Source organism: Caballeronia sp. LjRoot31, assembly GCF_964253885.1.
Lineage (GTDB): Bacteria > Pseudomonadota > Gammaproteobacteria > Burkholderiales > Burkholderiaceae > Caballeronia.
This window is the reverse complement of record NZ_CAXURX020000001.1, coordinates 2,752,512-2,807,917: the sequence shown is the minus strand read 5'-3', so window position 1 is coordinate 2,807,917 and position 55,406 is coordinate 2,752,512. Positions and strand designations below refer to the sequence as shown.

Genomic DNA, 55,406 nt, shown 5'->3' with positions numbered 1-55,406 from the left:
CTACGCGTTCGCCATGATCATTGGCATGTTGGGGCTCTTGACCCTGTTTGTAACGCTCGGCGGCAAATAAGGCGGGGACACCTATCTATGCACTCTTTACCCATTCTTAGTCTCGCGATCTGGACGCCGATCATTGTCGGCATCCTGGTACTGGCAATAGGCAATGACAGCAATCCTGGCCCGTCGCGCTGGCTTGCGCTGATCGGCTCGATTCTTGGGCTGGTCGTCACCATTCCCCTGATTACCGGCTTCGACAACTCGTCGGCCGCGCTGCAGTTCGAAGAAAAGGCTGTCTGGATCGATCGCTTCAACATCTCGTATCACCTGGGTGTCGACGGTCTTTCCATGTGGTTCGTCGTCTTGACCGCGTTGATCACGGTGGTCACGATCATCAGCGCGTGGGAAGTCATCACGGTTCGCGTGGCGCAATACCTGGCCGCGTTCCTGATCTTGTCGGGCCTCATGATCGGCGTGTTCTCGACCGCCGACGGCATGTTGTTCTACGTCTTCTTCGAAGCAACGCTGATTCCGATGTACATCATCATCGGTGTGTGGGGCGGGCCGAACCGCGTGTATGCCGCGTTCAAGTTCTTCCTGTACACGCTGATGGGCTCGCTGCTGATGCTGATCGCGTTGCTGTATCTGTACACACAGACGCACACGTTCGACATCGCTGCGTGGCACGCGCTGAAGATCGGTTTCACGCCGCAGATATTGCTGTTCATCGCGTTCTTCCTGGCCTTCGCCGTGAAGGTGCCGATGTGGCCGGTTCACACGTGGTTGCCTGACGCCCACGTGGAAGCGCCGACGGGCGGCTCGGTCGTGCTGGCCGCGATCATGCTGAAGCTCGGTGCGTACGGTTTCATCCGCTTCTCGCTGCCTATCGCGCCCGATGCCAGTCATTTCCTGGCGCCGGTGGTGATCACGTTGTCCTTGATCGCGGTGATCTACATCGGCTTCGTGGCGCTGGTGCAGGAAGACATGAAGAAGCTGGTGGCGTATTCGTCGATTGCGCACATGGGCTTCGTCACGCTGGGTTTCTTCATCTTCAGCACGCTCGGCATGGAAGGCGCGATCATCCAGATGATCTCGCACGGCTTTGTCTCGGGTGCGATGTTCCTGTGTATCGGCGTGCTGTACGACCGTATGCATTCGCGCCAGATTGCGGACTACGGCGGTGTGGTCAACGTCATGCCGAAGTTCGCCGCGTTCGCCATGCTGTTCGCGATGGCCAACTGCGGCTTGCCGGGTACCTCAGGTTTCGTTGGTGAATTCATGGTGATTCTGGCTGCCGTGAAGTTCAACTTCTGGATCGGTTTCCTGGCTGCCTTCACGCTGATTCTCGGCGCGGCTTACACGCTGTGGATGTACAAGCGTGTGCAGTTCGGCGCGATAGCGAACGAGCACGTGGCGAAGCTGAAGGACATCAACAAGCGCGAATTCTTCATGCTCGCCGTGCTTGCCGTATTCACGCTGTACATGGGCCTGTATCCGAAGCCGTTCACCGACGTGATGCACGCATCCGTAGAAAATCTCCTCTCCCACGTCGCGCAGTCCAAACTGCCGCTGGCCCAGTAACGCGTGCGGAGGAAATAATAGATCATGCAAAACGCCCCCATGAGTGCCCTGTTACCCGATGGACTGTTGATGTTGATGGTCGTCGTGGCCTGGTTGAACGACACCATCTTCGGCGTGAAGAGCCGTCACACGACCTACCTGATTTCAGTTGTGTCGGCCATTGTGGTCGGTGTGTGGTTCGCCTTCCAGGCGCTCGATCCCACGCCGCATTACTACTTCACGCGCATGTACGTGGTCGATCCGTTTGCGAGCGCGATGAAAGCGGTCGTGACGCTCGGCTTCGCGGTATCGATCATCTATTCACGCAAGTATCTTGAAGATCGCGACCTGTTCCGCGGCGACTTCTTCCTGCTTGGCTTGTTCTCGCTGCTCGGCCAGTGCGTGATGATTTCCGGCAACAACTTCCTGACGCTGTATCTCGGCCTGGAACTGATGTCGTTGTCGTTGTACGCAGTGATCGCGTTGCGCAAGGACTCGCCGCAAGCCAACGAATCCGCGATGAAGTACTACGTACTTGGCGCGCTCGCTTCGGGTTTCCTGCTCTACGGCATCTCGATGCTGTACGGCGCGACCGGCTCGCTCGAACTGAACGAAGTCGCGAAGGCGATCGCAACTGGCCGCATCAACGACGCAGTCCTGTTGTTCGGCGTGATCTTCGTGGTGGCAGGCGTGGCGTTCAAGATGGGCGCGGTGCCGTTCCATATGTGGGTGCCTGACGTGTACCAAGGCGCACCGACCGCAATGACGCTGCTCACCGGCGGCGGCCCGAAGGCCGCGGCGTTTGCGTGGGGTCTGCGTTTCCTCGTGATGGCGCTGCTGCCACTGGCGGTGGACTGGCAAGAGATGCTGGTGATCCTGGCCGCGTTGTCGCTGATCGTGGGTAACGTGACGGGTATCGTGCAGAAGAACATCAAGCGGATGCTGGCGTACTCGGCTATCTCGAACATGGGCTTCGTGCTGCTCGGCATGCTGGCAGGCGTGGTCGACGGCAAGGCTGACGGCGCCGCGAACGCATACAGCTCGGCCATGTTCTACAGCATCATCTATTTGCTGACCACGCTCGGCACCTTCGGTATCGTCATGTTGTTGGCACGCAAGGACTTCGAAGCCGAAACGCTCGACGACTTCAAGGGCCTGAACCAGCGTAGCCCGGTGTTCGCATTCGTGATGATGATCATGATGTTCTCGCTCGCCGGCATTCCGCCGATGGTCGGCTTCTACGCGAAGCTCGCCGTGCTCGAGGCCACCATGAACGCCGGCCTGACGTGGCTCGCGGTGCTGGCTGTGATGTCGTCGCTCGTGGGTGCGTTCTACTACCTGCGTATCGTCAAGTTGATGTACTTCGATGCACCGACCGATACATCGCCGATCATCGCGGACAACCTGAAGCGCGCGCTGCTCGCGTTCAATGGCCTGGCTGTGCTGGTGCTTGGCATTGTCCCCGGACCGCTGATGAACGCCTGCCTGGCCGCGATCACGCATACCTTGCCGTTCCAGTTGTAATGTCGGCAGCGGGCTGGTTTATCGTGTTGTTGGCGCTGGTCGGCGCTAACCTCCCGTTCGCGAATCAGCGCCTTTTTTCTGTCGTCTCGCTCAAGACGACGAAGAAAAACGGCTGGATTCGCATCGCGGAATTGATCGTGCTTTATTTTGTCGTGGGCGCGCTCGGCTTTATGCTTGAAGCGCGTGCGGGCAACCGGTTCGAGCAGGGCTGGCAGTTTTACGCCGTGACCTTCAGCCTGTTCCTGGTGCTCGCGTTCCCCGGCTTCACGTTCCAGTATCTCGTCAAGCGCCGCTGACGGCGACGGCCGTCGTGGCTTGATCCTCGTGTTTAACTCTAAAGTTGAGCGCGTCTCTTTCAAGGTGCACGATGGCTGACCAATCTCTCGATTTCCCCGACTCCGACGATGGCTTGCTCGAGAAGACGGTCGAGAGCACGTTGCTGCATAAGGGCAAGTTCCTCACGCTCAAGATCGATACGGTCGAACTGCCCGACGGCAAGCACGCCACGCGCGAGTTCGTCGAACATCCGGGCGCCGTGATGATCCTGCCGCTGTTCGATGACGGCCGCGTGCTGCTTGAACGACAGTATCGATATCCGATCGCCAAGGTCCTGCTCGAATATCCCGCCGGCAAGATCGACCCGAACGAAAGCGAACTGGCGTGTGCAAAACGCGAGCTTCTTGAAGAAACCGGATATACAGCACGCGAGTGGTTTCTGCTGACGCGGATTCATCCGGTCATTTCCTACTCCACTGAATTCATCGACCTTTATTTGGCCCGTGGCTTGACCGCAGGCGAAAGCAAGCTCGACGAGGGTGAGTTCCTGGAGACGTTTATCGCGGACCGGTCGCAGATTTTCGAGTGGATCAAAAGTGGTCATATCAGCGACGTCAAGACGATCATCGGCAGCTTCTGGCTGGAAAAGGTGATGTCGGGTGAGTGGGCGTTGGGCGATCCGGTCAGCGACTGAGCTGCGACTGAAATGCCCGACGCACCCCAAAAAAGCGGCCGTGAAGGCCGCTTTTTATTTGTCTGCTCAATCAGGACTGCGCGTCGTTCGGCACGCGTTCCGGCGCCGGGCTAAAATCGAACGTGTGTTCCACCCATCTATCAAATGGTCGCGATGTGATTTTTTGCGAACGGTCGTTCACAAAACGCGTTTTTGCGATTAAACTTTCTAACAAGCCCCGATCAGCATGAAGGTTCTCGACTTGAAGTGCTCGCACGACCATCGTTTCGAAGGCTGGTTTGCTTCGACCGATGAGTTCGAATCCCAGTTGTCGCGCAAGCTCGTGGCTTGCCCGGTGTGCTCGACAACGGAGGTGAGCCGCATGCCGTCGGCGCCGCGCCTGAATTTGTCGGCGAGCCGCTCTTCGAGCAGTTCCGATCAGGGAGAAAAAGAAGCCGCCGGATCGAACGGGTCGAATGGGTCGAACGTCATGCAAGCGGCCAGGCCGCCGCAAGACGCCGACCAGGCGCTTCAGGCGCGTGCGCTGCAGTTCATGCGGGAAATTCTCGCGAAGACGGAGAACGTGGGCGACCGTTTTGCTGAAGAGGCGCGGCGCATGCATTACGACGAAGCGCCGGCGCGCAATATTCGCGGCGTCGCAACGCCTGAAGATGCGCACGCATTGATGGAAGAAGGCATCGACGTGATGCCGTTGCCCGTGCCGGCCGCACTGAAAGAGCCGCTGCAATAAGCTGAACAGGTTCAGCTAAGGCGCGTCTCCTCATGGCCGACCCGGGTCATGACAGGAGACACAGCGCATGGACCTGAATTATTCCCCCGCCGACGACGCATTTCGCGCCGACATCCGCGCCTGGCTCGACGCCAACCTCCCGCAATCGCTGCGGGCCAAGGTACTCGATCACAAACGTCTGAATCGCGACGACTACGCGAGCTGGCACAAGCTGCTCGGCACGCGTGGCTGGTCGGTTGTCGCGTGGCCGAAGGAATATGGCGGCCCGGGTTGGGACGCAACGCAGCGTCATATTTGGGACGAAGAATGCGCACGCATTGGTGCGCCCGGCGTGTTGCCGTTCGGGGTATCGATGGTCGCGCCCGTCCTGATGAAATACGGCAGCGACGCGCAAAAAGCCCACTATCTCCCGCGTATTCTCGATGGCACCGACTGGTGGTGCCAAGGTTATTCGGAACCCGGATCGGGTTCTGATCTGGCGTCGCTGAGAACGCGCGCTGAACGCCAGGGCGATCACTACGTGGTCAACGGCCAGAAAACCTGGACCACGCTCGGCCAGTTCGCCGACATGATGTTCTGCCTCGTGCGCACCGACACCGGCGCGAAGAAACAGGAAGGCATCTCGTTCCTTCTCATCGATATGAAGACGCCGGGCATCACCGTGCGCCCAATCATCACGCTCGACGAAGATCACGAGGTCAACGAAGTGTTCCTCGAAGACGTGAAGGTGCCGCTAGAGAATCTGGTCGGTGAAGAAAATCGCGGCTGGACCTATGCGAAATATTTGCTCGGGCATGAACGCACGGGCATTGCGCGCGTGGGGCAATCGAAGCGAGAACTGGTGTTCCTGAAACGGCTCGCAGCCAATCAAAAGAAGGGCGGCCTTTCGTTACTCAGCGACCCGGTGTTTTCATCAAAAATTGCCGCGCTGGAGATCGAGATGATGGCGCTCGAGGTCACCGTGCAACGCGTCGTGGCGAGCGAAGCGAACGGGCGCGGGCCAGGACCGGAGGCATCGATGCTCAAGATCAAGGGCACCGAAGTCCAGCAGGCGCTGACCGAACTCATGGTCGAAGCCATCGGCCCGCAGGCTGCCGCGTTCGATCCCGCGTATCTGGAAGGCGAACGTGAACACAGCCTGGCCGGCGACGACGATGCCGCGCCGCTTGCCGCGTATTACTTCAACTTCCGCAAGACGTCGATCTACGGCGGCTCGAACGAAATTCAAAAAAACATCATCGCGCAGATGATTCTGGGCTTGTGAGGAGCTGCACATGGACTTCAATTTCACCGATGAGCAGCAACAGTTCAGGGACGCATTGCGCCGGTATCTCGACAACGAGTACACGTTCGATGCACGGCAGAAGATCGTGGCGTCCAAGGAGGGTGTCGATGCAAAACATTGGGCGGCATTTACCGAACTAGGCTTGACGGCCTTGCCGGCGCCTGAAGCGCAAGGCGGTTTCGATGGCGGTCCGGCCGATATGCTGGTCGTAATGCAGGAACTCGGACGCGCACTTGTCGTGGAGCCGTATTGGGCGACGGCAGTGGGTATCGAAGCGCTGCGACTGGTGGGCGATGACCACGCGAACGCATTGCTGGAACGCGCGGCCAGCGGCGAGATCAAGCTCGCGGTGGCGTTTCACGAACCGCATGCCCGCTACGACCTGTTTTCGATCGATACCACCGCGCAAGAGAAAGGCGATGGTTTCGTGCTGAGTGGCCAGAAGTCGTTGGTCCTTCACGGCGCACAGGCGGACTACTGGATTGTGCCGGCGCGGCTGGCTGGCGAAATCGCGTTGTTTGCAGTTGCGCGTGACGCGGCGAATGTGGAAGTCACCGAGTATCGGACGATCGACGGGCAGCGTGCCGCGACGATCACATTCACGGGCACGCCTGCCGATCGTCTCGGCAAGGCCAGCACGGGCGCAGCCACGCTTGAGCGCATTGCCGATTACGCGACGTTCCTGCTCTGTGCCGAAGCCGTCGGCGTGCTCGATGCGCTGAATCACGCCACGGTCGAGTACACGAAGGAGCGTAAGCAATTTGGCACGCCCATCGCGCGTTTCCAGGCGTTGCAGCATCGCATGGTCGAGATGCTGATTCACGCGGAGCAGGCGCGTTCGATCACGTATCTTGCTGCCGCGCGATATACCAGCGATGACGCCAATGAACGCCGCCGCGCAATTTCCGCAGCCAAGGCGCGGGTCGGTCAGGCAGCGCGCTTTGTCGGTCAGCAGGCGGTGCAACTGCATGGCGGGATGGGCGTGACGAACGAAGTGGCGGCGGCGCATTGGTTCAAGCGCTTGTCGATCATCGAGACAACGTTAGGCGATGTCGATCATCATCTGGCACGGTTTGCGTCGTTGCCTGGATTCGCCGACACTGACGTTTAAATAATCGATGCATTGAAAAAGGAGAGCGGGCATGACGTTCAGCTATGAGGATTTCGAGGTTGGAGCGGTGGCGCAATTGAGCGGCCATACGTTTCTGAAAGAAGAGATTATCGAATTTGCCGGGCGTTATGATCCGCAGCCTTTCCATTTGAGCGAGGCGGGTGGCGAAGCATCGCCGTTTGGCGGATTGGTCGCGAGCGGCTGGAATACATGTTCGGCAATGATGGGCATTCTGGTGCGTGACATGCTCGCCGATTCCACATCGATGGGTTCGCCCGGGCTCGATAATATCCGCTGGCTCAAGCCGGTTCGCGTGAACGACACCGTGAGGTTGACCGTGCGAGTGTTGAGCAAGCGCGTATCGGCCAGCAAGCCGGATCGTGGAATTGTCGGCACGCGTTGGGAGGCTTATAACCAGCATGACGAGTTGGTATTGACCGTGGATTCAGCGGCCATCTTCGGGCTTCGTCATCCGGGAAACTCGCAATGAAGTTGTCGAGCGCAGCCGAGGTTAAAGCCGCGGAGGGCCGGGACGAGTATGTGAGCGAGTGGCTGGAAATTGATCAATCACGCGTGAACCGATTCGCCGATGCCACCGACGATCATCAGTGGATCCACGTCGACGTAGAGAGAGCGAAAAAAGAATCGCCATTTGGTGGACCGATCGCGCATGGATTTTTAACCTTGGCATTGGTCCCGATGTGGCTGGATCAGTGCGTGCCGCTGCAGCAGAAAATGGGCGTGAACTACGGCATGAACAAGGTGCGGTTCATGTCGCCGGTGCGGGTCGGGACGAAGCTCCGGGCGAGGTTCGTAGCGGAAACGGTGACTGACGTGGAAGAGGGTGGGGTGCAGGTGATCTGGCGCGTGACCGTGCAGAAAGAAGGCGGTGAGAAGCCGGTATGCGCCGCTGAGTTCATCACCCGGCATTACTTCTGAAAGTTGGTGCTTTGGGGGCGTTATGCCGTACTCAGGCAGGTTCCTATAAAAAGGAACCTGCTACGCCGGCCGCTTAACGCCTCGCGTACTGCTGCGCGCCAAACAGCACTTCGCGTTGTTTATCGCCGGTCAAATCCTTGCGAGCAGAAGCAAGCACCTCGACGCCGCGGATAACTGCAGGCCGCGCAGCAATCTCGTCAAACCAACGCTTCACGTTCGGAAATTCGTCCAGCTCGATACCCTGGTTTTTCCAGGATCGCGTCCACGGAAATGTCGCAATATCAGCGATTGAATAGTCATTTCCGGCGAGATACCGCGTTACGCCCAATTGCTTGTCCATCACGCCATATAAGCGCTTTGCTTCGTTCGAATATCGATTGACCGCGTACTCGATTTTCTCGGGCGCGTAGATCCGGAAATGATGCGCCTGGCCAAGCATGGGTCCAATGCCGCCCATCTGGAACATCAACCACTGCATGGTCGTGTATCGGCCCACTGGATCGAGAGGCAAGAACTTCCCCGTTTTCTCAGCGAGATAAAACAGGATCGCACCGGATTCAAAAAGCGCGAGCGGCTTGCCTTCGGGGCCATCGCTATCGACAATCGCGGGGATCTTGTTGTTCGGGCTGATCGCCAGGAAATCAGGCGTGAATTGATCGCCCGCGCCGATATCGATGGGAATCGCTTTGTACTCGAGTCCGAGTTCTTCGAGCATGATATGAATCTTGTGGCCGTTCGGCGTGGCCCAACTATAGACGTCGATCATTTTCGTTCCTGGTGCTCAACACGGGGAAAGCGGCGACTCCGCCCAATCAGGAATCGTCGCCCAAAAACGCTGCCGAAAATTAGACCATAGTTCGCGGAAAGACGCTGAACACTGCTTCACGCGTACCGTGAAAGCTCCAGTTTGGCGATCGCGTTCCGATGTACTTCATCCGGCCCATCTGCAAGTCGCAATGTCCGTGCATGCGCATAGGCGTAAGCCAGCGGGAAATCGTCGGACACACCGGCGCCGCCGTGCGCCTGAATGGCCCAATCGATGATCTGGCACGCGATGTTCGGCGCAACCACCTTGATCATCGCGATCTCGCCGCGTGCGCCCTTGTTGCCTACCGTGTCCATCATGTAAGCCGCTTTCAGAGTGAGCAGACGCGCCTGTTCGATCATGATGCGCGCCTCGGCAATACGCTCCTGCGTCACGCCGTGCGCGGCGATCGGCTTGCCGAAAGCCACCCGTTGCAGCGTGCGTTTCGACATCAGTTCGAGCGCGCGTTCAGCCAGCCCGATCAGGCGCATGCAGTGATGAATGCGGCCCGGTCCCAGGCGTCCCTGCGCGATTTCAAAGCCGCGTCCTTCGCCAAGCAGCATATTCGATACCGGCACGCGTACATCCTCGAGCGTGATATCCATGTGGCCGTGCGGCGCGTCGTCGTAGCCGAACACCGAGAGCGGCCGATGCACTGTGATGCCGGTCGCATCGGCGGGAACGAGGATCATCGATTGTTGCTGATGTTTCGGCGCATCGGGATCGGTCTTGCCCATCACGATATACACCTTGCAGCGCGGATCGCCCGCACCCGACGACCACCACTTGTGGCCGTTGATCACGTAGCTGTCGCCGTCGCGCAGGATGCTGCACTGAATATTCGTCGCATCCGACGAAGCCACGTCCGGCTCAGTCATCAGGAACGCGGAACGGATCTCGCCCTGCAGCAACGGTTCGAGCCATTGCAGCTTTTGTTGCTCGCTGCCATATCGTTCGATGGTCTCCATGTTGCCCGTGTCCGGCGCGCCGCAATTGAAGACTTCCGGCGCCCATGGCACGCGGCCCATGATCTCGCAGAGCGGCGCGTATTCCAGATTGCTCAGTCCGGCGCCACGTTCGGACGCGGGCAGGAACAGGTTCCAGAGGCCGGCATCGCGGGCTTGTTCCTTCAGCTTTTCGATCAGATCAGTCGGAACCCACGCGTTGCCGTTGGCACGATTGGCGGCGACTTCACTGTTGAATGCGCGTTCGTTCGGGTAGATGTGTTCATCGAAGAAATGGCTTAGCTTTTGGCGCAGTTCCTGCACTTTCGGCGTGTAATCGAAATTCATATGCTATCCTCATTAATCTCTATTCACCGATCTTCTGCGCATACAACCACGCGAGTTCGGCCATGGGTTTCGCGCGCTTTCCGGCATCAACAGCTTGCGCGCTCGCCGCCGTGCCTTCGCTTACCCGCTTCATGATTCCCTGCAGGATCGCGGCGATGCGAAACATGTTGTACGCGAGGTAGAAATTCCAGTCGCCCTGAATCGCCAAGCCCGTGCGTGCAAGGTATGTCGCGACGTATTCGTCCTCGTCGGGAATGCCGAGCGCTGCCCAATCAAGGCCACCGATGCCGCGAAATTGCGTCGGATCGACGTGCCACGCCATGCAGTGGTAAGCGAAATCGGCGAGCGGATCGCCAAGCGTGGACAGTTCCCAGTCGAGCACGGCAAGCACGCGCGGTTCCGTCGGATGGAAGATCAGGTTGTCGAGCCGGAAGTCGCCATGAACGATCGATACACGTTCCGCCGGCGCGCCTTCTGCGCTGCGTGGAATATGCCTCGGCAGCCATTCGATCAACCTGGTCATTGCGTCGATAGGCTCGGTCTCCGACGCAACGTATTGCTTGCTCCAGCGACCGATCTGACGCTCGAAATAATTGCCGGGCTTGCCGTAAGTCTCAAGCCCGACTTGAGCGATATCGACCGAATGGAGCGCCGCGATTACACGATTCATCTCGTTGTAGACCGCGCCGCGTTCGGACGGCGTCATGCCCGGCAGCGCCTGGTCCCACAACACCCGGCCTTCGATGAACTCCATCACATAGAACGCTCGCCCGATCACGCTTTCGTCCTCGCATAGCGCGAACATTTTGGCCACCGGAACGTCGGTGCCGGCGAGCGCAGCCATTACGCGATATTCACGTTCGATCGCATGCGCCGATGGCAATAACTTCGCCGCCGGCCCGGGCTTCGATCGCATCACATAACTACGCGCGGGCGTAATGAGCTTGAAGGTGGGATTTGATTGGCCGCCGGCAAACTGCTCGACGGTGAGGGGTCCGGCAAAGCCTTCAACATGCGTTTCCAGCCACGCGGATAACGCCGGCACATCGAATTGTTGCCGTTCGTTGACCGGCCGTGTTCCCTCGAACGCAGAAAAATCCTGCGGCGCGGGGGTATCGTTTGCAGCCATCGTTGTCTCCTCCGGTCTTGCGTTTGTTGAGGCATCACGCGGCGTCGCGCCGTTCGCAGCGCTGTAATTTCGCGTGCAGGCCGCGTGCCCGCTATGACTTCATCAGCGATTTAAAACGAACGAACTGCGCGTACAGCAGTTCCATGGTCGTGTTCCGTACAGCGGCGTGAAGCGGCGAGGGCGGCGAATGGTTCAGCGCGCGGATCACCCAGTCGCCGGGTTTATCGCCGACATCGAGCGCGTTGATGCAGCCCGTAGTCTGCGAGAGATGGCCGAAAAACGTGCGGCCCCCACTGGTGATCGCGTGCGACAACAACGCGCGATTGACGCCGCCGTGAAGCACGAGCAATACCGTGTCCCACGATGCATCGTCGCGCAGGTTTTGCAGCGGCGGCAACACGCGATCCAGCAACTCGCCGATAGTCTCGCCGCCCAAAAACGACGTGGCTTCCGGCACGATGCCATCGAAAACGCTGAGAAAAGCGCGCTCAAAATCTTTGGGCGGAAGGTCTCCCAGCCGGCCGCCACGAATTTCCTGCCACTCCGGCCAGATGTCGATATCGATCTGCTGACCGGTTTCGGCCAGCACGCGCTGCGCCGTCTCGATCGTGCGCGGCAAGCCGCTGGCGATGACTTTATCGAAGCGAATTTGCTGTGCCTTGAACTCGCGTCCCGCCGCGCTTGCTTCCTCGCGGCCACGTTCGTTCAGCAGTACGCCTTCCGGGTCGATGGCGCGGCCGCTGGCATCGAAGTAAGTCACGTCGCCGTGGCGCATCAGGAAGATGCGGCGGCGTTTGGGCAGTTCGTACGAGGTCGTCATTTGTAGTGCGGTGGCCGTTTTTCGAGGAATGCGTTGATGCCTTCGAGCGCGTTGCCGTTATGCAGCGCATCGACGAAACCATCGCGTTCGTCGTCCAGATGTTGCGCCAACGACTGCGTTTCGGCCGCTGCGATCAGCGTCTTGATTCGCGCGAGCGCTTTCGGCGCCATGCGGCCCAGTTCGTCCGCCCACGCGATGGCGGTATCGAGCGCTGCGCCCGGTTTCGTCACGCGGTTCACGACACCCACGTCATGCAGCCGCGTCGCGCCGATCGGTTTTGCTTCAAGCAGGATTTCGGTGGCGAGCGCACGCGGCAAAGCGCGCGTGAGGAACCACGAGCCGCCGCCGTCAGGCGTGAGGCCCACGCGGGAATATGACATCACGAACTTGGCGTCGTCAGCCGCGACCAGCAGATCGCACGCGAGCGCCAGCGAGAAACCCGCCCCCGCTGCCGCGCCTTCTACAGCCGCGATTACCGGTTTCGTCGATGACCGCAATGCGACGATCCACTCGCCGAGCATGTCGATACTCGCGGCTTGCACCGAGGGATCCTTCGCGCGGTTTTCAAGCAAGCGGTTCAGGTTGCCGCCGGCGCAAAAGAAGTTATCGGCGCCGGTCAGCACGATTGCGCGCACGGACGTATCCCGTTCAGCCGTGTTCATCGCTTCGATGCCGGCCGTGTACATGTCCGGATGCAGCGCATTGCGTGCGCCCGGGTTGGACAGCTTGAGAACGAGCGTGGTGTCGCTTTCGGCGGGGCGGATGGAGAGCAGTTCGGCGCTCATGCTGCGGCCTCATCGAAGGTAAGCGACAAGCCGAGCTGCGCACGTCGCGTGAGCCACGGCGACGGGCGATAACGCGGATCGCCGAGCACAGCCTGCATGTTGCGCAGGATCGTGAGAATCGTGCTCGCGCCGAGCGCATCGCCAAGCGCAAGCGGACCGCGCGGATAACCTAAGCCAAGCGTGACGGCGAGATCAATATCGGCGGGACTTGCAATGCGTTGCTGCGCGATATCGCAACCAATGTTGACGATGGTCGCCACCACGCGCTGCGCGACAAACCCGGTCGAATCGCGGATCACCGTGACGGGGACGCCATCGAAAGCGAAGAGCGCGTGCGCGGCGTCGCGAAACTCGGCGGTCGTGGCAGGCGTGGTCATGATGGTGCGGCGGGCGGCATCGGCGAGCGGGAACAAAGTGTCGATAGCGACCGTGCGCGTTGCGTCCAGTTTCTCCGCGACAGCCGCAGTCGTGGCATCGTGGCCGAGTGGCGTGACAACGATCAGCGAATCGGGCGCCGGGGTGCCGCCGGTATCGATGGTGACAGCCGTTTCCATTTTCGCGATCAGCCGGAACACTTCTTCGCGCGCATGGGCAGATGCCCGGCTCACCCACACGCGACGCGGCAGTGCGGTAGGAGCGGGCGTTTCCTCGGGAATTTGCTGCTTGCCGTCCACGTACTTATAAAAACCTTCACCCACCTTGCGTCCGATCAACCCGCCGGCGAGCCGCGTACCGGTAATAGGCGACGGCGTGAAGCGCGGTTCCTCATAGAACTGGTGATAGATCGACTCCATCACCGGATGCGACACGTCGAGCGCCGTCAGGTCCAGCAACTCGAACGGCCCGAGCCGGAAGCCGGCTTGTTCGCGCATGATCCGGTCGATATCGACGAAACTCGCGACGCCTTCGCTCGCAATCCGTAGCCCCTCGGTATTCATGCCGCGCCCGGCGTGATTCACGATAAAACCAGGCATGTCCTTCGCGCGCACGGCTGTGTGGCCCATCTGGCGGCCGAGCGCCATCAGCGCGTCGCCGGCAGCGGGGTCGCCACGCAAGCCGTCGATCACTTCGACCACTTTCATCAGCGGAACGGGGTTGAAGAAGTGCAGGCCGACCACGCGCTCCGGCTTGGCACAGCCCGCGGCAATGGCCGTGATGGACAGCGACGACGTGTTCGACGCCAGGATGCAATCCTCACGGACCACACCCTCAAGCTCGCGGAACAATTCCCGCTTGACGTCCAGTTCTTCCACGATTGCTTCAACCACCACATCGCAATCGGCCAGCTCGCCAATCGCACCGGCCGCATGAATGCGCGCCAACGCGGCATGCGCATCGGCTTCGTTCAGCTTGCCTTTTGCGGCGAGTTTGTTCAGGGTATCGGCGAGATACTCGTGTGCCGCCGTGATGGCTTGCTGGTTGGTGTCGTACAGACGCACGTTCAGGCCGCCCAGCGCTGCGATCTGCGCGATGCCGCGTCCCATCGCGCCGCTGCCGACAATACCCACGGTCCGAATCTCTGTGTCGCGAAAACTCATGGCGTGTCTCACTCCTTATTTGCTAGATTAGCACGGTCGTACTGTTTATAAGGTGGCCCCGAAGGCCGCCGATTGCCCGTATTGCTTAAAAACGAAAGATGTCCAGGAGACTCAAGATGCTCAAGCTGTATGGTTTTCCGCTGTCCAACTACGTGAACAAGGTGAAGTTCGTGCTGCTCGAACACGGCATTCCGTTCGAGGAGGTGCGTGCGAATTTCGGCCAGGACGAAGCAACGCTTGCGCTCTCACCGCTCGGCAAGGTTCCGTATGTGGAGACCGAGGCCGGAGCGTTGTGCGAGTCGCAGGTCATTGTTGAATATCTGGCGAGCGCTTATCCGGAGAAACCGATTTTTTCCGCCGATCCGTTCACGGCCGCCAAGGAGCGCGAGATGATTGTATTCATCGAGACACACCTGGAACTGGTTGCCCGCGAGCTCTACAAGCAGGCATTTTTCGGTGGCACCGTGACCGATTACACCAAGGTGCGCGCGGAAAAACGGCTCAGGCATGGTATTGCCGGATTCAAGCGAATTGCGAGGTTCGAACCGTACGCGCTCGGCACGACCTTCAGTATCGCCGATGTAAGCGCATTCGTGAATTTGCCGCTGATCGGGCTGACGACGAAAGCCATCTACGGAGCGGATTTCCTGCTGGAAGCGGGGATCGACTGGAAGACGCACAACAAGTTGGTGGGCGAGCGGCCGGCCGCACAGAAAGTCACGGCGGACCGGCTCGCCTTCATGGACGCGCAGAAAAAGACGCTGCCGAAGATTGAGTCTTAAAGATTGGCGAGACGCTCAAGCGCGGTGCGCAGCGTCTCTTCCTTTTTCGCGAAGCAAAAACGCACGACGCCCGATTCGTGGCTCTCGTGATAAAACGCCGACACCGGAATGGCCGCGACGCCAATCTCGCTCGTGAGCCATTGCGAGAACTCGGCTTCTGGCAGGTCGCTGATGGCCGAATAGTCCACGCACTGGAAGTACGTGCCGTCGCAAGGCAGCAGCTTGAAGCGCGAGTTGGCGAGGCCGTCGCGGAAAAAGTCGCGTTTTTGCTGATAAAAAGCGGGCAATTCCAGGTACGGTGCGGGGTCTTTCAGGTATTCCGCAATGCCGACTTGCATCGGCGTATTCACGGTGAAGACGTTGAACTGGTGGACCTTGCGGAATTCCGCGGTCAGCGCGGCGGGCGCGGCGACATAACCCACCTTCCAGCCCGTTACGTGAAAGGTCTTGCCGAAACTCGATACCACGAAACTGCGCGCGGCCAGGTCCGGATAGCGCGACACACTTTCGTGCGGGGCGCCGTCGAAGACCATGTGTTCGTAGACTTCGTCGGAGAGAATCAGCACGTCGGTGCCGCGCAGGATCTCGTCAAGCTTCTGTAAGTCCTCTGCGCGCCAGACGCGACCCGTCGGGTTGTGCGGCGAGTTGATGATCAGCAGGCGCGTTTTCGGCGTGATCGCGGCGGCAAGCTTGTCGAAGGGCACCGCGTAATCGGGTGCTTCCAACGATACAAACACCGGTTTGCCGCCCGCCAGTTCAATGGCCGGTACGTAGCAGTCGTACATCGGCTCGATCACGACGACTTCGTCGCCCGGATGCACGCAGCACAGAATGGCGGTCAGGATGGCCTGGGTCGCGCCGGCCGTGACCGTGATCTCGCGCTCGACGTCATAGTGATGGCCATACAAGCGCTCGATCTTCTCGCCGATCGCGTGGCGCAGCGGCGCGGCGCCGGCCATCGGCGGATACTGGTTATGGCCGTCGCGCATGGCGTTCGACACGGCGTCCACAATGCGCGGATCGCAGGCGAAATCGGGAAAACCCTGGCCTAGATTGACTGCGCCTTTCTGCGTTGCGAGCGCGCTCATGACCGTGAAGATGGTCGTGCCGACGTTCGGCAGGCGCGAAGTAATGGCGGGAACAGCGGGCGAATACGGCAGTTCGTGCGAAGCGTTCATGATGTGGGCGATCGGCGGCGCTAAAGGAAAATGTGTCCTATTTTAAACATCGATCGCGTTTGTTTCTTCACAAGCTTCAATCTGCGCCTGAATGTGTACTTCAAAGCTGGCCACGAACGGTGCCGGCTGGGCGATTCGAAACCCGAAGTCACGTACCGTGCGTTTCGCGAGTTTAAGCAACGCGCGATCCTTCGATACCAGCCAGTCCGCCTTACTCGCATGCGCCAGTTCAAGAAACTTCTGGTCGTCGCGGTCGCGGCATTTCGGCAGCGGCGGCGCGTCGGCGGGCGGTGGTTCGGGGGCAACGGGTTGCGAAAGCCGCGCGACCGTTGCGAGCGCTTCGTCCTTATTCACGGCGAAGCGGACGAATTGCGGATAGTCCAGCACATACGTCAGTTCTTTGAGGCAGCGCGAATCGATCAACGCTTCCAGCGTACCGGCTTCAAGCGCGGCGCGGATTGGACGCGTGATGGGGTCATCGAACACCAGGATGTCGATCCAGACATTCGAATCCAGCACGGCACGCAGCACGGGGGATTTTTTCATTCGATACAATCAAAGGTTTCCGTCTTCATCGTTGGCAGCATGCCGGCGAGCCCCTATGATAATCGTTCTATCGCCGGCCAAATCACTCGACTACGAGACCCCGCCTCACGTTACCAAGCACACGTTGCCTGAATTCGCCGCCGATTCCGCTGAACTGATCGACGCCTTGCGCAAGCTTTCGCCACAGGAAATCGGTAGCCTCATGCATATATCCGATCCGCTCGCGCGACTCAATTTCCAGCGCTACGCGGACTGGTCAGCGACCTTCGGCACGCATAATTCGAAGCAGGCCATGCTGGCGTTCAACGGTGACGTCTACGAGGGTTTTGACGCAAAGTCGCTGCACGCAGCGGATCTCGACTACGCTCAAACTCATGTGCGTGTGCTGTCCGGGTTGTATGGGCTGCTGCGGCCGCTGGATCTGTTGCAACCGTATCGGCTGGAAATGGGCACCAGGTTCGCCAACGCTCGCGGCAAGGATTTGTATGCGTTTTGGGGCGACCGCATCACGGCGGCCCTGAACGCACAGATGAAAAAGCAGAAGGGCGCACGCGTGCTGGTGAACTGCGCCTCCAACGAGTATTTCAAGTCGGTGCAGCCGAAGCGACTCGACGCACCGGTGATATCGCCGGTCTTCCAGGACTGGAAGAATGGCCAGTACAAGATCATCAGTTTTCACGCTAAACGCGCACGCGGCCTGATGGCGCGATTTGCGGTGCAGCATCGAATTGACGAGCCGGAAGGACTGAAGGCTTTCGAGAGCGAAGGGTATGCCTTCGATAAAAAGGCATCGACCGAAACGAGTTATGTGTATCGCCGGCGGCTGGGTCTTTGAGCGCAGCGATTGCGCACTGGATTCCGCCTGATTCCGCACTATTAAGGAAGCGTCATGAGCATTTCAATCACGAGTCAATTCGATGCAGGCGCGATCGACGTTGTGTCGGCCGAGGACCCCGCAGCCATTCGCCTGCGTGTGCGTCCGGACAGCCATGCGGACTTCGCGCAGTGGTTCTACTTCCGCGTTTCGGGCGTGCGCGACGAACCGCTCACGATGACCTTCGAGAACGCCGCTGACTGCGCGTTCGCCGATGGCTGGCGCGACTATCGGGCGGTGGCGAGCTACGACCGGATCAACTGGTTCCGCGTACCTACACGCTATGACGGCCGTGTATTGACCATCGAGCACACACCCGATTTCGACGCCGTCTATTACGCCTATTTCGAGCCGTATAGCGAAGAGCGCCACGCGGGTTTCCTCGGCGCCGTTCAGCAGATGCCGCACGCAACGCTGACGGAAATTGGCCAGACGGTGCAGGGCCGGCCGATGTCGCTGGTGTCGCTTGGGTTGACCGAAGCGACCGAGCGCCCGGTGAAGCCGAAGAAGAACGTGTGGATCATCGCGCGTCAGCATCCCGGCGAGACCATGGCCGAGTGGTTCGTGGAAGGGCTGATCAAACGGCTGGCGGGCTGGGGCGACTGGGCGGGCGACCCGGTCGCGCGATTGATCTTTGATCACGCTGTGTTCCATATCGTGCCGAACATGAATCCCGATGGCAGCGCGCTCGGCAATCTGCGCACCAACGCCGCGGGTGCCAACCTGAATCGCGAATGGATGGAACCCGACGCTGCGCGCAGCCCTGAAGTGCTGGCCGTTCGTAACGCCATTCACGCGCTGGGCTGCGATCTTTTCTTCGATATCCACGGCGACGAAGCGCTGCCTTACGTGTTCGTGGCCGGTTCGGAGATGCTGCCTGGCTTCACCGAAAAACAAGCGAAGGAACAGAAGGCTTTCATCGAATGCTTCAAGCAGGCGAGCCCGGATTTTCAGGACGTGTACGGCTATGAAGCGAGCAAGTACCAGACGGATGCGTTGAAGCTGGCGTCTAAATATGTGGGCAATGAGTTCGGATGTTTGTCGCTGACGCTTGAGATGCCGTTCAAAGACAACGCGAATCTGCCGGACGAGCGGGTGGGCTGGAACGGCGAGCGTAGCGCTGCGCTGGGGGCGTCGATGCTTCAGGCTATCCTGCGACACCTGCAGGCGTTCTGAGGCTGGCAGAGGAGTGACGTGAGCGCCGGTGAATGCACGCGATAGGTGTGCGTTCCCAAGGAGCCGCATCAAAGGGCGTGATCGCTGGATGGCGATCACGCCCTTTTGCCTCGGCGTTTGAGCTTGAGATAGTGACTCAGTAGACGGTGACGCAGAGGTCTGTGATTCAGATGTCTGCGACGCAGTAGACGTTGACTCGGAGTACGGCAGCTCAGTGCTTCTTTTTGCTCGCCGATTTTTTCGTTGACTTGCCGCCTGCCGATTTCGAGCTCGTCTTGCCTTTGCCTTTGACCGCGCCATGGTGGCCTCTTGCACCGTGGCTCGAGCGGGGTTCGGCGCGCGGCCTGGCTGACGGCACGGGATCATTCCAGCCGAAAGCCAGCATCTGGCTGCCTACGTAGCCGCAGCGGAACTTCAGCGTGGAAGGGCTGGAGTCGCCGTCCTTGGTGACGCCAAGGCCCTCGACCGTCACGACGTTGTCCACCTTGATGCGTTGCTTGTGGTCATCGAATGCGTCGTTCCAAGGGGTGATGCTGCCATGAGCCGAGTCGAAGGAACTGGCCGGAAACTCCACGTGATCGAACGCCGTCGACGTACTCGCCACGAAACTTCCGTGTGCGGCGCAGTCAGCCACCAAGGGATTGGCGTTGAAGTCGGTGACGAAGTGGTTGACGAGCTCGTTGCGTTCGTCGAGCGTATCGGCGAACGCGGTGGCGCTGCATGCGGCCGACGCGAGTGTCGCCATTGATGCAATTGCCACCAGCCGGCCGACCATCCGGAGCAGTCGACGCGGTACTTGAATACTATCCATCAGGTTCTGCACTAAAGAGACAACAGGCACGTAAGATGCCCGACAGTGAGCGGGAGTTCCATCTTATATTAAATTCTTTCACGAACCGCCAACGATGTCCGGCCTCGACACAGTTCTGCCGTGGACTTTGATGCGGGATAAGGTTTGGAATTGGTGCGGCGTTCAGACGCGCGGCCCACGATCCAGCCGATAACGCCGGACGTCGAACGTAGTGATCCAGGTAGGCCGGTAGACGGTAATCAGGATGGTGAACACGCCAGTGAACAAGGCCTCGCCGGCTACGAGCAGGGAGGCAGCGAGCGTAAATCCAGCCGGGATAATAAGCTCGCCGTTGGCAAGCACGATTTCCAGAAGCAGGCCAGCCGAGCATGCTACGGCGACGGCACATGCCGATGTCAGGAAACCGTGGCCGACAATGAATACGAAGAGGCTGCGCGGGATCCACGCCTGGATGGCCTTCTGTAGCAGCGACGATACGGCAACGGGCAATGCCCCGAACAATATGAAGGTCACGGGAACGCCGGGCCATGAGGCATCCAGCACAACGGCCGCCAGACCGCTTGTCACGGCCATCCCGACCAGTGCGAGTTGCCAGTCGAACAGCGTGACCATCAGCGTGGCGCCAAGCAGATGAATGGCGGGACCGTCTTCGAACCAGGTATTGCACGCCCACAGCACCGTCACCGCGACGACAATGCCGAACCAGACGTGCTGAAGCGTCCCATCTTGCAACCGTCGAAACGGGTTCTTCCAGATCGCAAGCGCGAGCACACCCACAGTGACAATCCAGCCACCTATTGCGAGCCAAAGCGGAAGAGGTGTGTAGAAGAAACCCATAAATCTTATATTACTCGTTTGCGCCCGAAAACGTGCGCATTGACTGTGCCAGCGGGGTTTTTCCAACACGCAACGCGTCAATTCACGCGTTGCGTCCCGACTATGAAATGACCGTGTTCAATCGCCGAATCGGGGTCGAGGTTGGGCGGCCATTGGCAGCAGGTGTTCGTCTATTTCCGGCCGCGGCGCATACGTCAGCAAAGCGGCCGCGCGCAGTGGTACCGGTCCGGCGTCGCCGAGCGCGGGCCGTGGAGACGCGTCAGCTTCGCGCTTCAGGACTTCAAGATAGCCATTCTGCCAGCCGTTATAAATAGCAACGGCGGCGGCGCGATTCGGTGCACCGAGTTGTTGGAAAATGCTGCCCAAGTGGATTTTTACCGTGCCCTCGCTGATTCCAAGTGTCTTCGCAATGATCTTGTTAGTGCTGCCCATATGCACGCACCGCATGATTTGCTGCTGGCGCAGCGACAATGTGTTGAACCGTTTTGCGCCCTTTCGTAACTCTTTCGGCGTGGTATCACGACGCGGCAGGAAAACGGGCTCGAGCGTCGGATCAAGCGCGCACGCAGGAACGTAATGGCCGCCCAGCAAAACCATTTCAAGCGCACGAACAATCAGTGTGGGGTCGAGATCGCGTGGCACGACGCCGAGCACGCCGGCGCTAAGAAGCATGCGGACCTTCGCGGTTGATGCTTCGTCCACGATGATTGCCGCGGGGATCCTGGGGAAGGCGTTCAGCAGTGTGCGCAGATCTGCCATGCGCATGGCGTCGTGCCAGTCGATCACGATCATGTCAGGGTCGAGTCGAAGGACCGCGCTTGCCGCTTGCCGCCAGTCTTTCGCCTCGTTGAAACGCGCGCGCCGGTCGATATGCCTTAAAAGCGCCTTCAAACCTTCGCGACGCTCGGCTTCGGAGTTGACTATGGTGAATTTCATGCGTGCCTCGTTGTTATATGGGTTCGGCGCGATGCCCGCTTCCGGGCGGGCGATATGCGGCTGAACCGATAATGACCAATCGCGGCCGAAATTGCGCCCTGACCGAATGGCATAGGCATTACGCACAAAATCCCGGGCTGTGTTTCGCCTGGCGGTTGATTTGGTGAATTAATTTCACTTCAGGGCAGTTTTGCTAGGAGAAGTCTCGAATGCCTTCGGTTGAAGTTGGGATGATTCTCAAGTGGAAGTGTGAATACGAGACGTAATGAGACTTATCTGAAGCGCGCTTCCGTGCTGCGGCATCGCACCTGCATGGGGGTAATTTGGGTTGTTCTTGCTTGAATCCACTAGCGGCGTTGTTTTGATCTGACAACGCGGCTAGTGGCTTGAGCTTTTCACTGCTTCGCGTATCGATTTCGTCCGCTAAGTCGGTAGCGCCGCCGGAGTGGTAGATGGGGCTCGGGGGATGAAAACACGAGAAAGACGCCGCTACCCGGGGTTGCATCGCATAGACGATAGGGCGGATCAGCTGTCCTAGCCCTTCCTTGCGGTAGCGAACTCGACGCTTGGGACTGCTTTGCGAAATGGGTTTTATTTCGAGGGAGTTGGAGCGTGCCTGTTTGTTCGCGCGACGCGGGTTCCGCAGACGTCCCATGTAATTGGGTAACCGGGCGTTGCGAGTGCGACGTGCAAAAAAAACCGTCCCAATGGTCGCTTGGAACGGCTTTTTGTATCGGATCAGGAAGTTAAGATTAGACCCATCAGGATTTGCGCTGCATCTTATTCCGCAAGTCCGGATACGCTAATCTCCCGATCGCTTGCGGTGATACGAACCAGCGCAGGGCGGCAACGTTCGGCGCACGAGTCGCAACGCCTTCAACCGCTTAACTCAGTGAAAATGCGGCTGGGCTGGCTCAGCGTCTTCCGGCATTTCCGCATGGACGATCTCCCCGAGCGGATCCGCATACAGTGGCACGCCGCAATCATCGCAATATTCCGGCTCGAAACGGCCGGTGTGACGACGCACATCGGTTACGCCCGAGCGCTTCAACAACGCAACGATCTCTTCCACCGGACCATCCGCGCCTTCCAGCTCGGCCGCTTCTTCCGCCGCGCCAATTTCGCCGTTTTCCCGTCCGTAAAGCGGCCAGACGACGCCGTAGATCACGTCGTTGCTGCCGCGGCGGGTAAAGCCGATCCGATATTCGTCCACGCGTTGCTCGCCGAACCCTGCAATCACGGCGCGTAATTCGTCAGGCGTCGTGCCGAGCGTGTCGAACAGGTAGCGAACGGCGGTGCGGACCGAGTGCGGCCGAACTTGTTCGTCGGCGTCACGACATGCCGAGTAGTAGGCGTCGGGCAACAGGCATTCGAATTCGCAGCCGGGCAGGATGGCGGCAAAAGTGGCGCCCCCCTGGGCCGCCCAGTGTTCAAGGCACTGACCGCGTTCGATCCGGGTGCCGGCCGTTTCTTCTTGCCACCGAAACAGCGCTTCGCCTGCGGGCACGATGGCCATCGCAAGCAAAAAGCGCGGATCGGCGAGGATCGGTGAGGTTTCAGGCAGGTCACCGAGATTGAGGCGGGCTGGCGCGTTGCCGAGTACGGTTTGTATGAGTTGCTGCGCCACGCGCGCCGTCTCCACATGGTGGCGCGGCAACTGGTCGATGCTATAGAGATACGGCGCAACCGACACCTTGGCGCCTTCCGCGAGCACGTGGGCTTGCAGCTGAGCACGCAATGCGTCGACCACGTCGGCCTTGAGCGGTCCGGATGGAATTGAGTAGCGAGTCCATGCCAGCACGGGTGCCGCGATCAGCAATGCTTCGTGCGGCACGCCGTCGATCTCGATCGCGAACGACTCGCTTTGTGTTTCCGCCATATCGGCGAGCGCGCCGTAGGCGTCCGGGAACTTGAGTTGAAGATGGTCGAGGGCGGCATCGAGCGCAGTCTGATTGCCGTTGCGCACAATTTTCCCGAGAAGGGCGTCGAGACGCGCTTCCCAGAACCGGTCTTCTATACGGCTGCCCGATGCGAAGAGCGAGAGCGAAAGACCGACGAGCTTGTCGGCATCCGGGGGAAGTCGTTTGGCGATTCGCGAGCGCATAGGAGGCAGTTATCAGGTGCAGAGAACCTTAGATTGTAGTCGCTATGCGTCCGGTTGGACCATTAGCGCACCGCCTCTCTGCGATACCGGGTTCGCGCCTTCCTTTTGCGCCCTTTATTACGGTGAAGAAAAGCACCGCTGAAATTCTTTTCACGAACCTCTTGCGCGAGTGAGAAACGGGCACTAGAATTCCGTTCCTTCGCTTCACGAAGAGGCGAAGGGAAGTGAGAAAGTGCAAGTGGCGTGTCGCTATTGAGGATGCCGCAGAGCCAAGCAGGACGGGCTTCGCAGCGAATCAGAAAGTTCGGGTGAAGTAAAAAACCTGTTGACGGAAAGCGAAACGCAGGACATAATCTCGTTTCTGTGCTGCAGGTGCAGCGACGCGAAAGCGGCAGGGTTCTGAGGGTTGGGACTGTGCGGTGTGTAGCGAATGTTCTTTAAAAACTAACAGCCGATAAGTGTGGGCGCTTGGTGCTTGGCTTTGAGCGTGGTGGTGTTTTCCGGGGTTTCTCGGGAGATGCTGCCGTGAAGCGAAAGTATCAAGTCTCACACTAGTATTAAGGTAGGTTTTGAGCGTCTTTCCGAAAGGGAAGATGGGAGGAACTTGTCAGTACGTTGAGTGAGCGACCTATTCGCAAGAATAGAAAACAGTAACAGGCATTGAACTGAAGAGTTTGATCCTGGCTCAGATTGAACGCTGGCGGCATGCCTTACACATGCAAGTCGAACGGCAGCACGGGGGTAACCCTGGTGGCGAGTGGCGAACGGGTGAGTAATACATCGGAACGTGTCCTGTAGTGGGGGATAGCCCGGCGAAAGCCGGATTAATACCGCATACGATCTACGGAAGAAAGCGGGGGATCGAAAGACCTCGCGCTATAGGGGCGGCCGATGGCAGATTAGCTAGTTGGTGGGGTAAAGGCCTACCAAGGCGACGATCTGTAGCTGGTCTGAGAGGACGACCAGCCACACTGGGACTGAGACACGGCCCAGACTCCTACGGGAGGCAGCAGTGGGGAATTTTGGACAATGGGGGAAACCCTGATCCAGCAATGCCGCGTGTGTGAAGAAGGCCTTCGGGTTGTAAAGCACTTTTGTCCGGAAAGAAAACTTCTGCCCTAATACGGCGGGAGGATGACGGTACCGGAAGAATAAGCACCGGCTAACTACGTGCCAGCAGCCGCGGTAATACGTAGGGTGCGAGCGTTAATCGGAATTACTGGGCGTAAAGCGTGCGCAGGCGGTTCGTTAAGACAGATGTGAAATCCCCGGGCTTAACCTGGGAACTGCATTTGTGACTGGCGAGCTAGAGTATGGCAGAGGGGGGTAGAATTCCACGTGTAGCAGTGAAATGCGTAGAGATGTGGAGGAATACCGATGGCGAAGGCAGCCCCCTGGGCCAATACTGACGCTCATGCACGAAAGCGTGGGGAGCAAACAGGATTAGATACCCTGGTAGTCCACGCCCTAAACGATGTCAACTAGTTGTTGGGTCTTCATTGACTTAGTAACGTAGCTAACGCGTGAAGTTGACCGCCTGGGGAGTACGGTCGCAAGATTAAAACTCAAAGGAATTGACGGGGACCCGCACAAGCGGTGGATGATGTGGATTAATTCGATGCAACGCGAAAAACCTTACCTACCCTTGACATGGTCGGAACCCTGCTGAAAGGTGGGGGTGCTCGAAAGAGAACCGATACACAGGTGCTGCATGGCTGTCGTCAGCTCGTGTCGTGAGATGTTGGGTTAAGTCCCGCAACGAGCGCAACCCTTGTCCTTAGTTGCTACGCAAGAGCACTCTAAGGAGACTGCCGGTGACAAACCGGAGGAAGGTGGGGATGACGTCAAGTCCTCATGGCCCTTATGGGTAGGGCTTCACACGTCATACAATGGTCGGAACAGAGGGCTGCCAACCCGTGAGGGGGAGCTAATCCCAGAAAACCGATCGTAGTCCGGATCGTAGTCTGCAACTCGACTACGTGAAGCTGGAATCGCTAGTAATCGCGGATCAGCATGCCGCGGTGAATACGTTCCCGGGTCTTGTACACACCGCCCGTCACACCATGGGAGTGGGTTTTACCAGAAGTGGCTAGTCTAACCGCAAGGAGGACGGTCACCACGGTAGGATTCATGACTGGGGTGAAGTCGTAACAAGGTAGCCGTATCGGAAGGTGCGGCTGGATCACCTCCTTTCTCGAGCTCAACGTTTTGAAGTGAAGTGCTAAAGCGCTCACGCTTATCGGCTGTAAGAAGACAGGCTAAGGGTCTGTAGCTCAGTTGGTTAGAGCACCGTCTTGATAAGGCGGGGGTCGTTGGTTCGAATCCAACCAGACCCACCATTTACGTTTGTAAATGCAGACCCTCAAGCATCAAGGTACTTGGGGGATTAGCTCAGCTGGGAGAGCACCTGCTTTGCAAGCAGGGGGTCGTCGGTTCGATCCCGTCATCCTCCACCAATCACCAACGCATAGCATTCTTTATAAAGAGAGTGATTACGCATTGGCGATTGAGCCAGTCAGTAAGCAACTTAAAGCATAGCGCTTTAAGTTGTGCTGTCGTTCTTTAACAATCTGGAAGAAGTAGTAAAGAGATTCACGAAAGCATACTTAGAGATGAGTGTGTGAGTAGGTGGATCAGGGTTGTGATTGTATCAATGTATGAAAAGGTGATCGAAAGATTGCTTTGGAATACGGCGCAACACGAATACTCAACCTATAGCGGGGTGAAGAAAAACACGGTCCGGGGCAACCTGGGTAGTGTTTGGAGAGACACACTCGTTATAGGGTCAAGCGAACAAGTGCATGTGGTGGATGCCTTGGCGATCACAGGCGATGAAGGACGCGGTAGCCTGCGAAAAGCGGGGGGGAGCTGGCAAACGAGCTTTGATCCCCCGATATCCGAATGGGGAAACCCGGCCCTTCTGGGTCATCCTAGACTGAATACATAGGTCTAGTGAAGCGAACGCGGTGAACTGAAACATCTAAGTAACCGCAGGAAAAGAAATCAACCGAGATTCCCAAAGTAGTGGCGAGCGAAATGGGATCAGCCTGTACTCTTTAGCACGACCGTTAGCCGAACACTCTGGAAAGTGTGACCATAGCAGGTGATAGTCCTGTAGGCGAAAGCGGATGTGTGGAACTAGGTGTACGACAAGTAGGGCGGGACACGTGAAATCCTGTCTGAAGATGGGGGGACCATCCTCCAAGGCTAAATACTCGTGATCGACCGATAGTGAACCAGTACCGTGAGGGAAAGGCGAAAAGAACCCCGGGAGGGGAGTGAAATAGATCCTGAAACCGCATGCATACAAACAGTCGGAGCCTTGAAAGGGGTGACGGCGTACCTTTTGTATAATGGGTCAGCGACTTACGTTCAGTAGCAAGGTTAACTGATTAAGGCAGCCGTAGCGAAAGCGAGTCCGAATAGGGCGTTCAGTTGCTGGGCGTAGACCCGAAACCAAGTGATCTATCCATGGCCAGGTTGAAGGTGCGGTAACACGTACTGGAGGACCGAACCCACTAATGTTGAAAAATTAGGGGATGAGCTGTGGATAGGGGTGAAAGGCTAAACAAACTTGGAAATAGCTGGTTCTCTCCGAAAACTATTTAGGTAGTGCCTCGTGTATCACCTTCGGGGGTAGAGCACTGTCATGGTTGTGGGGTCCATTGCGGATTACTACGCCATAGCAAACTCCGAATACCGAAGAGTGCAATCACGGGAGACAGACATCGGGTGCTAACGTCCGGTGTCAAGAGGGAAACAACCCAGACCGCCAGCTAAGGTCCCCAAATATTGCTAAGTGGGAAACGAAGTGGGAAGGCTAAAACAGTCAGGAAGTTGGCTTAGAAGCAGCCATCTTTTAAAGAAAGCGTAATAGCTCACTGATCGAGTCGTCCTGCGCGGAAGATGTAACGGGGCTAAGCAATATACCGAAGCTGCGGATGCGGGATTTATCCCGCATGGTAGGAGAGCGTTCCGTAAGCCTGTGAAGGTGCATTGAAAAGTGTGCTGGAGGTATCGGAAGTGCGAATGCTGACATGAGTAGCGATAAAGGGGGTGAAAAGCCCCCTCGCCGTAAGCCCAAGGTTTCCTACGCAACGTTCATCGGCGTAGGGTGAGTCGGCCCCTAAGGCGAGGCAGAAATGCGTAGCTGATGGGAAGCAGGTTAATATTCCTGCACCATTGTTAAATGCGATGGGGGGACGGATCGCGGAAGGTTGTCCGGGTGTTGGAAGTCCCGGTCCTTGCATTGGAGAAGGCGCTTAGGCAAATCCGGGCGCGGAATTCAAGGGTGTGAGGCGAGCCGCTTAGGTGGCGAAGCAATCGGAAGTGGTTCCAAGAAAAGCCTCTAAGCTTCAGTTTAACAAGACCGTACCGCAAACCGACACAGGTGGGCGAGATGAGTATTCTAAGGCGCTTGAGAGAACTCGGGAGAAGGAACTCGGCAAATTGGTACCGTAACTTCGGGATAAGGTACGCCCCTGTAGCTTGACTGGCCTGCGCCAGGAGGGTGAAGGGGTTGCAATAAACTGGTGGCTGCGACTGTTTAATAAAAACACAGCACTCTGCAAACACGAAAGTGGACGTATAGGGTGTGACGCCTGCCCGGTGCCGGAAGATTAAATGATGGGGTGCAAGCTCTTGATTGAAGTCCCGGTAAACGGCGGCCGTAACTATAACGGTCCTAAGGTAGCGAAATTCCTTGTCGGGTAAGTTCCGACCTGCACGAATGGCGTAACGATGGCCACACTGTCTCCTCCCGAGACTCAGCGAAGTTGAAGTGTTTGTGATGATGCAATCTCCCCGCGGCTAGACGGAAAGACCCCATGAACCTTTACTGTAGCTTTGCATTGGACTTTGAACCGATCTGTGTAGGATAGGTGGGAGGCTATGAAACCGGAACGCTAGTTTCGGTGGAGCCGTCCTTGAAATACCACCCTGGTTTGTTTGAGGTTCTAACCTTGGTCCGTGATCCGGATCGGGGACAGTGCATGGTAGGCAGTTTGACTGGGGCGGTCTCCTCCCAAAGTGTAACGGAGGAGTACGAAGGTACGCTAGGTACGGTCGGAAATCGTGCTGATAGTGCAATGGCATAAGCGTGCTTAACTGCGAGACCGACAAGTCGAGCAGGTGCGAAAGCAGGTCATAGTGATCCGGTGGTTCTGTATGGAAGGGCCATCGCTCAACGGATAAAAGGTACTCTGGGGATAACAGGCTGATACCGCCCAAGAGTTCATATCGACGGCGGTGTTTGGCACCTCGATGTCGGCTCATCTCATCCTGGGGCTGTAGCCGGTCCCAAGGGTATGGCTGTTCGCCATTTAAAGAGGTACGTGAGCTGGGTTTAAAACGTCGTGAGACAGTTTGGTCCCTATCTGCCGTGGGCGTTGGATATTTGAAGGGGGCTGCTCCTAGTACGAGAGGACCGGAGTGGACGAACCTCTGGTGTACCGGTTGTCACGCCAGTGGCATCGCCGGGTAGCTATGTTCGGAAGAGATAACCGCTGAAAGCATCTAAGCGGGAAACTCGCCTTGAGATGAGATATCCCTGGAGCTTTAAGCTCCTTGAAGGGTCGTTCTAGACCAGGACGTTGATAGGTCAGGTGTGGAAGTGCAGTAATGCATTAAGCTAACTGATACTAATTGCCCGTAAGGCTTGATCCTATAACAAGTGTGTCTCCGATGGCCCAGTGCCAGACGAACGCGCAAGGTTGAGATCAGTGTTGTGCCTAGTAACAAACACAATCCAGTAACAACGAGGCGCTCTGCAAGAGTGAACTCGACTACTTCTTCCCCAGATTGGTTGTAGCGCCTAACCCGCGATACAACACCCCTTTATGCCTGATGACCATAGCGAGTCGGTACCACCCCTTCCCATCCCGAACAGGACCGTGAAACGACTCCACGCCAATGATAGTGCGGATTCCCGTGTGAAAGTAGGTAATCGTCAGGCTCCTCATCTGTTGCTCGTAACCTGTGCAGCTAAACAAAAACCCCACCCCACAAAGGTGGGGTTTTTGCGTTTCGACTCCACGGTTCAGATAGCTCATTCGAGAAGTTCTTCGCACGCGAATCACTCCTTCGATATGACCATGAGGTCTTCAGCCTGCCGTGCAAGCTTACTCAGCCGAGCGAGGAAGTCGATAGTCTCAGGCAGGCCTCAAGACTGATAACCCTAGTCTTCTCCTAGTATGCGCAAAGTAGTGAAATGCCAAAACGGCGGTGTTGAATTCGGACGCCGCTTGGTCGGCTATGCCTGAATTTAACGGCCTCTCACAGGCTCGTTGGATGTGGCCAGTTTTGCAGTGCCGTGCGGATCGCGGCGTCGAAGGGTGTTCGTTGTCCTATCTTCAAAACCTCCAGCGCATCGGATGCTAGATGGCAGTTCCGCGGGCGCGGCGTAGTATCGATCGGCGTTCGTTGTGCTGTGAGGCAGGCATCAATGTTCAGCACTTGCGCGATCCGCTGCGCAATCTCGAACTTTGTCATTGGCTCATCGCCGGACCAGTGCATCACGCCGGTAACTGATTCACTGATTTCATGGCGTTCCAACAACTGCCTGATCACAACTGCCACGTCAGGCGTGAAGGTGGGGTAGCGCGTTGCCCAAGCGTCCATCACCGCCGGCGCGGGTCCACGAGAAGATTCCACGATTGCCGGGGTCAAGCTTGTCACCGCCGACTCACCCCAGTCGATTACCGGACCATATAGCAACGGCAAACGCAGCACGCAGGACTGGGCGCTGGATCGCAGCAGCGTTTGTTCTCCGTCAAGCTTGCTGCGACCATAGGCGTTAAGGGGATTCGGTGCATCGTCCGGCTGATAGGGCGGTCGTGTACCATCGAAGACATAGTCGGTCGAGATGGAGAGGACCCACGAACCGGTCTCCTGTACGGCGCTCGCGATAAAGCCCAATGCCTCAACATTCAACGCTCGCGCGAGCATCGGGTCATTCTCACAAACGTCTGGACGCCGTTCGGCCGCAGCTACAACGATTGCGTCAGGCGCCTGGTCAGCGATGAACTCCCGAACGGCGCGCTCATCACGGATATCGAGCGTGATAGTGCTCGTGTCGCCATGACGAAACGCTGTTCGTACCACCTGCCATCGGGTTATCGCGGCTAGTTCATTTGCAACGGCGCGTCCAAGCAACCCGGACGCGCCAATCAACGCAACCTTGAATTGCGGCCCTCGAGTCATGCGGCCTTCGCCGATACGACCGTGTAGCCCGCCTCATCGATCGCTTCCTTGAGCGCATCAATGGTTTCGGTCGATGCCACCACAACACGCCCGTGCTCGAGATCCACTTGAACTTGCGCGGCGGCGTCGATTTCGTGGATAGAGCGCGTAACGGCGGCGACGCAATGCTGGCAGCTCATGCCTTCTACCTTAAATTCAGCCATATCAATTCCTTGCCTGGGTTTTGTAAGAGCGAACCATGCTATACCTTCCTATCGTTGGAAGGTGTAGAGTCTATGGAAAAATTTAGGAGTATCTGCGATGAACATTGGCGAAGCCGCTCGCGCGTCCGGTGTGACGGCCAAGATGATTCGGTACTACGAGAGTGTTGGTCTTTTGCCACCGGTTGATCGGACTACATCGGGGTACAGGATGTACGGGACCCAGGAGGTTCATGCGCTACGTTTTGTTCGGCAAGCTCGTCGGCTCGGCTTTCTCGTCGACGATATTCGCAAACTCCTGGCTTTATGGCAGGATCGGCAGCGTGCCAGCGCAGAGGTCAAGGCGATCGCGCTGGAACATGTCGCGGAGCTGGACAGGCGGATCGCGGAACTAACCGATATGCGGGACACGCTCGCTCATTTGGCGGTCAATTGCCACGGTGACGGACGACCCGATTGCCCCATTCTGGAAAGACTGGCCGGGTGATCATGTTGGTGCGGTTTGGCAAGCCCGTTCGCCAGATTTGTGCACTATAGATGTGCCAAATTAGTGTACTTACTTGAAAATTTCCAAGAAGAGTAGAGAAATCAATCACTTGTTCCAAGACGGTGCGTGCACCATTCCAAAAAAGAATGCACCCAATGCAGGCATTTCACTAACACCGGCAGCGGGGTTCGTCTATAATCCGGGTTAACCCTTTTGAGGGATATCCCTGACCCGAACCGCCGGGGATTCATTTGAAATCCTTGGAGAAAAAATCATGTTTGCATTCCTGCTCGAAAAAGTCAGCATCTGGTTTGAAACCGCCGAACGTAATCGTCGCGAAGAATATCTGGCGCAATCGTCCGATATCGTCCAACTCGAAAAGCGCATCCGCTCGTTGGAAACCGAAGGCTACTCGCTGTAATTTCAGCCGAAAACACCCGGTCGAAAAATTGAACAAGCCCCGCATGCGGGGCTTTGTCATTTTTGGGCTACTCTCGCCAATCAGGCCAGGCCGCTCACTTTTTCTGGGGATGCGTCGCGAGCCATCGCTTCATGAACGCAATCTCCTTATCCTGCGAAGCGATGATCTCCTTGGCCAAGGCCCGCAACTTGGCGTCCTTGCCGTACTTCAACTCGACCTTTGCCATCGCGACCGCGCCCTCGTGGTGCGGGATCATGTGCGCGACAAAATCATGATCGGCATCACCGGTGTACTCGACACCAGACATGCCGGACATCATCGAATGATCGGCTGCCTGAAATTCTTTCGTCGACGCGGAATCGCCCTGGCTGCCGCTTGCGGCTGACATGTCCATGCCTGCCATCGGCGCAGAGGATGCCGGCGTCTGTGCAGACGCAGCGGACATCGAGAGAACGATTGAGACTGCGAACGCGGCGGCGCCAGCGAGGAAGGTTTTCGGAAACGTCATCGAATCTCCTTGAATATCGACTTTCGGGAGCGCTAGCTTAAAGCTTGCCATCGCGGTAAGGTAAAGCGCTTTTATATGATACGAAATGAATCGGCCCGATATGCGTGCCGGTTGTCATTCATTTGCCAAGGGGGCGGTGTGAGTCCAGAACTTCGACCTGTCAAATATGTGGCGACGGCGGCGCTATGGCTTGTTTCGGGGTTGACGACGTTGGACGCATTCGGACAGGCGAGCGGTCAGCCGCTCATTCTGGATACGCAGACAGGGATTCATAGCGGCGCTGGCGGCACGGTTCTACAGACGGGTCCGTTGAATGGTTCTGGCATGGTGCCAGCGCGCCCGATGGCCACGTTGCCCGAATTGCCGCAGCAGGATCAGCAGACGATCATCGTTTCGCCTTACATCGGACTTCAGCAGGGTGGGCATCACGCCGGGCAGGGATATGGATCGTCAACGGGCTCACAGCCGTCGTCATCCAATTACCAGCATCGACCACGTACTACGTCGCCGCATTCCGGGGCCTCTTACGGCGTGCCGACCGGAAAGCAAACCCAGGCGTCCACGTCAACGCAGCCCGCAGTGCCGCAAGCAAGGCAGTCTCCGGGCCAGCCTCCCATCATCACGATACCCATCGCAACGCCCAGACCCGTCGCAGCCCCAAGCCCTGTGCCGACCGTGCCAACCCGATCGTCGGACCCACATACTGCAACCGGTGCGGTTACCACGTCGCTTGATTAACGGCGAACGGTGCAGAGGGTTCCGGTCGTTTTCAGTCGCCACGATGTTCGAGTTTGAACGCCGCCTTGCTGTCCTGACCGAGTGCGTCGACAAGATACGGCAGCGTCTCTTTCAGCGCAGCTGCGAGCGTATACGGCGGGTTCACGATAAACATGCCACTCCCGAACAGGCCAAAGCCGTCGACGGGAGGTTTGCTGACGGTCAATGACGCATGCAGCCAATTCTTGGGCTGCACTCGCTTCAATTGATCGGCGAAACGCTGGGACTCCAGCCGGGTCACTTGCGGATACCAGATTGCATAAGTGCCGGTCGCAAAGCGCTTCAGGCTTTCCTCAAGGCAGTTCAGCGTGCGCGCGTAATCGCGCTTGTCTTCATACGATGGATCGATCAGGACAAGCGCGCGGCGCGGCGGTGGTGGTAACAGCTTGATGATGCCGTCGAAACCATCGCCTTCGAAAAGCACTGCCCGCCGGCCTGCGTCGCGGAAATTGTGGCGCAGCACGTCGATTTCGGTGGAATGCAGCTCGAACAACCGCATGCGGTCCTGCTCGCGCATTACCCGCCATGCGAGATAGGGCGAGCCAGGATAGAACTGCAGCGTGCCGTCCGCGTTCAGCGCCTTGACCTCTTTGACGTAATCCTTGAGCAAACCCGGCAAATCACGCTTGGTCCAAATCTTGGCAATGCCTGTCTCGAACTCGCCCGTCTTGGTCGCGAAGCCGTCAGTCAGCGAATACACGCCGGCGCCCGCGTGGGTGTCGATATACCAGAACGCCTTGTCCTTCTGGGCAAGGTGTTGCAGCAACTGCACGACAACCGCGTGTTTCAGCACGTCTGCGTGGTTGCCTGCGTGAAAAGCGTGTCGGTAACTGAGCATGGCAAATGAGTAAGCGAGACGAGAATGAGCGCGTCCTGAGCCGGACGGACGAAGAAAGTGCCTAAGCGCCAAGATGCAAAAGCGCGCCGCGGCACTACAAGGCACACGCGGCAGGGTCGTTATTGTAGCCGACGACCCTGCCTGTCCAAGACCCAAGCGTCAGACGAACGCGTCACCCACGATTTCCTCGATGCGCTGCTTGATCTCCGGCGTGATCTTTTGCACGACGTCGATGGCCTTCATATTCTCGTGAATCTGCTCGACCCGCGATGCACCCGTAATCACCGTGCTGACATTCGGATTCAGCAAAATCCAGGCGAGTGAAAGCTGTGCCACCGAGCAGCCAAGCTGGTCGGATACTTCCGCAAGCCGCCCGACAATATTGTTTGCGCCCTTGTCCGTCAGCTTCTTGGCCAACCATTCGTAACCTTGAAGCTGCGCGCGGCTATCCGACGGAACGCCATCGCGATACTTGCCGGTGAGCAGCCCCGAAGCGAGCGGACTCCAGGTTGTCAGACCCAGCCCAATGTCTTCATAGAGGCGCTTGTATTCGTTCTCGACCCGCTTGCGATGCAGCAGGTTGTACTCGGGCTGCTCCATCACCGGTTTGTGCAGATGATGCCGCTCGGCAATGTCGTACGCCGTGCGAATTTCGTCGGCGCTCCATTCGGACGTGCCCCAATACAGCGCCTTGCCCCGCGCGATGATGTCGCTCATTGCCCATACGGTTTCCTCGATCGGCGTATGCGGATCGGGCCGATGGCAAAACACGAGGTCGACGTAATCGAGTTGCAGACGCGCAAGCGAGCCGTCAATGGCGTTATGCAGGTACTTGCGGCTGAGCGTTTGCTGCTGGTTCGGTCCTTCGTTGATGCCAAAGAAAAACTTGGTCGACACCACGTAGCTTACCCGCGGCCACGCGAGCTCTTTCAACGCGCGCCCCATGATTTCCTCGGACTTGCCTTTGGAATAGACCTCCGCGTTATCGAAGAAATTTACGCCGTGATCGCGGGCGGCAGCGAGCGACTCGCGCGCCGCGCGATGGTCGACTTGCGTACCGTAGGTGACCCACGAGCCGATCGACAATTCGCTGACCTGCAGGCCGGAACGTCCTAGCCGACGATAATTCATGTTCGTGATCTCCAGTTTTGGGTTTGAGCTGCATCAGGCGGGTTTCAAAGCTTAATCCGATTTCAGGATTCGCGCGGCGATGCCCGGCTTGGCAATCTTTGCGTTCATTGCATTTGTGATCGAACGATAACCCGGCCGAGTGACGTCGGATAGCTGACCGAAAGGCCTATGACATTTATCGAGGTTGATCGGCGCGGCATTGCGTGGTTTCATTGTTCAAACCTGAACAGAGGAGGGGTGGCAAATGACATCACTGAATACGAGTCTGGCGGGCAAGGTGGCGGTGGTCACGGGCGCGGCGAGCGGGATCGGTAAGCAGATTGCCCTGACTCTGGCCGAGGCAGGCGCAGCGGTCGCCATAGCAGATCTGAACCAGGACGCCGCCGACGCCGTGGCCGAGCAGATCAGGTCGCAGGGTGGCCGCGCATTAGGCGTGGTGATGGACGTGACCGACGAACAGGCGGTGAATACCGGTATCGATCGGGTGGCGGCGGAATTCGGCTCGGTCGATATCCTGGTGTCGAACGCCGGCGTGCAGATCGTCAATCCGATCGAAAACTACGCGTATTCCGACTGGAAGAAAATGCAGGCCATTCACGTCGACGGGGCGTTTTTGACCACGAAAGCTGCGCTCCAGCACATGTACAAGGACGATCGTGGCGGTGTCGTGATCTATATGGGATCGGTGCATTCGCACGAGGCGTCGGCGCTCAAGTCCGCGTATGTCACGGCCAAGCACGCGTTGCTCGGACTGGCCCGTGTACTGGCGAAGGAGGGCGCGAAGCATCACGTGCGCTCGCATGTGGTGTGCCCGGGTTTCGTGCGCACGCCGCTGGTCGACAAGCAGATCCCTGAGCAGGCCAAGGAGCTTGGTATCAGCGAAGAGGACGTGGTCAGGAACGTGATGCTGGGCGGCACTGTCGACGGCGTCTTCACAACGGTGGAAGACGTGGCCCAAACGGTTCTGTTCCTGGCAGGTTTCCCCACGGCCGCGCTCACGGGCCAATCGGTCGTGGTGAGCCACGGCTGGTTCATGCAGTAAGGCTTCAAACAGGAGTTTCGATGGCAGAACGAACGGGCAGTGCGCGGGGACTCAATGAATTAACAGGAACGAAGAAACGAATGAAGGCGACGAAGGAGCCTCGCCACGTGACGTCCCTTGACCTTGGCGAACCGCCCGAGGCATTTGCCTCGGGCGGTCCTGAAGTGGCCAAGCGCATCAAGTTGCCGCCGTATGAAACCATCGCGTTGATGTTGCAGGGCGGCGGGGCGCTCGGTGCTTATCAAGCGGGCGTGTATCAGGGGTTGAACGACGCCGGCATTCACCCGAACTGGATTGCGGGGATCTCCATTGGCGCATTGAACACGGCGATTATCGCGGGGAACGCGCCCGAGGATCGCGTGCCGCGTCTGCTCGAGTTTTGGGAGACGATCTGCCAGCCTGCCTTCATGCCGCCGTTGCCCGCTTTCGTAGAACACGCGTTCTTCAATTTCACCGATGAGATCCGCAAGGCTTTCACCGCGATGCAGGCCGGGAGCGCCTTGGTCGAAGGGCAGAAGGGATTCTTCGTACCGCGTTTTCCTCCGCCGTCACCGTTGGCTGCGGGAGAGCCAGGCACGGCGAGCTTCTATGACACACGGCCGCTCAAGGGGACGCTCGAACGGTTCTGCGATTTCGACCGGATCAACTCACGTGAGACGCGGGTGTCGGTGGGCGCGGTGAATGTAGCTACCGGCAATTTCGCGTATTTCGACAACACTCGCATGAAGTTGCGGGCGGAGCATTTCATGGCTTCGGGGGCGTTGCCGCCGGGTTTTGCGGCCGTCGAGATTGATGGTGAGTATTTCTGGGACGGTGGCCTGATGTCCAATACGCCGCTGTACGAGATCGTGCAGGCTACGCCGCGTCGTGACACGCTCGCGTTCCAGGTCGATTTGTGGAGCGCGCGTGGGCCGGTGCCGGACAGCATTGTCGACGTGATGGGACGCGTGAAGGACATTCAGTACTCCAGCCGGACGCGCCTGGTTACCGACACCTTGCAGCGCTCGCAGCGGTTTCGGAACGTGTTGAGGGAAGTGCTGGACAAAGTGCCGGTGGACATCCGCAACAGCGACCCGTGGTGCAAGACGGCGGAGGAACTCGCGTGTTCGAAGCGCTTTAACGTGATTCACCTCATCTACCGGCACAAGGAATACGAGGGGCACTACAAGGACTATCAATTCGGACTGTCGACCATGCGCGAGCATTGGGAAAGCGGCTTGTCCGATATCCGCGGCACGCTCTCGCATCGGGACTGGCTTGATATGCCGAACAACGATGCGGGTTTCATCACGCACGACGTTCATCGCGACGAGCGTTGATCGGGTGTCAATTTTATCGATAGGGAGCAAGCGGTGAACCGTAGACGGTTCCGCGTGCGCAGCACAGCCAGGAGCTCAAAAAAACGGCGCTCACACGGAGCGCCGTTTTCGAGACCACGAAAACCAGACTTATTTCAGCACGGTCGCGATAGCGTTGGCTACTACTTCAAGATTGCGCGTATTCAGCGCGGCCACGCAGATGCGGCCCGTGCTGACGGCGTAGATCCCGAACTCCTCGCGCAGGCGATCGACTTGCTGCGAGGTCAGGCCCGAATACGAAAACATGCCGCGCTGCTGGTTCACGAAGCCGAAGTCGCGCTGCACGCCTGCTGCCTTGATGTGCTCGACCAGACCGTTGCGCATGGCGCGAATGCGGTCACGCATTTCGCCGAGTTCCTGTTCCCACGTGGCGCGCAATTCGGGCGAAGCGAGCACCGCGGCGACAATTGAACCGCCGTGCGTCGGCGGATTCGAATAGTTTGTGCGGATCACGCGCTTGAGTTGCGACAGCACGCGCGTGGCTTCTTCCTTGGAGCTCGTGATGATCGACAGTGCACCCACGCGCTCGCCATACAGCGAGAACGATTTGGAGAACGACGACGATACAAATACGTTGATATCTGCCTTGGCGAAAAGGCGTACAGCTGCAGCGTCAGCGTCGATGTTCTCGCCGAAGCCCTGATAAGCGATATCCAGGAACGGAACCAGCGAGCGTGCCTTGACCGTTTCCACGACCTGTTGCCACTGCGCCGGGGTCAGGTCGACGCCGGTTGGGTTATGGCAGCACGCGTGCAACACGACGACTGTTCCGGCCGGGTAGCTGTTGAACGCTTCCAGCATGGCGTCGAACTTTACGCCGTGCGTGGCTGCGTCGTAGTACGGGTAGTTCAGCACGTCAAAACCCGCGTATTCGAACAACGCGCGGTGGTTTTCCCAGCTCGGGTCACTGATGGCTACTTTGCCCGCGGGATTCAGCCGCTTCAGGAAATCGGCGCCAATCTTGAGCGCGCCCGTTCCGCCCAACGCCTGAGCCGTGATCACGCGGCCGTCGGCGATCAGTTGCGAATCATTGCCGAGCAGCAGCTTTTGCACGGCTGCGTCATAAGCGGCAATGCCTTCAATGGGCAGATAACCGCGCGGCGCGGCGAGTTCCGTACGCGCTTTTTCGGCTTCGCGAACGGCGCGCAGGAGCGGAATCTTGCCTTCTTCGTTGAAATACACGCCCACGCCGAGATTGACCTTGGTCGTGCGCGGATCGGCGTTGAAGGCTTCGTTCAGGCCCAGAATAGGGTCACGGGGGGCAAGTTCGACGGCTGAGAAAAGAGACATGATTTATCGGCGGTAGTGGATAAGGCGGGCACGGGCGATCGGGATGGGGAATCGGCTGCTAATCGGCAACACAGCAGCTAAAAAGCGGCGCAAACCGGACCTCAGGGAGCCAACAGGAGCCAACAAAACTCCGTCCCATCGATGAAAACCCCAGTTCGGCATTGTAACGAATCGGCCGCCGCTTTTCGGCCTGGCGAAATGGAAGAAACGCGGGTTTTAGCCATTTTTTTCCGGCAATTTTCGGATTTTCTACAAAAACCAGAACGACGGATCACCGCGTGCCGGAATATTGCCCTCAAGCTTTCACTAACCAAAACAATCACTTGCGATTTCGTGGTACCGCCCCATCTTGGAAACATCGGGCATTGTGCGAAAGTTGGCGCAAATCGCCTGAAATCTGTTCCGTCAATCCTGATCCGCCGTCCAGACCCGCTCCAGCGTGAACCGCTAGAATGGGTGTTTGCTCTCGGCCAAGGCACCTCATCCTCATGTCCGATACCCCGCTACTCGAAACCGCCGAAACCCTCGACGAATCCAAATTCATCAGGTTTGAAGGCTCTCCGTTCCAGCTGTACCAACCGTATCCGCCGGCGGGCGACCAGCCGACGGCGATCGCAACGCTCGTGGAAGGGATTGAGGACGGCCTGTCGTTCCAGACATTGCTCGGCGTAACGGGCTCCGGCAAGACGTTCACCATGGCGAACGTGATTGCGCGCATGGGCCGGCCGGCCATTGTGTTCGCGCCGAACAAGACGCTCGCCGCGCAGCTTTACGCGGAGTTTCGCGAGTTTTTCCCTCGCAATGCCGTTGAATACTTTGTTTCTTACTACGATTATTACCAGCCGGAAGCCTACGTTCCCCAGCGCGATCTGTTTATTGAGAAGGATTCGTCGATCAACGAGCACATCGAGCAAATGCGGCTCTCGGCGACCAAAAGCCTGCTCGAGCGCCGCGATGTGGTGATCGTGGCGACAGTTTCGGCGATCTACGGTATCGGCAATCCGTCGGAATATCACAAGATGATTCTGACGCTGCGCACCGGCGACAAAATGGGGCAGCGCGACATCATCGCGCGCCTGATCGCGATGCAGTACAGCCGCAACGAAGCCGATTTTTCGCGCGGGACGTTCCGCGTGCGAGGCGACACCATCGACATCTTCCCGGCGGAGCACGCCGAAATGGCGGTGCGCGTAGAGCTGTTCGACGACGAAATTGAGTCGATGCAACTCTTCGATCCGCTCACCGGCCGCGTGCGCAACAAGATTCCGCGTTTCACCGTTTATCCGTCGTCCCACTATGTGACGCCGCGCGACACGGTCATGCGCGCCATCGAGACGATCAAGCTCGAATTGCGCGAACGGCTCGAGTTTTTCCATAAGGACGGCAAGCTGGTGGAGGCGCAACGACTCGAACAGCGCACGCGTTTCGATCTGGAAATGCTGCAGGAACTGGGTTTTTGCAAAGGCATCGAGAATTATTCGCGGCACTTTTCCGGCGCGGCGCCGGGTGAGCCGCCGCCAACGCTCGTCGATTATTTGCCGCCCGACGCGCTCATGCTGCTCGACGAGTCGCATGTGCTGATCGGTCAGTTGAACGGCATGTACAACGGCGACCGGGCGCGCAAGGAGAATCTCGTCGATTACGGTTTCCGGATGCCGTCGGCGCTGGACAACCGGCCGCTCAAGTTCAACGAATTCGAACGCAAGATGCGCCAGGCGATCTTCGTTTCGGCCACGCCGGCCGATTACGAAAACCGCACGGCGGGGCAGGTGGCCGAGCAGCTTGTGCGGCCGACCGGCCTGGTCGATCCCGATATTGAAGTGCGCCCGGCGCGCTCGCAAGTGGACGACGTGCTCGGGGAGATCAACGCGCGCGTCAAGGTGCACGAGCGCGTGCTGGTGACGGTGCTGACCAAGCGCATGGCCGAACAGCTAACCGAGTTTCTCGCGGATCACGGCGTGAAAGTGCGGTATCTGCATAGCGACATTGACACGGTCGAGCGCGTGGAAATCATCCGCGATCTGCGTCTCGGCACGTTCGACGTGCTGGTCGGGATCAATTTGCTGCGAGAAGGGCTGGATATTCCGGAAGTGTCGCTGGTCGCGATCCTTGACGCCGACAAGGAAGGGTTTCTGCGCGCGGAACGTTCGCTGATCCAGACGATCGGCCGGGCTGCCCGCAACGTGAACGGCAAGGCGATTCTCTACGGCGATAAAGTCACGGATTCGATGAAACGTGCGATCGGCGAGACTGAACGGCGCCGCACGAAGCAGATTGCGCACAATCTCGCGATGGGTATCACGCCGCGTGGCGTGACCAAGCGGATCAAGGACATCATCGACGGCGTCTATAACGCCGACGATGCCCGCGCCGAACTGAAGGAAGCCCAGACCCGCGCGAAGTTCGAGGACATGTCGGAAAAGCAGATATCGAAGGAAATCAAGCGGCTCGAAAAGCAGATGATGGATCACGCGAAAAACCTTGAATTCGAAAAAGCCGCGCAGACCCGCGACCAACTGTCACTTCTGAGGCAGCGCGTGTTTGGCGCCAATGTGGGCGACCACATTACGGGCATCAGCTAAACGTAAGGGTTTGAGGGCAGGGAACGCGGCAACCCGAGCGGGTTCGCCGCGTTTTTTTTGCCCGAAATTCCACTGCAAAAATGCCTCGGTCATCTCAAAAACCCAGCAAGTACAAGGCTGGTTGATTTTCATCAAATTGTTCCGTCCTCCGATCAGTGCTAAACTCCTCACCCATTGAGAATGGTTCGTATTAACGGTTGCCGGTTACGTTCTCATTGCGATTTCCTATCATCGGCGCCGAATTGATCAGTGAGCTGACCGGGTCGGGTCGAGCGTACGCGCGGCATCGGTTCGATCAATAACAAGAAGGAGTGAAGGATGCAGGTTTCAACTTTTGTACGCGGCTCGGTGGCCGCCGTCGCGCTTGTGGCAATGGTGTCGGCATCGGCTGCCGAATATCCGATCGGCAAGCAACATATCGAGAATGGCATGGAAGTTGGCGCGGTCTACTTGCAGCCGATCACCATGGAGCCGGAAGGCATGATGCGCAAGGCCTCGGATTCGGATGTGCACCTCGAAGCCGACATCCACGCCGTAAAGAACAATCCGAACGGCTTTGCGGAAGGCGACTGGATGCCTTACCTGCAAGTGACGTACGAGTTGACCAAGGTCGGCACGACGCAAACCATCAAGGGCGACATGATGGCCATGGTCGCCAACGACGGTCCGCATTACGGCGACAACGTGAAGCTCTTCGGCCCGGGCAAATACCACCTGAAACTCAACATCGCAGCGCCGATGCAAACCGGCCATATGGCGTTCGGCCGCCACGTCGACAAGGAAACCGGCGTGGGTCCGTGGTTCAAGCCCTACACGATCGAATACGATTTCCCGTTCGCCGGCATCGGCAAGAAGGGCGGGTATTGAGTAGTCGAGAGTAGTCGAGCCAGTCGTCCGGCATGACGTGAAGTAGCATGAAACGTCAAACCGGGCGTCGCAGCCAGGAAGCATGCATGCAACGCAAATACAAGTTGGTCGCCGCCTCGCTAGCCTTGGCGGCCGGATGGTTCGCCAGTGCCGCCGCAGCGCAAGCCGCCGACCTGCCGACCTTCAAGCTGGAAATGAACGACGGCAAGCTGAATCCCGCGCGCATTGAAGTGCCGGCGGGGCAGCGCATCAAGATCGAAGTGCACAACATTGGCAAGGGTGCGGCGGAATTCGAAAGCATCCAGTTGCGCAAGGAAAAAGTGCTCGCGCCAGGAGCCGATTCGTTCGTTGTGATCGCGCCGCTGGATAAGGGCGAATACAAGTTCTTCGACGATTTTCATCAGTCGGCGCAGGGTGTCATCGTCGCGAAGTAAGGTCACGCCGGGCCGGTTCGCGCGCTGTTCGTTCGGCGTCGCGCGCAAACCACGTTGGCCTGCAAGAGCGGGGGATAAGTGATGGGTCAGGTTCTTTTCATCGTGTGGCGGGAGAGTGTCGAGGCGCTGCTGGTCGTCGGCATCCTGTACGCATGGCTGAAAAATGGCGACGCCGACGCGCGTCGTGGCATTCCGTATTTGTGGGCCGGCGTGGCCGCCGGGTTGCTGGCCGCCATAGCGCTGGGCGCAGCGCTGGTCGGGTTCACGGAAGAGTTGTCCGGCGATGCGCAGGATTATTTCCAGACCGGCATGGTTCTGGTCGCGTGCGTGCTGATCGTGCAGATGGTGCTGTGGATGAAGCATCACGGCCGGTCAATGAAGCGCGACATGGAAGCGTCGCTGGAAAAGAGCAAGCAGGACGCGAACTGGTGGGGCGTCACCTTGCTGGTCGCGCTTGCCATTGCGCGTGAAGGCAGCGAGACGGTGATTTTCCTTTACGGCCTCGGCTTCGGCCAATCGGGGCACGTCGATCCCATGCAGTATCTGGCGGTCGCAATGGGTTTGGCGCTGGCTTTCCTGACGTTTTATCTGCTCCAGCTTGGCGGCAAGATTTTCTCTTGGCGGCTCTTTTTCCGCGTGACGGAAATCATGCTGTTGTTCCTCGCGGCGGGCTTGTTTGAAACGGGTGTCGATAAACTCATCGACAAGGAAATCCTGCCCGTCGTCATGAATCAGGTGTGGGACACGTCCTGGCTGCTCGATGACTCCAGCACCTTTGGTTCGCTGGTCGCCACGCTCACGGGTTATCGGGCGCACCCGGCCGGCATGAACCTGATCGCGTACGCGGTGTACTGGGCCGTGATCTTCCTGCTGCTTCGCCGATCGAAAAACAAGATGGCGCAAAAATCGGCGAGAAGGGTGGCATGAGCGACGTGATGAATCGGCCCGGCCGGCTGCAGCAAGCCGGCCAATGGATGCAACAACACGGCAGCATGATCCGCGGCATTCAATGGGTTGTGGTTGCCGTGTATGCATTCCTGATTCTGGTTCCAGCCGTCTTGCCGTTGCCGGACGGTACCACGCATCTCTGGAGCAACCTGACGCTTGCCGCGCAGTTTGTGTTCTGGGGTATCTGGTGGCCGTTCGTCCTGCTTTCCATGGTGATGCTCGGCCGCGTGTGGTGCGGCGTGCTGTGTCCCGAAGGCGCACTGACCGAGTTTGCGAGCAAGTTCGGCCGCGGCTGGGCAATCCCGCGCTGGTTGCGCTGGGGCGGCTGGCCGTTCGTGGCATTCGGCATCACCACCATCTATGGCCAGATGGTCAGCGTTTATCAGTATCCGAAAGCCGTGTTGCTCGTGCTCGGCGGCTCGACGGTCGGCGCAATGATTGTTGGTGTGTTGTATGGGCGCGAGAAACGCGTGTGGTGCAAGTATCTCTGCCCCGTGAACGGGGTATTTTCGCTTCTGGCACGGCTCGCACCATTCCACTACAAGGTCAACGAGGACGCGTGGCGCCGCTCGTATAAAGAGGGTGAGCACGGGCATCGCGTGATTCCCGTCAACTGCGCGCCGCTGGTGCCGCTGCGCGCCATGAAGGGTGCGTCGGATTGCCATATGTGTGGGCGTTGCAGCGGCCATCGGGACGCTATTTCGCTGGAGTGGCGTTCGCCCTCGGCCGAAGTCGTGCAACTCGGCGATAAACAAGCTAATCCGTGGGACACCGCGCTGATCCTGTACGGCCTGCTGGGCATTGCTATTGGTGCGTTCCACTGGACCGTGAGCACGTGGTTCGTCGACCTGAAGCAGATCTTTGCGTCGTGGCTGATCGATCGCAACATTCTCTGGCCGCTCGATACAAACGCGCCCTGGTTCCTCTTCACGCATTATCCCGAACAAAACGATGTCTTCTCGTGGCTCGACGGCGGGATGGTCGTGGGTTATATCGTGGTCACGGGGCTGGTGTATGGGACCGCGCTTCTGGCCTTGCTGGCCGTCGGCACGCGCATGCTCGGGCGTTTCAGTTTCACGCGCCTGCATCACCTGACGCAGGCGCTGATTCCGGTGGCGGGATGCGGCGTGTTCCTGGGTTTATCGGCGACTACGGTGTCATTGCTGCGCGCTGAACACTTGCCGCTTTGGTGGGTGGCCGATGTGCGCCTGGGCCTGCTCGGTGTCGCGAACCTGTGGAGCGCGTGGCTTGCGTGGCGCGTCATCGGCCGGTATGCGCTCGGGCGTTTTGTCACGCAAAGTGTCGCGATGCTATGGTTCATCGCCGCTCTCGCCGTCGCCGATAGCGCGTGGTACCTGATGTTCTGGGGCTTTTCGCGGTAACGTTGCGGGTATCGACCCAATCGCGAGCCGCTCGCGGGGCCAATCCCTTTATCAACGCAACGACTATCTTCCAACAACAGGTGACGAAATGAGAACAAAACCGGTATTGACCGACGCGGACGTAAAAACCATCGCGGCCGCAGCTGAAGCGCATGCTTTGGCGAACAAGTGGTGCGTAGCGATTGCTGTCGTCGATGACGGCGGTCATCTGCTTCACCTGCACAGGCTGGAGGGCGCAGGCGCAAGCACGGCCGAGATGTCGGCGGGCAAGGCGCGCACCGCTGCGCTCGGCCGGCGCGAAACGAAAGTGTACGAGGACATGATCAAGCAAGGTCGCACGGCGTTCTTGAGCGCACCGATGACTGCCATGCTGGAAGGCGGCGTGCCGATCGTAGTGGGTGCGGATATTGTCGGCGCGGTGGGCGTGTCCGGCGTGAAGTCGGACCAGGACGCGGCGGTGGCGCGAGCGGGCATCGCGGCGTTGGGAATCGAGAGCGTTTAAGCTTCCCGAAGATCTGCCCAAAGCGGGCTTGCGTCATGCCGATCGAAACAAGTCGGCCTAAACTTCAAAGTTAAAAAAGCACGTTTTCGCGAGAAAACGTGCTTTTTGCTTAGCTGATGGTGCTGTTCAAAGCACACGACTGGGAACCAAAAAAAGCGGCTTCGCTGGCTATCGACGACTGGCTGGTGTTTGCACGAAGGGGTCTAAAGTCTCGCGTGCAAGCCGTCATTGCTGGCTAGTGCCAAACACCTCTCGAAGAGGTGGTCCCCACAATACCCGGTACTGCAATTCTGTCCTGCGTGCTATTTGGTGAGAATCAGCTTGCCCAGGCGCGTTGCGCGCAACTGATACGTTTCACCGTTATGCATGATGCTGATGTGGCTATGACCTTGCAGCAACGTGTCGCTGCGTAGAGAACGTTCGGAACGTTCGGAACGTTCACCGCTCTCCGACACACTCGACTGTGTAGGACGCGCCGTCGTTACAGCGCCCGTCCGGGGCCGCGAGATAGCTGCGGCCGCAGAGCGTTCGACCGGGCGACGTAGCCGAAGCGTATTGGAGCGCAGGAGGTCGGTCATGTCGAAAAGTCCGTTCGTTGAGTCGATGGAGTAATCTTAATGATAACCATTCCTATTCACAACAACGAAGTATTCATCGATCACACGTTTCGATAGTCATTGACTGTCCGGCTATCGGAACGTCGCGGTGCCTTAGCGGCTTAGTGCAGTGGACCTTCGAGATTGCTGCCGTGAGCGAATTGCCGGATCAGCCGGACGGTGTCGATATCCGCTTCCCGATACGCAGACTTCACGATCTCCTGTGTTTGAAGCGCGTCGGCGCTTGCCTGTGGATCATCGGCTACGGGCAGGGTGGTGGCGTAGGTGAAACGCAGGAACAACTGGAGTTCGTCCGGTTGCTCGATTGCCATGGTCAGCGAGCCGCCCACGTATTCGGCGGTCGGCAGGATGTCGTAGCGAACACTGGTTTGGGGGATCAGCGTCACGCGGTCACGCACGACGGCCTGACCGTAATGCAGTTCGCGTTCGAGTACGTCGCCAATGCGCGACAGGATCACGCAGCGATCCAGGCCGATCACGAATAATTGCGGCTGTTCCGCGCGCAGCACGAGTCCTTGCCAGACCTGTTCGCGGGTCATCGATTCCACGAATGGATTGAGCGGGTCGTTGATCTGGATGAGGTGTTCGAAATTCAAAACGACAGTTTCCTTGGGTTGTTCAGTTGTTCAGCTGGTCCGCAAAATGCGACGCTTATGCGTCTTATGCGTCTTATGCCGGCGTAAGGCCCGAATGAATCATGATCGCGCCGCTGAGAATCTTGTGCACGGGACACGCATTTGCAATTTGCAAGAGTCGTTCCCGCTGGGTGTTATCGAGTTCGCCGGTCAGGAGGATCTGGCGGTCGATCACCGTGCCCTCGGGCGTGATATCCATGGTCAGCGTCACGTGTACCGCTTCAAGCGGCCATGCCTTGTGCTTCGCGTACATCTTCAGCGTGATCGACGTACACGCGCCCAGGCTCGACAGTAACAAGCTGTGGGGAGTCGGGCCGGTATCTGCGCCACCGTGTGTTGATGGTTCGTCGGCGATCCAGTCATGCTGGCCATCGCTCAGCGAAACCTGAAAATCCGTTGCACCGATGTGGGCGCTGACGGACGGCGTCACAAACTTTTCGGACATGCGGTACTCCAGAATTAGCGGATGGACAGACAGCGCGGGGAATAAAAGCAGACGATAAAACGGCGCGGCACGAACGACTATTGTGACGCAAATAGTGTCATTCGTGCCGCGCCGGTGAAACAAGCACGGTCTGATGTCGATGACCGCCCAACGGCGGCGAACCCGTCTAGTGGTTGATCGACCCCATGCGTCCCTCCTGGTAATCCACCACGGCCTGGCGTATCTCGTCCTCCGTGTTCATCACGAACGGACCGTAACGGACCACGGGCTCCTTTAACGGCACGCCGCCGATCAGCAGTAATTCGAGCGGCTCATCGCCGGCGGCGAACGTGACCGTATCGCCATCGTTCGCGAACACGATCATCTGCTGCGCCCGCACGGCTTGCTTCGCCTCGCCGTACAGACCGTTACCCGACAACGCATAACCGAACACACGAAAGTCCCGTGGCACCGGATGCACGACCGACGCGCCCGGTTGCAACGAAAAATGCTGGTAAAGAATGGGCGTACGCGTTTCGATCGCCGCCTTGACGCCAAGCGCTTCACCCGCGATGACCTTCACGCGTACGCGGCCGTCGTCGCTGGTCGCGACCGGAATCCGTTCGGACGCGATTTCCTGATAATGCGGCGGGATCATCTTGTCGCGCCTGGGCAGGTTCACCCAAAGCTGCAAGCCGTGCACGCGGCCGCCGGTGCGCGTGAATTCGGGATCGGGCATTTCGCTGTGCACCACGCCCGCGCCGGCCGTCATCCATTGCACGTCGCCCTGACGCAGCGTGCCGGAATGCCCCGCCGAATCCTTGTGGCCGAACTGGCCCTCGAGCACGTATGTCACGGTTTCAAAGCCGCGATGCGGATGATCGGACGCGCCTTTCGCCTCGCCGGGCGCGTAGTCGACGGGGCCCATTTCATCGAGGAGCAGGAACGGGTCGAAGTCCATCAGAAGCCGCGTCGGGAACGGGCGATGTACGACAAAACCGCCGCCTTCCACCGTGCGGAGCGCGGCAATCGTGCGTTCGATACTGCGTGTGGTTTCCATTTTGTCCTCGCTTGGGCAGGCCAGCGTGGCCATTGCAACGGGTGGGGCATTAGCGCCAAATTTAAAACATAGCGCTATTATATGGACGGTATTTCGCGGAAAAAGCCATCAAACCGCAATGGATTGTCCCGCCTGTGGAACAACGAAAACCCCAACGAAAAACCTGACCGCATGAAACCTGATTCGCATGACCTCAATGATCTGATGTATTTTTCGTACGTTGTCGAGCATGGCGGTTTCTCGGCGGCGGAGCGGGTGCTGGGTATTTCCAAGTCGCGTTTGTCACGGCGTGTGTCCGAACTTGAGACGTCGCTGGGTGTGCGTTTGATGCAGCGGTCCACGCGAAAACTCGCACTGACGGAGGCCGGCCAGCTCTTCTACCAGCATTGCAAGGCGATGCTGGCCGAAGCCCAGGCCGCTGTCGATATCGTGCATAGCTTGCGCGATTCGCCGCGCGGCAGCGTGCGGGTCAGCGTGCCGGTGACGATCGCGCAGACGTTCTTGTCGGAGGTGATGCCTGAGTTCCTGCATCGATACCCCGAGGTTCGCGTCGTCCTGAGCGTGACGAATCGCGTGATCGATTTGTTCGAAGACGCTATCGACGTCGCATTGCGCGTGCGCTCGGAACCGCCCATCAATTCGACAATCGTTGCGCGCCCGCTCTGGCGCACGGAACAAATGCTGGTGGCAGCACCCTCGCTGCTCAAGCCGAACGCGCCGCCGCTCACGCCGTCGGAACTGGCCCAGTTCGATACCATCGATGTCCCGGCCACCGATGGCCGCCACGTCTTTCGCCTGATTGCGCCCGACGGTACGCGTCACGAATTCGAGCATGAACCGCGCCTTGTGACAGCGGACCTCGGCATGATCCGCGAAGCGGTGCTGCGTGGCGTGGGTATCGCGGCGTTGCCGGAGATGATGTACGGCGCTGCGTTGCGTACCGGCCAGATGTCGCCGGTGATGCCCGGCTGGACTTTTCCGGCGCCGCAACTCTATGCGGTGTTTTTATCGCGGCAGGGCATGGTGCCGGCAATTCGCGCATTCGTCGATTTTCTCGTCGAGTCGATCAATGACAGCAATCGCTTCCCGGGAGAATGTCCTCTCCAGCCGGAGCCCGCTCGCGAAACAGTGTGACTAATCGCGCCGTACGCTTAAGTTTCTGACATTGAAGCGTGCGCTTGCGATGGTCAGATTCAATCGCCGCCGGCTTGTAGGTGCTGTGCTCGGGCGCTATATTGAAATCTCTTCGCTAAGGAGCTGCTTATGCGAAAACTCACGGCCACTTTTATAGTAGGCCTGATAGGGCTAATAGCGCTGTCCGTGTCGAGCACGGCTGTCGCATGTGGCGATACTGCGGATTCGAATGTCTCGACGCCAAAGTAACCGCTAGCCCGAATGTGCCGGCGCGCACACAAAAAAAGGCCTTCATCATTGCGATGAAGGCCTTTTACCTTGCGGGGCCACGAAACCACGTGCGCGCTGAAATCACACGCGCAAATCATGCCGCGCTACTTCCCACCCGCCTTCGGCTCGGTGACAAACCCGATCTTCGATAACCCGCCGCCTTGCGCGGCCGACATCACATCGGCGACACGCTCATACGGCACCTTGCGGTCCGCACGCAGGCGCAATTCCGGCTGCGGCGTCTGTTTAGATGCGTCGGCTATGCGCGACTGCAGCGCGGCATCGTCGACCTTCTGGTCGTTCCAGAGCACCGTTCCGTCCGCTTCGACGGCAACGTCCACGTGCGCCGGCTTCGTGTCCTGCGGCTGGCTGCTCGCCTTCGGCAAGTCGATTTTCACCGCATGGTTGATCGCGGGAATCGTGACGAGAAAGATGATAAGGAGAACCAACATGACGTCGACGAGCGGCGTCATGTTGATCTCGCTCATCATGCCGTCGTCCTCGTCACTGGAGAAAGGGCTCATGGCCATGGCGACGTCCCCTTAGCTCACACGCGACGCAGGCTGCCTGGATCCCGCAGTGGATCCGGCAGCGCCCGTCGTCGTGGCGCTCGCAGCGTGCTGCGTGGCCAGGCGCAGGCCGTCTCCACGCTTGCTGGACGCGAGCTTGGTGCCCGTCACGAAGAACGCGTGCAGGCCGTGCGCGAAGCGGTTCAGCTTCGTGACAATAGCCTTGTTCCAGCGGGTCAACGCGTTGTAGCCGAGCACCGCCGGAATGGCGACGAACAGGCCGAACGCCGTCATGATCAGCGACTCGCCGACCGGTCCCGCGACTTGATCGATAGACGTCTGACCGGTCGCGCCAATGGTCAGCAGCGCGTGATAAATACCCCACACCGTGCCGAACAATCCGACGAACGGCGCCGTGCTGCCGATCGATGCAAGCACGGCGAGCCCCGCCTGCATCCGTCCGACGCCTTCATCCATGGTGTCCTTCAGGCAGCGTGTGATCCAGTCCGACACGTCCATGCGGTCGTGCAGATGCGGTTGCGTCTGATGATGGTGATCAGCGGCGTCCTGACCCGAGAGGGCGAGCGCGAGGAACGGATTGTCCTGCGCGTTCGAGGAATGGCTGCTCAGCTTCTTGATGCCGTCGGCGAAATCGTCTGAATGCCAGAACGCCTGCTCCGCGTTCTTCGTGAGGCGCTTCAGGCGGACCACGTTCAGGCCCTTCACCAGAATCACTGTCCACGACAGGATCGACATGATTGCCAGCGCGAGCGCGATACCTCGCGTGACGAAATCCCCTTGCGCCCAGACATGCGCCAAGCCGTAGTTTTGCATTGCAGTTCCTGTAGATATCTAGAAATTAGGTCGAATTTTTTAGTGTTATTCAGCGTTCATTGGATCGATCCGACTGTGGTGCTAGTCGTTCAACCCAAACACGAACGGCTGGGAATAGGCAGCGCGGATCGCCACGCCGTTTTCCTTATAGGGCTTGCATGCGCTTGAGCGCATGGCATCGAGCGCGGCGTCATCGAGCCGCGACGAACCGCTGCTCTTCTTCAGTTCGATGTTCTCGATCTTCCCCGTCAGCCCGACGACGAACTTCACCAGCGCCGTCCCCGATTCCCCGCGACGCCGCGACAACGCCGGATAGTCCGGCATCGCGATATTGCATTCGAGATGCGCGACGTCTTTCGGCGCGTTGAGCGCCATGGTCGGACGCCCGATAGCCGGCGCCGCGGCGGCCGGCGCTGCCGCAACCGGCGGCGAAGGCGGAGCGGGAGCCGGCTCAGGCGCGGCTGCCGCCACAGGCGAGGGCGCCGTGGTTTCCGGCAACGGCGTTGGTGCGGCCTTCACGCGCGGCTGAACGACGGGCTTGGGCTTCGGTAGCGGCTTCGGTGGAACCGGTTTCGGTGGCGGAGGAACGGGCGTCGACTGAATTGCCACAGGCGCTGCAACCGGTTGCGGCGGCGCGGGACTGATCAGTTCGGCGGTGATTGTCTTCGATTCGATCGGACGCGGCGGCGGCTCGTTACGCAGGGTGAGCACAACCGCCAGCAGGCCCACGTGAATCGCCACCACAGCGACACTCGCGGCAATCACGCGCGGATTGAGGCCTGAGGATTCGATCGAACGGGAGGAGTGAACGTTAAGCGCCGCAGCCGAATTGCCGGGCGAGATCAGGGGCGACGGCATATCAGCGTGGTTGTACGGCGGTGACGCCGTACGAACAGCGAAAGCCCATGCAGCATGTGAGACTGGAGGACTTCATTTTCGAAAGATGAGCAGAGAAATAAACACCGTGGTCACGAAACCGATCAGCAATTCCATCATTCCCTCCTTGGACGGGGGTTGGCGGGCTGGCTCAATGTGACCTGGCTTGCGGGCGGAGAAGCGGGGACTGCGGTTTTACACCTGGCAAGGCTAATGACGCGTGACGATCGGCTTGAAAACCACGCGCCGAAGTTGTTGCGTAGTCGTTGCGGTAACACGCCGGCATTCGTGGTGATGCAGCGGGCAAATCCCCGTTAACCTTGGAGCGTACTTACGCGGCCTTGCGTTCGTAGAACGTCAGCGGTACCGCCTGATGCTGATCGCCGTGGTGCGTGCCGCAATGCGACGCGCAACCGCTTTGCAACATCACGTCGCGCACGGTTTCTTCGCATTTGCCGCAGCACATGGCGACACCCAGTTCAAATTGCAGTTCGTCGAAAGTAGCGACGCCATCTGCAATGGAGGCGCGAATCTTTCTGTCCGACACTGACTTGCACACACAGACGATCATGATTAACCGCGATAGCTAACGTTAATGCGAATTATTATCATTCCTTATGCGAAGGTTGGCAATAGGGGTGAACGGTTTTTTTCGACGTGCGGCGGACGGGAAAAAGGGACGGGGCGCAGAGGCTTGTCGCACAAGGCGCCATGCTTATGTAAAAAACTGAAACCGCGTGTCTGGAAGGGGCTTTTTAGCCGCTAAGCGGGGTTTTATGGCTTCGGAGGGGGATAGATGCGGCTCGGGACCGTCTGGAACGGCTCGGACGCGCGGTCTCAGACCGGATCGGATTCCAGTGCCAGCGTCCGCCGCGAAGGGATCACGACGTGTTCGACGGTCACATCCAGTCCGAGCAGCGACGCGGCGAGTTGTCGCAGCGCCTGGCCGTCATTGGTCGAGTAAAAACGCGGCAATTCGATTGCCTGAGCCTGGGCTGGCGCTGCGCGCAGACCAAACGAATCCAGTTGCCGTTCGAGTTGCCGTGCTATTGCGACACTCGTATCGATCAGCGTCAGCCGGTTACCGGCAATGGCGCGGATGGCTTCATCGAGAAAGGGGTAGTGCGTGCAGCCGAGCACCAGCGTGTCGGCGTTGGCGTCCAGCATGGGTTGCACATAGCTTCGCAGCAGCGCAACGAGTTCAGGTGAGTTCGTGTCGCAACGTTCCACCGCCTGCACGAGGCCGTGCCCCGGCTGCAGGATGAACTGGCAATCACTGGTATGGCGTTCAGCCAGCGCTTGAAAGCGCGCGCTGCGCAGCGTGACGGCTGTTGCCAGTACGCCCACCACGCGCGTTTGCGATGTGAGCGCCGCGGGCTTGATACCCGGCTCCACGCCGATCACGGGAACGGCCAGGCGTTCGCGGGTTTGAGCGATCGACTGCGCGGTCGCCGTGTTGCACGCGACCACCAGCGTCTTCGCGCCCTGCGATACGAGCCATTCCCCGATCGCGAGCGTCCGGTCGGCGATAAAGTCGTCATCGCGTTCACCGTACGGCGCGTACAGCGAATCCGCCACATAGATCAGCCGTTCGTCCGGCAAGGCGGCGCGCACAGCGCGCAACACGGACAAACCGCCGAGGCCCGAATCGAAAATAGCGACGGGCGCGCTCGAACCGGGCGACTCGGGAGAGGAACTGACAGCGGAGCTAAGCGCTGAACGAAGGGCGTTGAAGGGCATTGTGGCCAGTAGCTTACTCGCTCTCGCCCATCATGGTTTGCTGATAGTTCTGGATGCCGACCTTCGCGACGAGATCGATCTGCGTTTCCAGCCAGTCGATGTGTTCTTCCGTATCGTCGAGAATCTTCACAAAGATTTCACGCGAGATGAAATCGCGAACCGATTCGCAATACGCGATAGCTTCCTTGCAGGTGCTCTGCGAAATCTGTTCGAGCTTCAAGTCACACTTCAGGATTTCTTCGGTTTCTTCACCGATCAGCAGCTTGTGCAGGTCCTGCAGGTTCGGCAGGCCGTCGAGCATGAAAATGCGCTGGATCAGCCAGTCGGCGTGCTTCATCTCGCCGATCGACTCGTCGTACTCGTGCTTGCCAAGCTTCTCCAGCCCCCAGTGCTTGTACATGCGTGCATGCAGGAAATACTGGTTGATCGCAGTCAGCTCGTTTTTAAGCTGCTGGTTGAGGTATTCGAGGGCTTTGATATCGCCTTGCATGTTAGTTCCTTGTGTGGGCGTTTCAGCTTTTCAAACATAACCGCTCATGTTTAAAAAGCCAAGATGAAAAATGGTGTTTTCCCCGCTATTTGGCGGAGATTTCTTATTTCCGCGCAGTGGAATGAGAATGAAAACAGTTCTCTGCGCAACAGCCCGAAAATGAAAGAGCCGGGCGCATGGCCCGGCTCTTTTTAGCTCGTATTGCTAAGACGGTAGTTTAAACCGTTGCGACCGGAATCTTGCCGATCTTTGCTTGCCATTCCTTCGGTCCCGTCTGATGGACGGAGGTCCCGGTCGAATCAACAGCAACGGTGACCGGCATATCCTGAACGTCGAATTCGTAAATGGCTTCCATGCCCAGGTCTTCGAACGCGATGACCTCCGCGCCGCGAATCGCCTTCGATACCAGATACGCCGCGCCGCCCACCGCCATCATGTAGGCGGCCTTGTGCTTCTTGATCGCCTCGATGGCACCCGGGCCGCGCTCTGCCTTGCCGATCATCGAGATCAGGCCGGTCTGCGACAACATCATGTCGGTGAACTTGTCCATGCGCGTGGCCGTGGTGGGACCTGCCGGGCCAACGACTTCCTCGCGGACCGGATCAACCGGGCCAACGTAATAAATCACGCGATTCGTGAAATCGACAGGGAGCTTTTCGCCCTTGGCGAGCATGTCGGCAATACGCTTGTGCGCCGCGTCCCGTCCCGTCAGCATCTTGCCCGACAGCAGCAGCGTCTGGCCGGGCTTCCATGCCGCGACCTGTTCCTTCGTCAACGTGTTGAGGTCCACGCGCTGGCTCGTCTCCGTGTTCGCGACCCATTCGACCTTCGGCCATGCGTCGAGCGAAGGCACGTCGAGTTTCGCCACGCCCGAGCCGTCGAGCGTGAAATGCGCATGACGCGTGGCTGCGCAGTTGGGGATGATCGCGATCGGCTTCGATGCCGCGTGCGTGGGCGCCGCCATGATCTTTACGTCAAGCACGGTGGCGAGGCCGCCCAGACCCTGCGCGCCAATGCCGAGCGCGTTGACCTTCTCGTGCAACTCCACGCGTAACTCTTCGATCCAGTCCCGCGGTCCGCGTGCGATGACATCCTGGATATCGATGGCGTCCATCAGCGAT

Annotated in this window: 54 protein-coding genes, 2 tRNA genes and 3 rRNA genes (2 of these 59 cut by a window edge); 29 read left to right on the top strand and 30 right to left on the bottom strand. The window is 58.6% G+C overall.

The annotated features are described in order from the left end of the window. The 10 genes from nuoL to ACSQ8V_RS12405 all read left to right on the top strand — a co-directional run. Positions 1-70, top strand: partial view of an NADH-quinone oxidoreductase subunit L gene (nuoL, locus tag ACSQ8V_RS12450; RefSeq protein WP_213767370.1) — the 3' end only. The gene continues 2,003 nt to the left of window position 1, outside the view; the window shows 70 of its 2,073 coding nt (coding positions 2,004-2,073); the start codon falls outside the window, past its left edge; its stop codon occupies positions 68-70. Positions 71-87: 17 nt separating this feature from the next. Next, complete coding sequence (locus ACSQ8V_RS12445; RefSeq protein ID WP_213767369.1) at positions 88-1,578, top strand: NADH-quinone oxidoreductase subunit M; 1,491 nt, start codon at positions 88-90, stop codon at positions 1,576-1,578. Positions 1,579-1,602: 24 nt separating this feature from the next. Continuing rightward, positions 1,603-3,081, top strand: coding sequence for an NADH-quinone oxidoreductase subunit NuoN (gene nuoN, locus ACSQ8V_RS12440; protein ID WP_213767368.1), 1,479 nt, complete (start codon positions 1,603-1,605; stop codon positions 3,079-3,081). Beyond that, positions 3,081-3,377 (top strand): DUF2818 family protein, encoded by a 297-nt coding sequence (locus tag ACSQ8V_RS12435; protein WP_213767367.1) that lies wholly within the window; start codon positions 3,081-3,083, stop codon positions 3,375-3,377. The genes nuoN and ACSQ8V_RS12435 overlap by 1 nt, the downstream gene beginning before the upstream one ends. Positions 3,378-3,448: 71 nt before the next feature. Then, the gene (locus ACSQ8V_RS12430) at positions 3,449-4,051 is read left to right on the top strand and encodes an NUDIX domain-containing protein (RefSeq protein ID WP_213767366.1); all 603 of its coding nucleotides are present in this window, start codon (positions 3,449-3,451) and stop codon (positions 4,049-4,051) included. A 226-nt stretch (positions 4,052-4,277) separates the two neighbouring features. Next, positions 4,278-4,781 carry a DUF1178 family protein gene (locus tag ACSQ8V_RS12425; RefSeq protein WP_436182121.1) on the top strand — a complete coding sequence of 168 codons (504 nt, stop codon included), beginning with the start codon at positions 4,278-4,280 and terminating at the stop codon, positions 4,779-4,781. A 67-nt stretch (positions 4,782-4,848) separates the two neighbouring features. Further along, positions 4,849-6,045 (top strand): acyl-CoA dehydrogenase family protein, encoded by a 1,197-nt coding sequence (locus tag ACSQ8V_RS12420; protein ID WP_436205892.1) that lies wholly within the window; start codon positions 4,849-4,851, stop codon positions 6,043-6,045. 10 nt (positions 6,046-6,055) lie between these two features. Beyond that, positions 6,056-7,177, top strand: coding sequence for an acyl-CoA dehydrogenase family protein (locus tag ACSQ8V_RS12415; RefSeq protein WP_436205891.1), 1,122 nt, complete (start codon positions 6,056-6,058; stop codon positions 7,175-7,177). A 31-nt stretch (positions 7,178-7,208) separates the two neighbouring features. Continuing rightward, on the top strand, positions 7,209-7,667 hold the full coding sequence (locus ACSQ8V_RS12410; RefSeq protein ID WP_213767362.1) for a MaoC family dehydratase: 459 nt from the start codon (positions 7,209-7,211) through the stop codon (positions 7,665-7,667). Then, positions 7,664-8,116 (top strand): MaoC family dehydratase, encoded by a 453-nt coding sequence (locus tag ACSQ8V_RS12405; protein WP_436205890.1) that lies wholly within the window; start codon positions 7,664-7,666, stop codon positions 8,114-8,116. The genes ACSQ8V_RS12410 and ACSQ8V_RS12405 overlap by 4 nt, the downstream gene beginning before the upstream one ends. Positions 8,117-8,189: 73 nt before the next feature. Here ACSQ8V_RS12405 and ACSQ8V_RS12400 read toward each other — a convergent pair whose 3' ends face one another. The 6 genes from ACSQ8V_RS12400 to ACSQ8V_RS12375 all read right to left on the bottom strand — a co-directional run bounded on the left by ACSQ8V_RS12400 (position 8,190) and on the right by ACSQ8V_RS12375 (position 14,485). Then, positions 8,190-8,882: a glutathione binding-like protein gene (locus ACSQ8V_RS12400; RefSeq protein ID WP_436205889.1), complete on the bottom strand. Its 693-nt coding sequence runs from the start codon at positions 8,880-8,882 to the stop codon at positions 8,190-8,192. A 116-nt stretch (positions 8,883-8,998) separates the two neighbouring features. Further along, the gene (locus ACSQ8V_RS12395) at positions 8,999-10,213 is read right to left on the bottom strand and encodes an acyl-CoA dehydrogenase family protein (protein WP_436205888.1); all 1,215 of its coding nucleotides are present in this window, start codon (positions 10,211-10,213) and stop codon (positions 8,999-9,001) included. Positions 10,214-10,232: 19 nt separating this feature from the next. After that, positions 10,233-11,342, bottom strand: coding sequence for a phosphotransferase (locus tag ACSQ8V_RS12390; protein WP_436205887.1), 1,110 nt, complete (start codon positions 11,340-11,342; stop codon positions 10,233-10,235). Positions 11,343-11,433: 91 nt separating this feature from the next. Further along, positions 11,434-12,162 (bottom strand): histidine phosphatase family protein, encoded by a 729-nt coding sequence (locus tag ACSQ8V_RS12385; protein ID WP_436205886.1) that lies wholly within the window; start codon positions 12,160-12,162, stop codon positions 11,434-11,436. Next, positions 12,159-12,947 (bottom strand): oxepin-CoA hydrolase, alternative type, encoded by a 789-nt coding sequence (locus ACSQ8V_RS12380; RefSeq protein ID WP_436205885.1) that lies wholly within the window; start codon positions 12,945-12,947, stop codon positions 12,159-12,161. The genes ACSQ8V_RS12385 and ACSQ8V_RS12380 overlap by 4 nt, the downstream gene beginning before the upstream one ends. Further along, positions 12,944-14,485 carry a 3-hydroxyacyl-CoA dehydrogenase gene (locus ACSQ8V_RS12375; protein WP_436205884.1) on the bottom strand — a complete coding sequence of 514 codons (1,542 nt, stop codon included), beginning with the start codon at positions 14,483-14,485 and terminating at the stop codon, positions 12,944-12,946. Before ACSQ8V_RS12375 ends, ACSQ8V_RS12380 begins: the two co-directional genes overlap by 4 nt. A 116-nt stretch (positions 14,486-14,601) precedes the next feature. On the opposite strand from ACSQ8V_RS12375, the gene ACSQ8V_RS12370 reads away from it, so the two are divergent. After that, positions 14,602-15,267, top strand: a complete 666-nt coding sequence (locus ACSQ8V_RS12370) for a glutathione S-transferase family protein (protein ID WP_436205883.1) — start codon at positions 14,602-14,604, stop codon at positions 15,265-15,267. On the opposite strand, the gene ACSQ8V_RS12365 is transcribed toward ACSQ8V_RS12370, so the two are convergent. Continuing rightward, entirely contained in the window at positions 15,264-16,445 is a 1,182-nt protein-coding gene (locus ACSQ8V_RS12365) for a pyridoxal phosphate-dependent aminotransferase (RefSeq protein ID WP_213767353.1), read from the bottom strand. The two genes, ACSQ8V_RS12370 and ACSQ8V_RS12365, sit on opposite strands and share 4 nt — an antisense overlap. A 42-nt stretch (positions 16,446-16,487) precedes the next feature. Continuing rightward, entirely contained in the window at positions 16,488-16,991 is a 504-nt protein-coding gene (locus tag ACSQ8V_RS12360; protein ID WP_436205882.1) for a putative toxin-antitoxin system toxin component, PIN family, read from the bottom strand. 55 nt (positions 16,992-17,046) lie between these two features. Between ACSQ8V_RS12360 and yaaA the strand changes: the two genes are divergently transcribed. Both yaaA and ACSQ8V_RS12350 read left to right on the top strand, forming a co-directional pair. Next, entirely contained in the window at positions 17,047-17,826 is a 780-nt protein-coding gene (gene yaaA / locus ACSQ8V_RS12355) for a peroxide stress protein YaaA (RefSeq protein WP_436205881.1), read from the top strand. 54 nt (positions 17,827-17,880) lie between these two features. Then, positions 17,881-19,041 (top strand): M14 family metallopeptidase, encoded by a 1,161-nt coding sequence (locus tag ACSQ8V_RS12350; RefSeq protein ID WP_213767350.1) that lies wholly within the window; start codon positions 17,881-17,883, stop codon positions 19,039-19,041. A gap of 211 nt (positions 19,042-19,252) precedes the next feature. On the opposite strand, the gene ACSQ8V_RS12345 is transcribed toward ACSQ8V_RS12350, so the two are convergent. The 4 genes from ACSQ8V_RS12345 to ACSQ8V_RS12330 all read right to left on the bottom strand — a co-directional run bounded on the left by ACSQ8V_RS12345 (position 19,253) and on the right by ACSQ8V_RS12330 (position 23,729). Continuing rightward, positions 19,253-19,852 (bottom strand): BspC domain-containing protein, encoded by a 600-nt coding sequence (locus ACSQ8V_RS12345; RefSeq protein ID WP_436205880.1) that lies wholly within the window; start codon positions 19,850-19,852, stop codon positions 19,253-19,255. A gap of 162 nt (positions 19,853-20,014) precedes the next feature. Continuing rightward, positions 20,015-20,689: a hypothetical protein gene (locus ACSQ8V_RS12340; protein ID WP_213767348.1), complete on the bottom strand. Its 675-nt coding sequence runs from the start codon at positions 20,687-20,689 to the stop codon at positions 20,015-20,017. Between the two features lie 117 nt (positions 20,690-20,806). Continuing rightward, on the bottom strand, positions 20,807-21,625 hold the full coding sequence (locus tag ACSQ8V_RS12335; protein ID WP_213767347.1) for a response regulator transcription factor: 819 nt from the start codon (positions 21,623-21,625) through the stop codon (positions 20,807-20,809). Between the two features lie 889 nt (positions 21,626-22,514). Further along, positions 22,515-23,729, bottom strand: a complete 1,215-nt coding sequence (locus tag ACSQ8V_RS12330) for a DUF2863 family protein (protein WP_436205879.1) — start codon at positions 23,727-23,729, stop codon at positions 22,515-22,517. A gap of 662 nt (positions 23,730-24,391) precedes the next feature. On the opposite strand from ACSQ8V_RS12330, the gene ACSQ8V_RS12325 reads away from it, so the two are divergent. The 5 genes from ACSQ8V_RS12325 (at position 24,392) to rrf (ending at position 29,682) form a co-directional block, all read left to right on the top strand. Further along, a 16S ribosomal RNA gene (locus ACSQ8V_RS12325) occupies positions 24,392-25,922 on the top strand. Positions 25,923-25,991: 69 nt separating this feature from the next. Then, positions 25,992-26,068 (top strand) — tRNA-Ile (locus tag ACSQ8V_RS12320). A gap of 41 nt (positions 26,069-26,109) precedes the next feature. After that, a tRNA-Ala gene (locus ACSQ8V_RS12315) sits at positions 26,110-26,185 on the top strand. 327 nt (positions 26,186-26,512) lie between these two features. Beyond that, a 23S ribosomal RNA gene (locus ACSQ8V_RS12310) occupies positions 26,513-29,393 on the top strand. 176 nt (positions 29,394-29,569) lie between these two features. Continuing rightward, positions 29,570-29,682 (top strand): 5S ribosomal RNA (gene rrf, locus ACSQ8V_RS12305). Together the 16S, 23S and 5S rRNA genes with 2 tRNA genes alongside form the textbook arrangement of a ribosomal RNA operon. Before the next feature lie 320 nt (positions 29,683-30,002). Here the strand turns inward: rrf and ACSQ8V_RS12300 are convergent. Continuing rightward, positions 30,003-30,929: a dTDP-4-dehydrorhamnose reductase family protein gene (locus tag ACSQ8V_RS12300; RefSeq protein ID WP_436205878.1), complete on the bottom strand. Its 927-nt coding sequence runs from the start codon at positions 30,927-30,929 to the stop codon at positions 30,003-30,005. After that, positions 30,926-31,132 carry a cation transporter gene (locus tag ACSQ8V_RS12295; RefSeq protein ID WP_213761865.1) on the bottom strand — a complete coding sequence of 69 codons (207 nt, stop codon included), beginning with the start codon at positions 31,130-31,132 and terminating at the stop codon, positions 30,926-30,928. The genes ACSQ8V_RS12300 and ACSQ8V_RS12295 overlap by 4 nt, the downstream gene beginning before the upstream one ends. Positions 31,133-31,229: 97 nt before the next feature. On the opposite strand from ACSQ8V_RS12295, the gene cueR reads away from it, so the two are divergent. Both cueR and ACSQ8V_RS12285 read left to right on the top strand, forming a co-directional pair. After that, positions 31,230-31,616, top strand: a complete 387-nt coding sequence (gene cueR / locus ACSQ8V_RS12290; RefSeq protein ID WP_436205877.1) for a Cu(I)-responsive transcriptional regulator — start codon at positions 31,230-31,232, stop codon at positions 31,614-31,616. A 274-nt stretch (positions 31,617-31,890) separates the two neighbouring features. Then, the gene (locus ACSQ8V_RS12285) at positions 31,891-32,037 is read left to right on the top strand and encodes a DUF3563 family protein (protein ID WP_087882081.1); all 147 of its coding nucleotides are present in this window, start codon (positions 31,891-31,893) and stop codon (positions 32,035-32,037) included. 94 nt (positions 32,038-32,131) lie between these two features. Here the strand turns inward: ACSQ8V_RS12285 and copM are convergent, their stop codons facing one another. The 4 genes from copM to ACSQ8V_RS12265 all read right to left on the bottom strand — a co-directional run bounded on the left by copM (position 32,132) and on the right by ACSQ8V_RS12265 (position 35,504). After that, on the bottom strand, positions 32,132-32,545 hold the full coding sequence (copM, locus tag ACSQ8V_RS12280) for a CopM family metallochaperone (protein WP_436205876.1): 414 nt from the start codon (positions 32,543-32,545) through the stop codon (positions 32,132-32,134). Positions 32,546-33,314: 769 nt separating this feature from the next. Next, complete coding sequence (locus ACSQ8V_RS12275; protein ID WP_213761863.1) at positions 33,315-34,160, bottom strand: 23S rRNA (adenine(2030)-N(6))-methyltransferase RlmJ; 846 nt, start codon at positions 34,158-34,160, stop codon at positions 33,315-33,317. Positions 34,161-34,319: 159 nt separating this feature from the next. Further along, entirely contained in the window at positions 34,320-35,291 is a 972-nt protein-coding gene (locus ACSQ8V_RS12270; protein ID WP_436205875.1) for a potassium channel beta subunit family protein, read from the bottom strand. 51 nt (positions 35,292-35,342) lie between these two features. Further along, a complete protein-coding gene (locus tag ACSQ8V_RS12265; protein WP_436205874.1) occupies positions 35,343-35,504 on the bottom strand; it encodes a hypothetical protein in 162 nt (53 codons plus the stop codon). A gap of 31 nt (positions 35,505-35,535) precedes the next feature. Here ACSQ8V_RS12265 and ACSQ8V_RS12260 point away from each other — a divergent pair, with 31 nt between their 5' ends. Together ACSQ8V_RS12260 and ACSQ8V_RS12255 are read left to right on the top strand one after the other, a co-directional pair. Continuing rightward, positions 35,536-36,333 (top strand): 3-hydroxybutyrate dehydrogenase, encoded by a 798-nt coding sequence (locus ACSQ8V_RS12260; RefSeq protein ID WP_436205873.1) that lies wholly within the window; start codon positions 35,536-35,538, stop codon positions 36,331-36,333. Positions 36,334-36,413: 80 nt separating this feature from the next. Further along, entirely contained in the window at positions 36,414-37,652 is a 1,239-nt protein-coding gene (locus ACSQ8V_RS12255) for a DUF3734 domain-containing protein (protein ID WP_436206644.1), read from the top strand. A gap of 129 nt (positions 37,653-37,781) precedes the next feature. Here the strand turns inward: ACSQ8V_RS12255 and ACSQ8V_RS12250 are convergent, their stop codons facing one another. Beyond that, on the bottom strand, positions 37,782-38,981 hold the full coding sequence (locus tag ACSQ8V_RS12250) for an amino acid aminotransferase (protein ID WP_436205872.1): 1,200 nt from the start codon (positions 38,979-38,981) through the stop codon (positions 37,782-37,784). Between the two features lie 488 nt (positions 38,982-39,469). On the opposite strand from ACSQ8V_RS12250, the gene uvrB reads away from it, so the two are divergent. The 6 genes from uvrB to ACSQ8V_RS12220 all read left to right on the top strand — a co-directional run bounded on the left by uvrB (position 39,470) and on the right by ACSQ8V_RS12220 (position 45,696). Then, on the top strand, positions 39,470-41,563 hold the full coding sequence (gene uvrB / locus ACSQ8V_RS12245; protein ID WP_436182102.1) for an excinuclease ABC subunit UvrB: 2,094 nt from the start codon (positions 39,470-39,472) through the stop codon (positions 41,561-41,563). A 318-nt stretch (positions 41,564-41,881) separates the two neighbouring features. Further along, the gene (locus ACSQ8V_RS12240; RefSeq protein WP_436205871.1) at positions 41,882-42,430 is read left to right on the top strand and encodes an iron transporter; all 549 of its coding nucleotides are present in this window, start codon (positions 41,882-41,884) and stop codon (positions 42,428-42,430) included. 86 nt (positions 42,431-42,516) lie between these two features. Further along, positions 42,517-42,864, top strand: coding sequence for a cupredoxin domain-containing protein (locus ACSQ8V_RS12235; protein ID WP_213761907.1), 348 nt, complete (start codon positions 42,517-42,519; stop codon positions 42,862-42,864). Positions 42,865-42,945: 81 nt separating this feature from the next. Then, positions 42,946-43,791: an FTR1 family iron permease gene (locus ACSQ8V_RS12230; RefSeq protein WP_436205870.1), complete on the top strand. Its 846-nt coding sequence runs from the start codon at positions 42,946-42,948 to the stop codon at positions 43,789-43,791. Then, complete coding sequence (locus tag ACSQ8V_RS12225) at positions 43,788-45,194, top strand: 4Fe-4S binding protein (RefSeq protein ID WP_436205869.1); 1,407 nt, start codon at positions 43,788-43,790, stop codon at positions 45,192-45,194. Before ACSQ8V_RS12230 ends, ACSQ8V_RS12225 begins: the two co-directional genes overlap by 4 nt. 88 nt (positions 45,195-45,282) lie before the next feature. Next, positions 45,283-45,696: a GlcG/HbpS family heme-binding protein gene (locus ACSQ8V_RS12220; protein WP_089158875.1), complete on the top strand. Its 414-nt coding sequence runs from the start codon at positions 45,283-45,285 to the stop codon at positions 45,694-45,696. A 302-nt stretch (positions 45,697-45,998) separates the two neighbouring features. Here ACSQ8V_RS12220 and hemP read toward each other — a convergent pair whose 3' ends face one another. The 4 genes from hemP to ACSQ8V_RS12200 all read right to left on the bottom strand — a co-directional run bounded on the left by hemP (position 45,999) and on the right by ACSQ8V_RS12200 (position 48,432). Continuing rightward, positions 45,999-46,274: a hemin uptake protein HemP gene (gene hemP, locus ACSQ8V_RS12215; protein WP_436205868.1), complete on the bottom strand. Its 276-nt coding sequence runs from the start codon at positions 46,272-46,274 to the stop codon at positions 45,999-46,001. A gap of 140 nt (positions 46,275-46,414) precedes the next feature. Then, positions 46,415-46,909, bottom strand: a complete 495-nt coding sequence (locus ACSQ8V_RS12210; protein WP_213761853.1) for an SRPBCC family protein — start codon at positions 46,907-46,909, stop codon at positions 46,415-46,417. Between the two features lie 73 nt (positions 46,910-46,982). Next, on the bottom strand, positions 46,983-47,393 hold the full coding sequence (locus ACSQ8V_RS12205) for an OsmC family protein (protein ID WP_436205867.1): 411 nt from the start codon (positions 47,391-47,393) through the stop codon (positions 46,983-46,985). A gap of 166 nt (positions 47,394-47,559) precedes the next feature. Further along, positions 47,560-48,432, bottom strand: coding sequence for a pirin family protein (locus ACSQ8V_RS12200; RefSeq protein WP_436205866.1), 873 nt, complete (start codon positions 48,430-48,432; stop codon positions 47,560-47,562). Positions 48,433-48,603: 171 nt separating this feature from the next. On the opposite strand from ACSQ8V_RS12200, the gene ACSQ8V_RS12195 reads away from it, so the two are divergent. Next, positions 48,604-49,566, top strand: a complete 963-nt coding sequence (locus ACSQ8V_RS12195) for a LysR family transcriptional regulator (protein ID WP_436182096.1) — start codon at positions 48,604-48,606, stop codon at positions 49,564-49,566. Between the two features lie 374 nt (positions 49,567-49,940). Here the strand turns inward: ACSQ8V_RS12195 and ACSQ8V_RS12190 are convergent, their stop codons facing one another. The 7 genes from ACSQ8V_RS12190 to ACSQ8V_RS12160 form a co-directional block, all read right to left on the bottom strand. Then, complete coding sequence (locus ACSQ8V_RS12190) at positions 49,941-50,366, bottom strand: ExbD/TolR family protein (protein WP_213761849.1); 426 nt, start codon at positions 50,364-50,366, stop codon at positions 49,941-49,943. Between the two features lie 12 nt (positions 50,367-50,378). Beyond that, positions 50,379-51,179: a MotA/TolQ/ExbB proton channel family protein gene (locus tag ACSQ8V_RS12185; RefSeq protein ID WP_436205865.1), complete on the bottom strand. Its 801-nt coding sequence runs from the start codon at positions 51,177-51,179 to the stop codon at positions 50,379-50,381. 81 nt (positions 51,180-51,260) lie between these two features. Continuing rightward, entirely contained in the window at positions 51,261-52,037 is a 777-nt protein-coding gene (locus tag ACSQ8V_RS12180; protein ID WP_436205864.1) for an energy transducer TonB, read from the bottom strand. Between the two features lie 349 nt (positions 52,038-52,386). Then, positions 52,387-52,626: a (2Fe-2S)-binding protein gene (locus ACSQ8V_RS12175; protein WP_213761846.1), complete on the bottom strand. Its 240-nt coding sequence runs from the start codon at positions 52,624-52,626 to the stop codon at positions 52,387-52,389. A 266-nt stretch (positions 52,627-52,892) separates the two neighbouring features. Continuing rightward, positions 52,893-53,795, bottom strand: a complete 903-nt coding sequence (murI, locus tag ACSQ8V_RS12170) for a glutamate racemase (protein WP_436205863.1) — start codon at positions 53,793-53,795, stop codon at positions 52,893-52,895. A 13-nt stretch (positions 53,796-53,808) separates the two neighbouring features. Further along, a complete protein-coding gene (gene bfr, locus ACSQ8V_RS12165; protein ID WP_031359074.1) occupies positions 53,809-54,285 on the bottom strand; it encodes a bacterioferritin in 477 nt (158 codons plus the stop codon). A gap of 217 nt (positions 54,286-54,502) precedes the next feature. Continuing rightward, positions 54,503-55,406, bottom strand: the 3' portion of a protein-coding gene (locus ACSQ8V_RS12160) for a fumarate hydratase (protein WP_213761844.1). It continues 620 nt past the right edge of the window; the window shows 904 of its 1,524 coding nt (coding positions 621-1,524); its start codon lies beyond the right edge, outside the window; its stop codon occupies positions 54,503-54,505.

Excerpts from the sequence above, each read along its gene's own strand:
- ACSQ8V_RS12220 (WP_089158875.1), top strand. The coding sequence starts at position 45,283 with ATGAGAACAAAACCGGTATTGACCGACGCGGACGTAAAAACCATCGCG.
- ACSQ8V_RS12185 (WP_436205865.1), bottom strand. The coding sequence starts at position 51,179 with ATGCAAAACTACGGCTTGGCGCATGTCTGGGCGCAAGGGGATTTCGTC.
- ACSQ8V_RS12445 (WP_213767369.1), top strand. The coding sequence starts at position 88 with ATGCACTCTTTACCCATTCTTAGTCTCGCGATCTGGACGCCGATCATT.
- ACSQ8V_RS12405 (WP_436205890.1), top strand. The coding sequence starts at position 7,664 with ATGAAGTTGTCGAGCGCAGCCGAGGTTAAAGCCGCGGAGGGCCGGGAC.
- ACSQ8V_RS12250 (WP_436205872.1), bottom strand. The coding sequence starts at position 38,981 with ATGTCTCTTTTCTCAGCCGTCGAACTTGCCCCCCGTGACCCTATTCTG.
- ACSQ8V_RS12335 (WP_213767347.1), bottom strand. The coding sequence starts at position 21,625 with ATGAAATTCACCATAGTCAACTCCGAAGCCGAGCGTCGCGAAGGTTTG.
- ACSQ8V_RS12400 (WP_436205889.1), bottom strand. The coding sequence starts at position 8,882 with ATGATCGACGTCTATAGTTGGGCCACGCCGAACGGCCACAAGATTCAT.
- ACSQ8V_RS12390 (WP_436205887.1), bottom strand. The coding sequence starts at position 11,342 with ATGGCTGCAAACGATACCCCCGCGCCGCAGGATTTTTCTGCGTTCGAG.
- ACSQ8V_RS12275 (WP_213761863.1), bottom strand. The coding sequence starts at position 34,160 with ATGCTCAGTTACCGACACGCTTTTCACGCAGGCAACCACGCAGACGTG.
- ACSQ8V_RS12175 (WP_213761846.1), bottom strand. The coding sequence starts at position 52,626 with ATGATCGTCTGTGTGTGCAAGTCAGTGTCGGACAGAAAGATTCGCGCC.
- ACSQ8V_RS12300 (WP_436205878.1), bottom strand. The coding sequence starts at position 30,929 with ATGACTCGAGGGCCGCAATTCAAGGTTGCGTTGATTGGCGCGTCCGGG.
- ACSQ8V_RS12180 (WP_436205864.1), bottom strand. The coding sequence starts at position 52,037 with ATGCCGTCGCCCCTGATCTCGCCCGGCAATTCGGCTGCGGCGCTTAAC.
- ACSQ8V_RS12435 (WP_213767367.1), top strand. The coding sequence starts at position 3,081 with ATGTCGGCAGCGGGCTGGTTTATCGTGTTGTTGGCGCTGGTCGGCGCT.
- ACSQ8V_RS12260 (WP_436205873.1), top strand. The coding sequence starts at position 35,536 with ATGACATCACTGAATACGAGTCTGGCGGGCAAGGTGGCGGTGGTCACG.
- ACSQ8V_RS12385 (WP_436205886.1), bottom strand. The coding sequence starts at position 12,162 with ATGACGACCTCGTACGAACTGCCCAAACGCCGCCGCATCTTCCTGATG.
- murI (WP_436205863.1), bottom strand. The coding sequence starts at position 53,795 with ATGCCCTTCAACGCCCTTCGTTCAGCGCTTAGCTCCGCTGTCAGTTCC.
- ACSQ8V_RS12375 (WP_436205884.1), bottom strand. The coding sequence starts at position 14,485 with ATGAGTTTTCGCGACACAGAGATTCGGACCGTGGGTATTGTCGGCAGC.
- ACSQ8V_RS12350 (WP_213767350.1), top strand. The coding sequence starts at position 17,881 with ATGAGCATTTCAATCACGAGTCAATTCGATGCAGGCGCGATCGACGTT.
- ACSQ8V_RS12365 (WP_213767353.1), bottom strand. The coding sequence starts at position 16,445 with ATGAACGCTTCGCACGAACTGCCGTATTCGCCCGCTGTTCCCGCCATT.
- ACSQ8V_RS12330 (WP_436205879.1), bottom strand. The coding sequence starts at position 23,729 with ATGCGCTCGCGAATCGCCAAACGACTTCCCCCGGATGCCGACAAGCTC.
- ACSQ8V_RS12270 (WP_436205875.1), bottom strand. The coding sequence starts at position 35,291 with ATGAATTATCGTCGGCTAGGACGTTCCGGCCTGCAGGTCAGCGAATTG.
- uvrB (WP_436182102.1), top strand. The coding sequence starts at position 39,470 with ATGTCCGATACCCCGCTACTCGAAACCGCCGAAACCCTCGACGAATCC.
- ACSQ8V_RS12205 (WP_436205867.1), bottom strand. The coding sequence starts at position 47,393 with ATGTCCGAAAAGTTTGTGACGCCGTCCGTCAGCGCCCACATCGGTGCA.
- ACSQ8V_RS12360 (WP_436205882.1), bottom strand. The coding sequence starts at position 16,991 with ATGAAAAAATCCCCCGTGCTGCGTGCCGTGCTGGATTCGAATGTCTGG.
- hemP (WP_436205868.1), bottom strand. The coding sequence starts at position 46,274 with ATGACCGACCTCCTGCGCTCCAATACGCTTCGGCTACGTCGCCCGGTC.
- ACSQ8V_RS12190 (WP_213761849.1), bottom strand. The coding sequence starts at position 50,366 with ATGGCCATGAGCCCTTTCTCCAGTGACGAGGACGACGGCATGATGAGC.
- ACSQ8V_RS12225 (WP_436205869.1), top strand. The coding sequence starts at position 43,788 with ATGAGCGACGTGATGAATCGGCCCGGCCGGCTGCAGCAAGCCGGCCAA.
- ACSQ8V_RS12370 (WP_436205883.1), top strand. The coding sequence starts at position 14,602 with ATGCTCAAGCTGTATGGTTTTCCGCTGTCCAACTACGTGAACAAGGTG.
- ACSQ8V_RS12235 (WP_213761907.1), top strand. The coding sequence starts at position 42,517 with ATGCAACGCAAATACAAGTTGGTCGCCGCCTCGCTAGCCTTGGCGGCC.
- ACSQ8V_RS12240 (WP_436205871.1), top strand. The coding sequence starts at position 41,882 with ATGCAGGTTTCAACTTTTGTACGCGGCTCGGTGGCCGCCGTCGCGCTT.
- ACSQ8V_RS12285 (WP_087882081.1), top strand. The coding sequence starts at position 31,891 with ATGTTTGCATTCCTGCTCGAAAAAGTCAGCATCTGGTTTGAAACCGCC.
- ACSQ8V_RS12380 (WP_436205885.1), bottom strand. The coding sequence starts at position 12,947 with ATGAGCGCCGAACTGCTCTCCATCCGCCCCGCCGAAAGCGACACCACG.
- yaaA (WP_436205881.1), top strand. The coding sequence starts at position 17,047 with ATGATAATCGTTCTATCGCCGGCCAAATCACTCGACTACGAGACCCCG.
- ACSQ8V_RS12345 (WP_436205880.1), bottom strand. The coding sequence starts at position 19,852 with ATGGATAGTATTCAAGTACCGCGTCGACTGCTCCGGATGGTCGGCCGG.
- ACSQ8V_RS12340 (WP_213767348.1), bottom strand. The coding sequence starts at position 20,689 with ATGGGTTTCTTCTACACACCTCTTCCGCTTTGGCTCGCAATAGGTGGC.
- ACSQ8V_RS12230 (WP_436205870.1), top strand. The coding sequence starts at position 42,946 with ATGGGTCAGGTTCTTTTCATCGTGTGGCGGGAGAGTGTCGAGGCGCTG.
- nuoN (WP_213767368.1), top strand. The coding sequence starts at position 1,603 with ATGCAAAACGCCCCCATGAGTGCCCTGTTACCCGATGGACTGTTGATG.
- copM (WP_436205876.1), bottom strand. The coding sequence starts at position 32,545 with ATGACGTTTCCGAAAACCTTCCTCGCTGGCGCCGCCGCGTTCGCAGTC.
- ACSQ8V_RS12395 (WP_436205888.1), bottom strand. The coding sequence starts at position 10,213 with ATGAATTTCGATTACACGCCGAAAGTGCAGGAACTGCGCCAAAAGCTA.
- ACSQ8V_RS12410 (WP_213767362.1), top strand. The coding sequence starts at position 7,209 with ATGACGTTCAGCTATGAGGATTTCGAGGTTGGAGCGGTGGCGCAATTG.
- ACSQ8V_RS12295 (WP_213761865.1), bottom strand. The coding sequence starts at position 31,132 with ATGGCTGAATTTAAGGTAGAAGGCATGAGCTGCCAGCATTGCGTCGCC.
- bfr (WP_031359074.1), bottom strand. The coding sequence starts at position 54,285 with ATGCAAGGCGATATCAAAGCCCTCGAATACCTCAACCAGCAGCTTAAA.
- ACSQ8V_RS12195 (WP_436182096.1), top strand. The coding sequence starts at position 48,604 with ATGAAACCTGATTCGCATGACCTCAATGATCTGATGTATTTTTCGTAC.
- ACSQ8V_RS12265 (WP_436205874.1), bottom strand. The coding sequence starts at position 35,504 with ATGAAACCACGCAATGCCGCGCCGATCAACCTCGATAAATGTCATAGG.
- ACSQ8V_RS12430 (WP_213767366.1), top strand. The coding sequence starts at position 3,449 with ATGGCTGACCAATCTCTCGATTTCCCCGACTCCGACGATGGCTTGCTC.
- ACSQ8V_RS12420 (WP_436205892.1), top strand. The coding sequence starts at position 4,849 with ATGGACCTGAATTATTCCCCCGCCGACGACGCATTTCGCGCCGACATC.
- ACSQ8V_RS12255 (WP_436206644.1), top strand. The coding sequence starts at position 36,414 with ATGAAGGCGACGAAGGAGCCTCGCCACGTGACGTCCCTTGACCTTGGC.
- ACSQ8V_RS12425 (WP_436182121.1), top strand. The coding sequence starts at position 4,278 with ATGAAGGTTCTCGACTTGAAGTGCTCGCACGACCATCGTTTCGAAGGC.
- ACSQ8V_RS12200 (WP_436205866.1), bottom strand. The coding sequence starts at position 48,432 with ATGGAAACCACACGCAGTATCGAACGCACGATTGCCGCGCTCCGCACG.
- cueR (WP_436205877.1), top strand. The coding sequence starts at position 31,230 with ATGAACATTGGCGAAGCCGCTCGCGCGTCCGGTGTGACGGCCAAGATG.
- ACSQ8V_RS12415 (WP_436205891.1), top strand. The coding sequence starts at position 6,056 with ATGGACTTCAATTTCACCGATGAGCAGCAACAGTTCAGGGACGCATTG.